The organism is Actinoallomurus sp. NPDC052308 (assembly GCF_040679195.1).
Classification (GTDB): domain Bacteria; phylum Actinomycetota; class Actinomycetes; order Streptosporangiales; family Streptosporangiaceae; genus Actinoallomurus; species Actinoallomurus liliacearum.
Map to the genome: position 1 here is coordinate 1 of NZ_JBFAUM010000042.1, position 52,511 is coordinate 52,511.

The 52,511-nt window shown below is 72.1% G+C and carries 47 protein-coding genes and 1 pseudogene; 26 read left to right on the forward strand and 22 right to left on the reverse strand.

The window, feature by feature from the left end:
• Positions 1-499: transposase (locus AB0L00_RS42910; protein ID WP_364443557.1), on the forward strand; the 499-nt coding region annotated here is incomplete at its 5' end.
• A gap of 200 nt (positions 500-699) precedes the next feature.
• Positions 700-813, forward strand: a pseudogene (locus tag AB0L00_RS42915) (hypothetical protein); the annotation flags it as partial.
• A 94-nt stretch (positions 814-907) separates the two neighbouring features.
• Here the strand turns inward: AB0L00_RS42915 and AB0L00_RS42920 are convergent.
• A complete protein-coding gene (locus AB0L00_RS42920; RefSeq protein WP_364443611.1) occupies positions 908-2,428 on the reverse strand; it encodes an MDR family MFS transporter in 1,521 nt (506 codons plus the stop codon).
• Positions 2,429-2,609: 181 nt separating this feature from the next.
• Here AB0L00_RS42920 and AB0L00_RS42925 point away from each other — a divergent pair, with 181 nt between their 5' ends.
• Positions 2,610-3,179, forward strand: a complete 570-nt coding sequence (locus tag AB0L00_RS42925) for a TetR/AcrR family transcriptional regulator (protein WP_345363818.1) — start codon at positions 2,610-2,612, stop codon at positions 3,177-3,179.
• Positions 3,180-3,279: 100 nt separating this feature from the next.
• Positions 3,280-3,492, forward strand: coding sequence for a hypothetical protein (locus tag AB0L00_RS42930; protein WP_364443558.1), 213 nt, complete (start codon positions 3,280-3,282; stop codon positions 3,490-3,492).
• 110 nt (positions 3,493-3,602) lie between these two features.
• Here the strand turns inward: AB0L00_RS42930 and AB0L00_RS42935 are convergent, their stop codons facing one another.
• The 7 genes from AB0L00_RS42935 to AB0L00_RS42965 form a co-directional block, all read right to left on the reverse strand.
• Entirely contained in the window at positions 3,603-4,964 is a 1,362-nt protein-coding gene (locus AB0L00_RS42935; protein WP_364403389.1) for a glutamine synthetase family protein, read from the reverse strand.
• A gap of 146 nt (positions 4,965-5,110) precedes the next feature.
• Positions 5,111-5,884 (reverse strand): amino acid ABC transporter ATP-binding protein, encoded by a 774-nt coding sequence (locus AB0L00_RS42940; protein WP_364443559.1) that lies wholly within the window; start codon positions 5,882-5,884, stop codon positions 5,111-5,113.
• Complete coding sequence (locus tag AB0L00_RS42945; RefSeq protein WP_364403385.1) at positions 5,881-6,702, reverse strand: amino acid ABC transporter permease; 822 nt, start codon at positions 6,700-6,702, stop codon at positions 5,881-5,883. Before AB0L00_RS42945 ends, AB0L00_RS42940 begins: the two co-directional genes overlap by 4 nt.
• A 29-nt stretch (positions 6,703-6,731) precedes the next feature.
• Entirely contained in the window at positions 6,732-7,451 is a 720-nt protein-coding gene (locus tag AB0L00_RS42950) for an ABC transporter substrate-binding protein (protein WP_364443560.1), read from the reverse strand.
• 164 nt (positions 7,452-7,615) lie between these two features.
• Positions 7,616-9,142, reverse strand: a complete 1,527-nt coding sequence (locus tag AB0L00_RS42955; protein WP_364443561.1) for a penicillin-binding transpeptidase domain-containing protein — start codon at positions 9,140-9,142, stop codon at positions 7,616-7,618.
• 91 nt (positions 9,143-9,233) lie between these two features.
• Positions 9,234-10,043: an ABC transporter substrate-binding protein gene (locus tag AB0L00_RS42960; RefSeq protein WP_364443562.1), complete on the reverse strand. Its 810-nt coding sequence runs from the start codon at positions 10,041-10,043 to the stop codon at positions 9,234-9,236.
• A 110-nt stretch (positions 10,044-10,153) separates the two neighbouring features.
• Positions 10,154-11,221, reverse strand: a complete 1,068-nt coding sequence (locus AB0L00_RS42965; protein WP_364443564.1) for a DUF5937 family protein — start codon at positions 11,219-11,221, stop codon at positions 10,154-10,156.
• 55 nt (positions 11,222-11,276) lie between these two features.
• On the opposite strand from AB0L00_RS42965, the gene AB0L00_RS42970 reads away from it, so the two are divergent.
• The 3 genes from AB0L00_RS42970 to AB0L00_RS42980 all read left to right on the forward strand — a co-directional run bounded on the left by AB0L00_RS42970 (position 11,277) and on the right by AB0L00_RS42980 (position 15,744).
• Complete coding sequence (locus AB0L00_RS42970; RefSeq protein ID WP_364443566.1) at positions 11,277-12,506, forward strand: MFS transporter; 1,230 nt, start codon at positions 11,277-11,279, stop codon at positions 12,504-12,506.
• Between the two features lie 117 nt (positions 12,507-12,623).
• Positions 12,624-13,841 (forward strand): MFS transporter, encoded by a 1,218-nt coding sequence (locus tag AB0L00_RS42975; RefSeq protein ID WP_364443568.1) that lies wholly within the window; start codon positions 12,624-12,626, stop codon positions 13,839-13,841.
• Between the two features lie 58 nt (positions 13,842-13,899).
• Positions 13,900-15,744: an NAD+ synthase gene (locus AB0L00_RS42980; RefSeq protein WP_364443569.1), complete on the forward strand. Its 1,845-nt coding sequence runs from the start codon at positions 13,900-13,902 to the stop codon at positions 15,742-15,744.
• Between the two features lie 76 nt (positions 15,745-15,820).
• Here AB0L00_RS42980 and panB read toward each other — a convergent pair whose 3' ends face one another.
• On the reverse strand, positions 15,821-16,663 hold the full coding sequence (gene panB, locus AB0L00_RS42985; protein WP_364443570.1) for a 3-methyl-2-oxobutanoate hydroxymethyltransferase: 843 nt from the start codon (positions 16,661-16,663) through the stop codon (positions 15,821-15,823).
• Between the two features lie 198 nt (positions 16,664-16,861).
• On the opposite strand from panB, the gene AB0L00_RS42990 reads away from it, so the two are divergent.
• From AB0L00_RS42990 to AB0L00_RS43010, 5 genes are all read left to right on the forward strand, one after another.
• Positions 16,862-18,421: an MFS transporter gene (locus tag AB0L00_RS42990; protein WP_364443572.1), complete on the forward strand. Its 1,560-nt coding sequence runs from the start codon at positions 16,862-16,864 to the stop codon at positions 18,419-18,421.
• 14 nt (positions 18,422-18,435) lie between these two features.
• On the forward strand, positions 18,436-19,044 hold the full coding sequence (locus AB0L00_RS42995; RefSeq protein ID WP_364443573.1) for a TetR/AcrR family transcriptional regulator: 609 nt from the start codon (positions 18,436-18,438) through the stop codon (positions 19,042-19,044).
• A 90-nt stretch (positions 19,045-19,134) separates the two neighbouring features.
• Entirely contained in the window at positions 19,135-21,204 is a 2,070-nt protein-coding gene (locus AB0L00_RS43000; RefSeq protein ID WP_364443574.1) for a SpoIIE family protein phosphatase, read from the forward strand.
• 137 nt (positions 21,205-21,341) lie between these two features.
• On the forward strand, positions 21,342-22,532 hold the full coding sequence (locus AB0L00_RS43005) for an asparaginase domain-containing protein (protein ID WP_364443575.1): 1,191 nt from the start codon (positions 21,342-21,344) through the stop codon (positions 22,530-22,532).
• 123 nt (positions 22,533-22,655) lie between these two features.
• Positions 22,656-23,240, forward strand: a complete 585-nt coding sequence (locus AB0L00_RS43010; RefSeq protein WP_364443576.1) for a hypothetical protein — start codon at positions 22,656-22,658, stop codon at positions 23,238-23,240.
• Here AB0L00_RS43010 and AB0L00_RS43015 read toward each other — a convergent pair.
• The 3 genes from AB0L00_RS43015 to ppgK are packed head-to-tail and all read right to left on the reverse strand — an operon-like array spanning position 23,191 to position 25,438.
• The gene (locus AB0L00_RS43015) at positions 23,191-23,976 is read right to left on the reverse strand and encodes a helical backbone metal receptor (RefSeq protein ID WP_364443578.1); all 786 of its coding nucleotides are present in this window, start codon (positions 23,974-23,976) and stop codon (positions 23,191-23,193) included. The genes AB0L00_RS43010 and AB0L00_RS43015 overlap by 50 nt on opposite strands.
• Before the next feature lie 7 nt (positions 23,977-23,983).
• Positions 23,984-24,664, reverse strand: a complete 681-nt coding sequence (gene npdG / locus AB0L00_RS43020; protein ID WP_364443579.1) for an NADPH-dependent F420 reductase — start codon at positions 24,662-24,664, stop codon at positions 23,984-23,986.
• A 24-nt stretch (positions 24,665-24,688) separates the two neighbouring features.
• Positions 24,689-25,438: a polyphosphate--glucose phosphotransferase gene (ppgK, locus tag AB0L00_RS43025; RefSeq protein WP_364443581.1), complete on the reverse strand. Its 750-nt coding sequence runs from the start codon at positions 25,436-25,438 to the stop codon at positions 24,689-24,691.
• Between the two features lie 78 nt (positions 25,439-25,516).
• On the opposite strand from ppgK, the gene AB0L00_RS43030 reads away from it, so the two are divergent.
• On the forward strand, positions 25,517-26,098 hold the full coding sequence (locus tag AB0L00_RS43030; protein WP_364443583.1) for a hypothetical protein: 582 nt from the start codon (positions 25,517-25,519) through the stop codon (positions 26,096-26,098).
• A 9-nt stretch (positions 26,099-26,107) separates the two neighbouring features.
• Here AB0L00_RS43030 and AB0L00_RS43035 read toward each other — a convergent pair whose 3' ends face one another.
• Positions 26,108-26,284 carry a hypothetical protein gene (locus AB0L00_RS43035; RefSeq protein WP_345363775.1) on the reverse strand — a complete coding sequence of 59 codons (177 nt, stop codon included), beginning with the start codon at positions 26,282-26,284 and terminating at the stop codon, positions 26,108-26,110.
• Between the two features lie 58 nt (positions 26,285-26,342).
• Here AB0L00_RS43035 and map point away from each other — a divergent pair, with 58 nt between their 5' ends.
• The 4 genes from map to AB0L00_RS43055 all read left to right on the forward strand — a co-directional run bounded on the left by map (position 26,343) and on the right by AB0L00_RS43055 (position 30,282).
• Positions 26,343-27,191 (forward strand): type I methionyl aminopeptidase, encoded by an 849-nt coding sequence (gene map, locus AB0L00_RS43040; protein ID WP_364443584.1) that lies wholly within the window; start codon positions 26,343-26,345, stop codon positions 27,189-27,191.
• A 34-nt stretch (positions 27,192-27,225) separates the two neighbouring features.
• Complete coding sequence (locus tag AB0L00_RS43045) at positions 27,226-28,203, forward strand: DNA polymerase ligase N-terminal domain-containing protein (RefSeq protein ID WP_364443586.1); 978 nt, start codon at positions 27,226-27,228, stop codon at positions 28,201-28,203.
• Positions 28,204-28,406: 203 nt separating this feature from the next.
• Positions 28,407-29,144, forward strand: a complete 738-nt coding sequence (locus AB0L00_RS43050) for a metal-dependent hydrolase (RefSeq protein ID WP_345363769.1) — start codon at positions 28,407-28,409, stop codon at positions 29,142-29,144.
• A 112-nt stretch (positions 29,145-29,256) separates the two neighbouring features.
• Positions 29,257-30,282: a trypsin-like peptidase domain-containing protein gene (locus AB0L00_RS43055; protein ID WP_364443588.1), complete on the forward strand. Its 1,026-nt coding sequence runs from the start codon at positions 29,257-29,259 to the stop codon at positions 30,280-30,282.
• 43 nt (positions 30,283-30,325) lie between these two features.
• On the opposite strand, the gene AB0L00_RS43060 is transcribed toward AB0L00_RS43055, so the two are convergent.
• The 4 genes from AB0L00_RS43060 to AB0L00_RS43075 form a co-directional block, all read right to left on the reverse strand.
• A complete protein-coding gene (locus AB0L00_RS43060) occupies positions 30,326-30,904 on the reverse strand; it encodes a retropepsin-like aspartic protease (RefSeq protein WP_364443589.1) in 579 nt (192 codons plus the stop codon).
• A gap of 29 nt (positions 30,905-30,933) precedes the next feature.
• Complete coding sequence (locus tag AB0L00_RS43065) at positions 30,934-31,896, reverse strand: TIGR03621 family F420-dependent LLM class oxidoreductase (RefSeq protein ID WP_364443590.1); 963 nt, start codon at positions 31,894-31,896, stop codon at positions 30,934-30,936.
• A 70-nt stretch (positions 31,897-31,966) separates the two neighbouring features.
• Positions 31,967-33,994 (reverse strand): cytochrome c oxidase assembly protein, encoded by a 2,028-nt coding sequence (locus AB0L00_RS43070; RefSeq protein WP_364443591.1) that lies wholly within the window; start codon positions 33,992-33,994, stop codon positions 31,967-31,969.
• Between the two features lie 307 nt (positions 33,995-34,301).
• Entirely contained in the window at positions 34,302-35,600 is a 1,299-nt protein-coding gene (locus tag AB0L00_RS43075; protein ID WP_364443593.1) for a helix-turn-helix transcriptional regulator, read from the reverse strand.
• A gap of 620 nt (positions 35,601-36,220) precedes the next feature.
• Here AB0L00_RS43075 and AB0L00_RS43080 point away from each other — a divergent pair.
• From AB0L00_RS43080 to AB0L00_RS43100, 5 genes are all read left to right on the forward strand, one after another.
• Positions 36,221-37,627, forward strand: coding sequence for an NCS2 family permease (locus AB0L00_RS43080; protein ID WP_364443594.1), 1,407 nt, complete (start codon positions 36,221-36,223; stop codon positions 37,625-37,627).
• 36 nt (positions 37,628-37,663) lie between these two features.
• Positions 37,664-38,284 carry an FMN-binding negative transcriptional regulator gene (locus AB0L00_RS43085; RefSeq protein WP_364443595.1) on the forward strand — a complete coding sequence of 207 codons (621 nt, stop codon included), beginning with the start codon at positions 37,664-37,666 and terminating at the stop codon, positions 38,282-38,284.
• A 75-nt stretch (positions 38,285-38,359) separates the two neighbouring features.
• Entirely contained in the window at positions 38,360-39,835 is a 1,476-nt protein-coding gene (locus tag AB0L00_RS43090) for a potassium/proton antiporter (RefSeq protein ID WP_364443596.1), read from the forward strand.
• 99 nt (positions 39,836-39,934) lie between these two features.
• Complete coding sequence (ald, locus tag AB0L00_RS43095) at positions 39,935-41,050, forward strand: alanine dehydrogenase (protein ID WP_364443597.1); 1,116 nt, start codon at positions 39,935-39,937, stop codon at positions 41,048-41,050.
• 83 nt (positions 41,051-41,133) lie between these two features.
• Entirely contained in the window at positions 41,134-41,706 is a 573-nt protein-coding gene (locus AB0L00_RS43100; protein ID WP_364443599.1) for a histidine phosphatase family protein, read from the forward strand.
• Positions 41,707-41,719: 13 nt separating this feature from the next.
• On the opposite strand, the gene AB0L00_RS43105 is transcribed toward AB0L00_RS43100, so the two are convergent.
• The 3 genes from AB0L00_RS43105 to ggt all read right to left on the reverse strand — a co-directional run bounded on the left by AB0L00_RS43105 (position 41,720) and on the right by ggt (position 45,011).
• Positions 41,720-42,559, reverse strand: a complete 840-nt coding sequence (locus tag AB0L00_RS43105) for an oxygenase MpaB family protein (RefSeq protein WP_364443600.1) — start codon at positions 42,557-42,559, stop codon at positions 41,720-41,722.
• A 104-nt stretch (positions 42,560-42,663) separates the two neighbouring features.
• Positions 42,664-42,987 carry a divalent-cation tolerance protein CutA gene (cutA, locus tag AB0L00_RS43110; RefSeq protein ID WP_364443602.1) on the reverse strand — a complete coding sequence of 108 codons (324 nt, stop codon included), beginning with the start codon at positions 42,985-42,987 and terminating at the stop codon, positions 42,664-42,666.
• Positions 42,988-43,187: 200 nt separating this feature from the next.
• Positions 43,188-45,011: a gamma-glutamyltransferase gene (gene ggt / locus AB0L00_RS43115; protein ID WP_364443603.1), complete on the reverse strand. Its 1,824-nt coding sequence runs from the start codon at positions 45,009-45,011 to the stop codon at positions 43,188-43,190.
• Between the two features lie 229 nt (positions 45,012-45,240).
• On the opposite strand from ggt, the gene AB0L00_RS43120 reads away from it, so the two are divergent.
• Both AB0L00_RS43120 and AB0L00_RS43125 read left to right on the forward strand, forming a co-directional pair.
• Positions 45,241-46,806 (forward strand): amino acid permease, encoded by a 1,566-nt coding sequence (locus AB0L00_RS43120; protein ID WP_364443605.1) that lies wholly within the window; start codon positions 45,241-45,243, stop codon positions 46,804-46,806.
• A gap of 40 nt (positions 46,807-46,846) precedes the next feature.
• Positions 46,847-48,022 carry an MFS transporter gene (locus AB0L00_RS43125; RefSeq protein WP_364443606.1) on the forward strand — a complete coding sequence of 392 codons (1,176 nt, stop codon included), beginning with the start codon at positions 46,847-46,849 and terminating at the stop codon, positions 48,020-48,022.
• 117 nt (positions 48,023-48,139) lie between these two features.
• On the opposite strand, the gene AB0L00_RS43130 is transcribed toward AB0L00_RS43125, so the two are convergent.
• Positions 48,140-49,636, reverse strand: coding sequence for a PH domain-containing protein (locus AB0L00_RS43130; protein WP_364443607.1), 1,497 nt, complete (start codon positions 49,634-49,636; stop codon positions 48,140-48,142).
• Entirely contained in the window at positions 49,633-50,130 is a 498-nt protein-coding gene (locus AB0L00_RS43135) for a PH domain-containing protein (protein WP_364443608.1), read from the reverse strand. Before AB0L00_RS43135 ends, AB0L00_RS43130 begins: the two co-directional genes overlap by 4 nt.
• A 240-nt stretch (positions 50,131-50,370) precedes the next feature.
• Here AB0L00_RS43135 and AB0L00_RS43140 point away from each other — a divergent pair, with 240 nt between their 5' ends.
• Both AB0L00_RS43140 and AB0L00_RS43145 read left to right on the forward strand, forming a co-directional pair.
• Positions 50,371-51,219 (forward strand): siderophore-interacting protein, encoded by an 849-nt coding sequence (locus AB0L00_RS43140; RefSeq protein WP_364443609.1) that lies wholly within the window; start codon positions 50,371-50,373, stop codon positions 51,217-51,219.
• 195 nt (positions 51,220-51,414) lie between these two features.
• The gene (locus AB0L00_RS43145) at positions 51,415-52,263 is read left to right on the forward strand and encodes a helix-turn-helix transcriptional regulator (protein WP_364443610.1); all 849 of its coding nucleotides are present in this window, start codon (positions 51,415-51,417) and stop codon (positions 52,261-52,263) included.
• Positions 52,264-52,511: the final 248 nt, after the last annotated feature.

A 52,511-nucleotide genomic window follows, 5' to 3' on the forward strand; every position in this document is an offset into this window, starting at 1 on the left:
CAAGATCAGTAAGAAGATCGTGGCCGATGCCCGACGCACCGGACGCGGTATCGCGCTGGAGGAACTGAGCGGGATACGCGACCGGGCACGGCTCAGGCGGCACCAGCGGGCCACACACTCCTCCTGGCCGTTCCACCAGCTCGGCACCTTCCTCCAGTACAAGGCAATGCGGGCCGGGGTGCCGTTCTTAGAGGTGGACCCGGCCTACACCTCCCAGCGGTGCCCCACGCCGTGGTGCGGACACACCGAACGGGCCAACCGGCCCGACCGGAACACTTTTTGTTGTCGCCGGTGCGGGTTCGCTGGCCCCGCCGACGTCATCGCCGCCACCAACATCCGGAAACGGGCGCGTGTGGCGTGGGCATTCGTCAGCATGCCCGTCCCCACCCCCACAGGGAGGGGAGATGCGACCCCGGCACGACACCCAGCCGCGACGGGGAGCGCAACAAGGCGTGAACACCCGAGCCCCAAGCTCGACCGTTCACGGCCAAGAAGCTGACCCGGGACGGTTACTCCGATCTGGCGATCGGCCCACCCAGCGATGACATCGACGCCAAGAAGGACGCCGGCTCGCTAACGAGCGTGTCGGTTCTAGGGAAAGACTGTCAACCAAGGCGGTCGCGGTGGGCGGGCCACGCCGACCGCCCGTGACTTCAACAAGGACTAGCACGACACCTCCGGTACCGAGGGCAGCGCCCTGTCGCGGTTGGGGATGTCAACGGTGACGGGTACGCGGACGTCGCGACCAAGCTGATCAAGGCGAGCACCTTCGGCTTCGGCGTCGGCGCCCGCTTCGGCACGCTCCCCCGCTGAGCGAGGACCAGGGGATTCCCGGCTGGAATCCCCTGGTCCTCGGTGAGATCGGATCAGGTGACCGGCTCGGCCCCGGTCCCGGGGCCGGGCCGGATCAGATGACCGGTTCGGAGATGGTCTCCTCGAGCTGCTCCTTCGGCCCCTTGGCCGCCGAGCCGCGCAGCGGCACCTCGCGGACGAACCAGGCGAGGAGGAAGGCCAGGAAGGCGACGACCGCTCCGCCGATCACCGTGCCGTGCAGGCCACTGGTGACGCCGGACTTGAACGCCTCCTGCACCGGCAGGGGCAGCTTGTGCAGCAACGCCGGCGTCACGTGCGCGCCACCCGACGCGATCTTGTGGGCGGCCTCCGGGCCGAGCCGGTCGGAGATGGTGTGCTCCAGGCGGTTGGTGAAGATGGAGCCGAACAGCGCCACGCCGAGCGAGCCGCCCACCGTACGGAACAGGGTGACCGAGCCGCTCGCCGCGCCCATGTCCCGCAGCTCCGCGCTGTTCTGGGTGATCAGCATGGTGTTCTGCATGATGAAGCCCATGCCGAGGCCCACACCGGCGGTGAGCGCCGAGCTGACCGCCGTGCTGGTGTCGACCTTGAGCAGCAGCAGCACGAGCATGCCGACCGTCATCACCGCGCCGCCGATGATCGGGTACAGCTTGTAGCGGCCGTTGCGGGAGATCAGCTGCCCGGTCGTCAGCATCACGACCAGCATGCCGAACATCAGCGGCAGGAGGAGCAGGCCGCTCGCCGTCGCCGAGGCGCCCTGGACGTCCTGCATGTACTGCGGGAGGAAGTTGACCGCGCCGAACATCGCCGCGCCGACGAGGAAGCTCAGGACCTGGGCGACCGCGAAGTTCTTGTTGCGGAACAGCCGCGGCGGCAGGATCGGCTCGGGGGCGCGGGACTCGGCGAGGACGAACAGGACCAGGGCCACGACCGACAGGATCGCCAGCCCGATGATCTGCCAGGATCCCCAGGGGTACTCGCTGCCGCCCCAGCTCGCGACCAGGGTGAGGGAGACGACGCCGACCGTCAGCAGGAACGCCCCGAGGAAGTCGATCTTCGCCTTGATGTGCGGGGTGTGCAGGCGCATGCCGACACCGGTGACGAGCAGGGCGACCGCGCCGAGCGGCACGTTGACGTAGAAGGTCCAGCGCCAGCTCAGGTGGTCGGTGAGGAAGCCGCCGATCAGCGGGCCGCCGACGAAGGCGATCGGCATCATCCCGCCGATGATCGCCTGGAAGCGGCCGCGCTCGCGCGGCGGGACGAGGTCACCGATGATCGCGAAGGCGCCGACCATGAGGCCGCCGGCGCCGAGGCCCTGCAGCGCGCGGAACCCGATGAGCTGGCCCATGCTCTGCGACAGCCCGGACAGCATGGAGCCCACGAGGAAGATCACGATGGACGCCATGAACATGCCCTTGCGGCCGTACAGGTCGCCGAGCTTGCCCCAGATCGGCGTCGCGGCCGCCGTGGCGAGGGTGTAGGCGGTGACGACCCAGGCGAGGTGGCTGAGGCCCCCGAGGTCGCCGACGATCGTCGGCAGCGCGGTGCCGACGATCAGGTTGTCGAGCATCGCGAGGAACATGCCGAGCATCAGGCCGATGATCGCGATGTAGATGGATCGCGTGCTTCTCGGCTCCGCCGCGCCTGGTGGCGCTGACTCCGCCGTGTTCGTCCCCGACATCGATAACCTCTCTCTATGGTCGGACGCTTACTTGTCGACCGGCTAGTTTCTTTACCTGCCGTACGGTAAGTTAGGAACTAGCCGGTCGTCAAGTTAGGTTGGACGGAGATTGATCATGGGCGAGCCCCGCGGCGACACCCGGGAGCGGATTCAGGCGGTCGCGCTGGAGCTGTTCGCCGAGCACGGTTACGAGAAGACCTCGCTACGGGAGATCGCCGAGCGCCTCCACGTCACCAAGGCCGCGCTGTACTACCACTTCAAGACCAAAGAGGACATCATCGTCAGCCTGTTCGACGATGCCCTCGCCAGGTTGGACGACCTGATCGCCTGGGGGCAGGCACAGCCGCCGACCCTGGAGACGCGGCAGGAGCTGGTGCGCCGCTACGCCGACAACCTCTACACCTCGGCGCCGGCGCTCATGCGCTTCGCCCACGAGAACCAGGGCACCATGCGCGACCTCGCGGTCGGCGAGAAGATGAAGTGCCGGGTCCGGGCCCTGATCGAGCTGCTCGCCGACCGGAAGGCGCCGCTGACCGACCAGCTCAAGTCGGCGATGGCCATCTTCGGGCTGAACATCGCCCTCTTCACCTTCGACGACTACGACATCACCGACGAGGAGCGCCGCACCACCGGCCTCACCGTGGCAATGGAGATGATCTCCTCGTCTCAGAGCACGGAGAGGTGACGACCCCGGTCGCGGTTGCGGTCACCGGACCTCCCGGACGGCCATTGACATGGTGAACGCCAATGCTCACCACCTGTCAACCGAGAGTCGGGAGTGAACGATGAAAAGGACATCCACCGAACCCAGCGTGGTACAGGCCGCCGTCCGAGAGGTCGGCAACACCGAACGCCCGGTGACGGTCCGTGTCGGCGGCGTGGACAGCACGGTACGTGCGGTCGGCAACAACACCGACTTCGTCGTCGTCGAGCACACGCCCGGAAACGGGGACAGGGTCATGACGGACCCGATCCCCCGCCACCGCGGTCGCCGTTGACCTGAGCGACGACGGTCGGTAACCGATCCCCGTTCCGGCGGCCGACCATGGGCGCCGGGACGGGGAAGTTCATGTCACTGGACGGCGAAGCACACGGCACCCGGCTGCGGCTACAGCACCGAGAGGTAGCGGCGGCGCTCGTACTCGGTGACCTGGCGGCGGTAGTCCTCCCACTCCGCGCGCTTGTTGCGCAGGAAGAAGTCGAAGACGTGCTCGCCGAGGACCTCGGCGACCAGCTCGCTGCGCTCCATCGCGCTGATCGCCTCGTCCAGGCTCTGCGGCAGCGGCTCGATGCCCATCGCGCGGCGCTCGGCCGCGGTGAGCGCCCACACGTCGTCCTCGGCGCCCGGCGGCAGCTCGTAGCCCTGCTCGATGCCCCTGAGGCCGGCGCCCAGGATCACGGCGAAGGCGAGGTAGGGGTTGCAGGCGGTGTCAGGCGCGCGGAACTCGATGCGGGTCGCGTGGCCCTTCTGCGGCTTGTACATCGGCACGCGCACCAGCGCGGACCGGTTGTTGTGGCCCCAGCAGATGTACGGCGGCGCCTCGCCGCCCGCGCCGGCGGACGCGCCGACGCCGCCCCACAGGCGCTTGTAGGAGTTGACCCACTGGTTGGTGACGGCCGTGATCTCGGCGGCGTGCCGGAGGAGACCGGCGATGAACGCGCGCCCGACCTTGGAGAGCTGGTACTCGGCGCCCGGCTCGTAGAAGGCGTTGCGGTCGCCCTCGAACAGCGACATGTGGGTGTGCATCCCCGAGCCCGGGTACTCGGTGAACGGCTTCGGCATGAAGGAGGCGTGCACGCCTTGCTCGAGCGCGACCTCCTTCATCACCAGGCGGAACGTCATGATGTTGTCGGCCGTGGTGAGCGCGTCGGCGTAGCGCAGGTCGATCTCCTGCTGGCCCGGACCGCCCTCGTGGTGGCTGAACTCGACGGAGATGCCCATCGACTCCAGCATCATGATGGCGTTGCGCCGGAAGTCGTGCGCGGCGCGGTGCGGCGTGTGGTCGAAGTAGCCGCCCAGGTCGACCGGCGTCGGCTCGCTGCCGTCGTCGGGCTGCTCGCCGAGCAGGTAGAACTCCAGCTCAGGGTGGGTGTAGAAGGTGAACCCGAGGTCGGCCGCGCGGCTGAGGGTGCGCTTGAGGACGTAGCGCGGGTCGGCGAAGCTCGGCGACCCGTCCGGCATGAGGATGTCGCAGAACATCCGGGCGGTGCCCGGCGACTCGGCACGCCACGGCAGCACCTGGAACGTCGACGGATCGGGCTTGGCGAGCATGTCGGCCTCGTAGACACGGGCGAACCCCTCGACGGCCGAGCCGTCGAACCCGATGCCCTCGGCGAACGCCTGCTCCAGCTCGGCCGGGGCGACCGCGACGGACTTGAGGAATCCGAGCACGTCGGTGAACCACAGCCGGATGAAGCGGATGTCGCGCTCCTCGAGCGTGCGGAGCACGAACTCCTGCTGACGGTCCAAAACGGATCCCCTTTGATACCTGCGACGACAACTCTGGCGCTTGTATCAGTGTGCCGTGTTCATGTTTCGGTCACGTTACAAGGCCGCGACAGGGCGACCGCGTTCCCGGTGGGCCCCCGACGGCGTGCTGTCGGGGGCCCACCGGGTCACTCCTCGACCTCGGCGGCGGCCGGGTCGAGGACGCGGGACAGGAACCTGCGGGTCCGCTCGTGGGTCGGCTCGCCGATGACCTTCGACGGCGGCCCCTCCTCGACGATGACGCCGCCGTCCATGAAGACCACGCGGTCGGCGACCTCTCGGGCGAAGGTCATCTCGTGCGTGACCACCAGCATCGTCATGCCCTCGAGGGCCAGCTTGCGCATGACGCCGAGCACGTCGCCGACGAGCTCGGGGTCGAGCGCGGAGGTCGGCTCGTCGAACAGCATGACGTCCGGGCCCATGGCCAGGGCGCGGGCGATCGCGACCCGCTGCTGCTGGCCGCCGGACAGCTGCGCCGGGTAGGCGTCCACCTTGTCGGCCAGTCCGACGCGGGCGAGGTCGTCGCGCGCGATCCGGTCGGCCTCCTCGGCGGAGCGCCGCAGCACCTTGCGCTGCGCGATGGTGACGTTGCCGAGCACCGACAGGTGCGGGAACAGGTTGAACTGCTGGAACACCATGCCGACGCGGCGGCGGGCCGCGTCGATGTCCACGTCCGGGTCGGTCAGCTCGACCCCGCCGACGTACACCTGCCCGGCGGTGGGCTCCTCCAGGAGGTTCACGCAGCGCAGCAGCGTGGACTTGCCGGACCCGGACGGCCCGATGATGCACACGACCTCGCCGCCCGCGACCTCGAAGTCGATGCCGCGCAGCACCTGCAGGTCCCCGAACGCCTTGTGCAGCCCGGTGACCTGGACCGCCGCGGTGGTGTTCACGGTCGTCACCGCTGCCCCCTCTTCTGCCGGGCCTCCAGCCGCCGCGCCAGATGGCCGAGCGGAATCGTGATGATCAGGTAGCAGAGGGCGGCCACGATGATCGGCGTGGTGTTGCCCTGCTGGCTGGCCGCGTCCTGGGCGAGCTTGGACAGCTCCCGCTGCTGCAGCGTGATGCCGAGGAACAGAACGAGAGACGAGTCCTTGAACAGCAGGACCAGTTCGTTGGTCAGCGGCGGGATCACGATGCGGAGCGCCTGCGGAATGATGATCGAGCGCATGGCGCGCCCGTGTGACATGCCGAGCGTGCGCGCCGCCTCCATCTGACCGCGCGGCACGGCCTCAATGCCGGCCCGGATGGTCTCGGCCATGTACGCCGCCGAGACCACTCCCAGGGCGACGGCGGCCTGGCCGTACACGCCACCGGGGAAGTTGACCCCCGGGAAGGCGAGCGGGACGCCGGTGCCCACGAAGATGAAGATGAGCAGCGCGGGCAGTCCCCGGAACACCTCGATGTAGGCGATGGCGAACCAGCGGTACGGCGGCACCGAGGACAGCCGCATCAGCGCCAGCAGCAGGCCGGCCACCAGGCCGAGTGCGAACCCGGTGACCGTGAACAGCAGGGTGTTGCGCAGCGCGACCGTGATGATGTCGGGGAACAGCGTCTTGGCGACCCGCCATTCGGCGAAGTTGGTCTTCAGCGCCCCCCAGTCCGCCAGGGACACGAGCAGGACGACGGCGACGACGAAGATGCCGTACTCGCCGCCCAGGATCAGCCGACGGCGCTGCGTGCGGGTCAGCCGCGGCGCCGCCTCCGCGTGTTCAGTCATTGCGGCCTCTCGAATCGATCAGGGCCGGCTCAGGCGCCCGCCGGCATCGGGCCGATCCACTTCTCGTAGATCTTCTTGTACTCGCCGCTCTGCCGGGCCTCGTCGATGGTCTGGTTGATCAGCGAGAGCAGCTTGGGGTTCTTGCCCTTGCGGACCGCGAAGCCGTACTGCTCGCCGGTGTTGAGGCTGGCCGCGACGCCGTACGCGGCGTTCGCCGGGTCCTTCAGCCAGCCCTGCACGACCGGGTAGTCCTCGATGATCACGTCGACCTGGCCGCTGCGCAGCCCGTTGAGGAGGCTGGCGGAGTCCTTGAAGGACTTCGAGTCGATGCCCTTGGAGTGGACGAAGTCCTCACCGGTGGTGCTGGCCTGGGAGCCGACCTTGAGCTTCTTGGCCTTGACATCGTCCAGCGACGCGTAGGTGATGCCCTTCTTGGCCATGAGCGCCTGCGTGGCGTTGAAGTACGGCTTGGTGAAGTCGATGAACCGCGCCCGCTCCGGCTTGATCGTCATACCGGCGGCGGCGACGTCGCACTTCCCCGCGTTCAGCGCGGACCCCGTCTTGATCGTCTCAAACGGGGTGTCGATGACCTGCTGGGTGACGCCGAGCTTCTTGGCGACCAGGTCGATCAGGTCGACGTCGAAACCGACGACCTTGCCGCCCTGGGCCGACTGGAACGGCGGGTACGGCAGGTGCGTGCAGGTGGTCAGCTTGCCCTTCTTCACCAGCTTGGCACCCTGAACTGTCACTCCGTCCCCTCCGCCGCCACAGGCGGTGAGGGCGAGGGCGGCCGCGCAGAGTCCGGCGGTGGCGGCGGCAAGCCGACGACTAATAGCCACAATTCCTCCATAAGCAGGACAAACAACTGTCCGACTATGTCATACCGCTCGCCACCTGCGAGAACGTCAGCGGGTCACGACTTGATCACAGCAAGAAAACGGGCTGCGACCGGTCCGGCCACCTGCCCGCCGTCCCCGCCGTGCAGAACGAAGACGGCAAAGGCCAGATCGCCCCGGTAGCCGATGAACCACGCGTGCGTATGACCTTGGGCATCATATTCGGCCGTCCCCGTCTTGCCCGCCGTGCCCGCCGGAAGTCCGGCCCGGGCCGCGGTGCCCCGCGTCGCGACCGCCCGCATCATCGACCGCAGCCCGGCGACCACGGAGGACGGCAGCGGCCGGGCCGTTCCCGCGTGGACGAGGCGCGCGGGCACCAGACGCGGCGGACGGTACGAGCCGTCGGCCACGGCCGCGGCGACCACCGCCATCGCGAGCGGGGTCGCCTGCACCTTCCCCTGGCCGATCGACGCCTCGGCCAGCCCGTTGTCGCCGCCCGGGTCGAGGAGGTCCCCGGAGTAGGCCGTGTCCGTCCCCGTGTCGAAGTGCGCGCCGAAGCCGAACGCGGCGGCGCTCTCCCGCAGCCGCCCGGCTCCCGCCGACACACCGAGTCCCGCGAACGTCGTGTTGCAGGACTCGGCGAACGCGTCGGCGAGCGAGACCCGGCCGAGCGCCAGGCCGCCGTGGTTGTGGATCGTGCGCTGCCCGGCCACCGTCACGGCCGGGCAGTCGACCGGGCTCGCCGGCGTCATCCCGCCGCCCAGCAGCGCCGCCGCGACGACCACCTTGAACGTCGACCCCGGCGGGTACAGGCCGGTGAAGGCGCTCTCGGCCTGCGGCAGCCGGTCGGCGACCGCCACGATCTCGCCGGTCGAGGGGCGGATCGCGACGAGGGCGGCCTGCGCCGATCCCACGGCCGCGTCGGCGGCCGCCTGGGCGCGCCGGTCGATCGTGGTGCGGACGGGCGCCGCGCCACGGCCGGGGAAGACCGTGAGCTGCTGCGCCGGCCGCCCCGGGTTCTGGATCCGCACCGCCCAGCCGGGGACGCCGTCTTCCTCGCCCAGCCGCTCGCCGACGTCGGCGAGGTACGGCTGGGCGCCGTTGTCGGCGGGAAGGGGCCTGCCGTCCGCGGCGACCGGCGCTCCCGACCCGGCCTCGGTCCGGTCGAGGATCCACCGTCCGCCGTCGGCCAGGGCCGGGTGCAGCGTCGCCGGCGACCACACCACCCGCCAGGCGCCGTTCCGGCGCGCGAGCCGCAGGGTCGCGTGGAAGCTCCACTCTCCGACGCCGGTCAGGTGCCGGGTGACGGCGTAGTCGACGGACGCCTCGTCCCCGTGCCGTACCGGCGGACCCGGCGTGAAGTCCACCGAGTCGACGCGCAGCGCCCGGGACAGGGCCCGGTGCCGGTCGGCGAAGTCGCCGGGCGGATCGTCGGCCAGCCGCCGCATCGCCGCGAAGTCGCCGCCGCTCCAGGCGCGGAAGTACGCGGCCGAGGCCGCCTCCGGCGTCGCCGGGCCGTGCGGTCCTCGCAGGGCCACGCACGAGAAGACGGCCGCCGCCAGCAGGATGAGCACGCCGGCCGCGACGACGACGACTCTGCGCATCGGACTCCCCCGTCGGCGACGCCTAAGTCGATCATCGTCTCCGACGCGGCGGCGACACCATGGCCGGTTCCGGCCGATCAGTCCGGTGGCGTCACCCGGTGGCCTCGGGTGGCATCGGGCCCATCCACCGCTCGTACGTCCGCCGGTAGGTGCCGTCCCGCCGGATCTGCGCGATGACGTCGTCGATCAGCCGCAGCAGCGCCGGGTTGTGGCCCTTGCGCACGGCGAAGCCGTACTGCTCGCGGGTGCGCAGCCCCGGGAGGAGGGTGAAGTCGGCGTTGGCCTCGTCGGTGAGCCAGTAGCGCACCACCGGGTCGTCCTGGATCAGCGCGTCGACCTGACCGGTGCGCAGCGCGTCCAGCTCGGTGGTGGCGTTCTCATACCCCTTCGTCTGCCACCCCTGATGGCGCGCGTACGCCTGTCCCGTCGTGCCGACGACCACGCCGACGCGCAGCCCGCCGGAGCCTGCGGCGTCCGGCGTTATGCGCGCGTCACGCCGGACCATCAGCACCTGCCCGGATTCGAAGTAGGGCCGGGAGAAGTCGACCACCGCCGCCCGCTGCGGGTTGACGGTCATGCCGGCGGCCGCCAGGTCGCACGCCGCGACCGCGAACACCTCCCCCGAGGTGATCGCGGTGAACCGCGTGTCGATGATCTTCTGCCGCACGCCGAGCCGCCGGGCGACCAGGTCGATCAGGTCCACGTCGAAGCCGACGATCGCCTTGCCCCGCTGGAACTGGAACGGGGCGTAGGGCAGGTGCGTGCAGGTGGTGAGCGTGCCGCGGGCGACCAGGTGAACGCCTCGCACGGTCTGGCCGGCCGGCGCGCAGGCGGTCAGCAGGCAGGCGGTCATCGCCGCCGCGGGCACGGCGCACGCGCGGGAGAGAGTGACCAGGTGCACGGTGCCTCCGAGGGGGGTACGACGCTCCATCCGTCCCACTCACGCGGAAGAGTCAACCAGTTGCGCACCGTCACGTCCATGTCGATCGCGATGCCCGCGCCGCGAGCGCGTCACCGGCCCTCCGCGAGCGCGTCCTCGTCGACCACGCCGCCCGCGCCCGCGAGCGCGTCGCCGGCCGCCGTGCGCGCGTACAGCACGCGCCGGCCGACCCGATGGCCCGTCACCAGACCGCAGGCGCGCAGGACGCCCAGGTGCTGACTGATCGCACCGGGGGTCACCGCCAGGCGCCCGGCGAGCTCCGTCGTCGACGCCGGGACCGTCAGCGCGAGCAGCAGCGCCGCCCGGCGCCGCCCGATCAGTGCCGCGAGGGCGTCCGGAGGCGCCGCCGGGGCGGTCTCCCACAGCGTCGCGACGCCGTACGCGGGATAACTCAGCATCGGCTGGTACGGCGGGGTCATCACCGAGACGGCCGGCCAGACGAACGCGCTCGGCACCAGCACCAGCCCGCGGCCGGCCAGCGGGCCGTGATGGTGCCACCGGCGCTGGACGGCGAGCCGGTCGCCGTGCCAGCGGACGGCCTCGTGCAGCCCGGCGAAGAGCCCCTCGGCCCCGCGCTCGGTCAGGGCGCGGGACCGGCGGAGCACGTCGCCCTCCAGCAGCGCCCGCATCCGCGGCCAGGACTCCTCGAGCGCCGCCTCCCAGTACGCGGCGATCAGGTCGGCGACCTCACCGAGGGCGCGCTCGGGCGCCTCGGCCATCGCTCGGCGCCGCGCGCGCAGGCCGGCGGCGTCCGTGCCCGCCCGCACGAACGCCTCGGCCGAAGAAGGAGCGCGGAACGCCGGCCCCTCGGCGTCCTTCCCGACGTCCCGGATCTCCACGGCGACCCGGCGGGCGGGCGTGGCCCGCACCCGCGCCAGTTCGGCGGCGAAGTCCGGCAGCGGGGACTCCGGCGGCGGGGTCAGGAAGTCGGGCATGTACCCGCTCGCGGGGACGAGCGCGCGCAACGGCGTCAGGTCGAGTCCGCGCAGCCGGGGCCGTACGGCGCGGACCCACGGCAGGTGCAGCGCGCGGCGGGACGGGTCGGCCAGCACGCGCAGGCTGTGCATGAGCTCCCAGAGGGGCGAGAACGCGAACCGGACGCGCGCGACGTCGTCCGGGGCGAAGAGGAATTCGATCATTTAGGCACCGCTAAAAGAGTTCCAGCCGGGCCCGGGTGTTGTCGACCATGCCCCCATGACCTCCGTCGACGAGATGCCCGCTCCCCCTTCCCCCCGGCTCCCCGCGTTCCTCCACACGCGGGTCGGAGGTCTGCCACGAGGCTTCTGGGCGCTGTGGACCGGCAGCTTCGTCAACCGGCTCGGCACGATGGTCGAGCCGTTCCTCGCCTTCTATCTCACGGGAGTGCGCGGCCTGTCCGTCGGCGCGACCGGGCTCGTGCTGGCGCTGTTCGGCCTCGGCTCGATCGTCTCCCAGCTCGTCGGCGGAGTGCTCGCCGACCGGATCGGGCGACGCGCCACGCTGACCGGCGGGATGCTGGCCACCGCCGCCGCGATGCTCGCGCTCGGGTACACCACCACGACCCCGGCGCTGATCACGCTGGTGTTCGTGCTCGGGCTGACCATCGACGCGTTCCGTCCGGCCTCGCAGGCGCTGCTGGCCGACCTGGTCGGGCCGGCCGAGCGCGCCCGCGCCTTCGGGCTGCTGTTCTGGGCGATCAACCTGGGCTTCGCGGTCGCGATGGTGCTCGGCGGGACGCTGTCGCGGGCGGGCTTCTCCTGGTTGTTCTGGATCGACGCGGCCACCTGCGTGGTGTGCGGCGTCCTGGTCTGGCGGGCGGTGCCCGAGACCCGTGGCCGGCGCGCGGAGCGCGAACCCGGCGGGCTCGTGGACGTCCTGCGGGACCGCGTCGCCGTCGGCTCGGTGCTCGTCGTCCTCTGCTACGGATTCGTCTACATGCAGTCCTACTCGACGCTCCCGCTGGCGATGCGGCAGGCGGGGCTTCCGGCGTCGGCGTACGGCTTCGCGGTGGCCCTCAACGGCGTCGGGATCGTGATCGTGCAGCCGCTGATCGGCGCCTGGCTCGGCCGCCGCGACCACAGCCGCGTCCTGGCCGCGGGCGTGGCCGTGGTGGGCGCCGGATTCGGGCTGACCGCGTTCGCCGCGTCGGCGTGGGCGTTCGCGGCGACGGTCCTGGTGTGGACGCTGGGCGAGATCCTCTTCGCGTCGGTGTCCACGGCGATCATCGCGGATCTCTCGCCCGCGCACCTGAGGGGGCGCTACAGCGGGCTGTACGGCACGGCGTTCTCGGCGGCCTCGCTGCTCGCCCCGCCGATCGGCGGCGGGCTGCTCGGCCTGGCCTCCTGGTCACCGTGGCTGGTCTGCGCGGCCCTGTGCGGGACCGCCGCGGCCGGGGCGCTGGCGCTCGGACCCGCCGTGCGGCGCCGGCGGCGGGCGCTCGACTGATCCGGAGGACCCGAGGGGTTGACCGGTTCCTGTGAAAATGTCTAACTTCAGGTGGTTAGTCCCCCTCCGAGGCGGCGTACGAGCTGAATGGTGCAGGCTCCGAGGTCCTGTGGCCCGGTGCACGGACTGTCCGTTCTCCGGGAGCGGAACTTCCGCTGGTTCTTCCTCGGCCAGTGCACCTCCATGCTCGGCGACGGCATGGTCGCGCCCGCCCTCGCCTTCGCCGTCCTCGGCCTGACCGGGCGCGCCGTCGACCTCGGGGCCGTTCTCGCCACCGGGTCGGCCGCGCAGGTGATGTTCACCCTGGTCGGCGGCGTCATCGCCGACCGGCTGCCACGCCACTCGCTGATGCTCGGCACCGACCTCGTACGCGCCGTCAGCCAGGGCGTCGCGGCGGCCCTGTTGATCAGCGGCGCCGCGCGGATCTGGCATCTCCTGGTCCTCCAGGCGGTGCACGGGATCGCCGCCGCGCTCTCCGGGCCCGCCGTCGCCGGAGTCGTCCAGGCGACGACGCGGCCCGAACAGCGCCAGCCCGCCAACGCCCTGCGCGTCCTGGCGCTGTCCACGTCCCTCCTCACCGGGCCCGCGGTGGCCGGCGCCTTCGTCGTCGGCGCGGGCCCGGGCTGGGCGCTCGCCGCGGACTCGGCGACCTTCGCGGTCAGCGCCGCCTGCCTGTCCCGGCTGCGGCTGCGGCGGACCGGTCACGAACGGCCGCAGCGGTTCACCCGCGAGCTGGCCGACGGCTGGCGGGAGTTCCGGTCCCGCCGGTGGGTGTGGAGCGTCATCGTGGCCGCCTCCCTGGTCAACCTGCTCGGCGGGGCGTTCTCGGTGCTCGGTCCCACACTGAGCGCCCGGTCGTTCGGCGGCGCGGGCGCGTGGGCGCTGATCTCGGCGACGTTCGGCGCCGGCTGTCTCGGCGGCGGCGCGATCGCGCTCTGCGTACGGCCGCGGTTCCCGCTGCGCTCGGGACTGGCGATGATGGTGATGTTCGCCTGCCCGGCCCTCGCCCTGGCAGGCGAGCTCACGGTGCCCGGCATCGCGATCGCGGCGTTCTTCGGCGGCCTCGTCCTCATGGTCTTCAACACGCTCTGGGAGACGGCCCTGCAGCACCACATCCCGGCGACCGCCCTGTCGCGGGTCTGCGCCTACGAGTGGGCGGGGGCGCTCGCCTGCCAGCCGCTCGGCCTGGCGGTGGTGGCGCCCGTCGCCGGCTGCTTCGGCCTGCGGACGACGCTCTTGACCGCGGGCGCCCTGCAGGTCCTCGTCGTCCTCACCCCGCTGCTGTTCCCCGAGGTACGGACGCTGCCGTCGCCGCCACGCGACCGCCGGCCCTGATACTCGATCATCAGATCCCTGACGACACCACCCGGCGCGCCCCGTCTAGTCTCGAAGCGTGGCACAGCTTCGTATCGCACTCGCTCAAGCCAACGCGACCGTCGGCGACCTCACCGGCAACGCCGACCGCACCGTCGAATGGACCCGGCGCGCCGCCGACCGCGGCGCCCACCTCGTCGTCTTTCCCGAGATGTTCCTCACCGGCTACCCGGTGGAGGACCTCGCGCTGCGCAAGTCGTTCGTGGACGCGTCGATCGCCACCCTGGAGGCGACGGCCCGCCGGCTCGCCGACGAGGGCCTGGGCGAGCTGGCCGTCGTGCTCGGCTACCTCGACCGGCGCGCCGACGTCGTGGACCGCGTCGGCCAGCCCGCGGGCGCGCCGCTCGACGCGGCGGCGGTGCTGTACCAGGGCCGGGTCGCCGTCCGCACCGCGAAGCACCACCTGCCGAACTACGGCGTCTTCGACGAGTACCGGTACTTCGTCCGCGGTGACCGACTGCCCGTCCTGCGGCTGCACGGCGTCGACGTCGCCGTGGCGATCTGCGAGGACCTGTGGCAGGAGGGCGGGCCGGTCACGGTGACCCGTGAGGCCGGCGCCCAGTTGCTCGTCGCCCCGAACGCCTCGCCGTACGAGCGCAACAAGGACGACGTCCGCCTGGAGCTGTGCGCGCGCCGGGCCCGTGAGGCGGGGTGCGCGCTCGCGTACGTGAACTCGGTCGGCGGCCAGGACGAGCTGGTGTTCGACGGCGACTCCGTCATCGTCACCGGCGAGGGTGAGCTGATCGCCCGCGGCCCGCAGTTCGAGGAGGACCTGCTCGTCGCCGACCTCGACCTGCCCGCCGCCCCGGCGGAGTTCACGCCGGGCGAGACGCCCGCCGACGGGCACGACGGCACCACCATCACGATCGAGCGCGTGCTGCTGTCGCCTGACCCGGTCCCGGCGTACACCCCGGAGGAGCCGCCCCGCGCCGAGCCGCTGGGCGACCTCGGCGAGGTGTACGGCGCGCTCGTGCTCGGCGTGCGCGACTACGTCCGCAAGAACGGCTTCCGCTCGGTCATCCTCGGGCTGTCCGGCGGCATCGACTCCGCGCTGGTGGCGACGATCGCCGCGGACGCCATCGGCCCGGACAACGTGCACACCGTCCTCATGCCGAGCCGCTACTCCAGCGATCACTCCATCACCGACGCGGAGGACCTGGTCAAACGGCAGGGCATCCACTCCCGCACGGTGCCGATCCGCGGCATGGTCGACGCCTACGAGGCCGAGCTGGAGCTGCACGGCCTGGCCGCCGAGAACCTCCAGGCGCGGGTCCGCGGCAACATCCTCATGGGCCTGTCCAACGAGCACGGCCACCTGGTGCTGACCACCGGCAACAAGAGCGAGCTGGCCACCGGCTACTCCACGCTGTACGGCGACTCGGCGGGCGGCTACGGGCCGATCAAGGACGTGCCCAAGGTCACGGTGTTCGCGCTGTGCCGGTGGCGCAACGAGCGGATCGACGGGGCCCACCCGTTCACGCCCCCGTCGGAGACCCCGCCGATCCCGCAGAACATCATCGACAAGCCGCCGTCCGCGGAGCTGCGCCCCGGCCAGCTCGACACCGACTCGCTCCCGCCGTACGACATCCTCGACGCGCTCCTGGACGACTACGTCGAGAAGGACATGGGCCGCGACGGCCTCATCGCGGCGGGCCACGACCCGGAGCTGGTCGAGCGCGTGATCCGGCTGGTCGACGCGGCCGAGTACAAGCGCCGCCAGTACCCGCCCGGCCCGAAGATCACCCCGAAGAACTTCGGCCGCGACCGCCGGCTCCCCATCACCAACAAGTGGCGCGAGATCGTCGCCCCCCACACCGCCGACCCCGCGCGCGTCGCGAAGCGGCAGACCGTGAAGGACGCCTGACCCCGCTCGCCCGGTCGGCGTGACGGCGCCGCCGCCCGGCCCCGGCGGTCCCGGGGCGGGCGGCGGCGGTCGGGGATCAGCGGTAGGTGTGCTCGGGGCCGGGGAAGACGCCCGAGACGACGTCGGCGGCGAACTCCTCGGCGGCGCCGCGCAGCACGCCGCCCACCTCGGCGTAGCGCTTGACGAACTTCGCGGTGTGCGGGGTGAGGCCGGCCATGTCCTGCCACACCAGCACCTGCGCGTCGGTGCCGGGGCCGGCCCCGATCCCGATGGTCGGGATGGACAGCGCGGCGGTGACGCGCTCGGCGAGTTCGGTGGGCACGCATTCGAGCACGACGGAGAACGCGCCGGCCGCCTCGAGGTCCTTGGCGTCGGCCATCAGGCGCTCGCCGTCCTCACCGCGCCCCTGGACGCGGTAGCCGCCGAAGGCGTTCACCGACTGCGGCGTGAGACCGAGGTGCGCCATCACGGGGATGCCCGCCGCGACGAGCGCCTCCACCTGCGGGAGCACCCGCCGGCCGCCTTCGAGCTTGATCGCGTGCGCGCCGGCCTCCTTGAGGAACCGCGCGCCGGTGTGCAGGGCCTCGGCCACACCGGCCTGGTAGGCGCCGAACGGCAGGTCGGCGACGATCATGGCGCGGGAGGTGCCGCGCACGACCGCCGCGGTCAGCGGGATGAGGTCGTCGACGGTGACGGGGATCGTGGACTCGTGGCCGAACACCACCATCCCGGCGGAGTCGCCGACGAGCAGCACCGGGATCCCGGCGTCGTCGAAGACCCGCGCGGTGAGCGCGTCGTACGCGGTGAGCATGGGCCACTTCTCGCCGCGCTCCTTCGCCGCCGCGATGTCGCGGACGGTCACGCGGCGCCCGGTCTGGCCGCCGTACAGGGTGGTCGGCCGACTGGTCGATACAGACATCGGAAACCTCCTGCCTCGAGGCGCCACGGTGGCGTCCCCGGACGGATCGATGATCCCACGGGGTCAACGACTCGTACACCCCCGCCTCTTCCCGGGAGGTTTCAAAACGGTACGGTTGCGTATCGGAATGAACCGGCCTAGGCTGTGCGTTGTTCAGAAACGACACTGACTCGTATCGATATTCCCCCGAAGGGCCTCATGGATCCGCAGACCATCCAGAAGAGACGCTGGGCCATCCTCGGCGTTCTCATCGTCAGCCTGCTCGTCATCGTGCTCGACAACACGGTCCTCAACGTCGCCCTGAAGACGATCGCGGACCCGAGCGCCGGCCTCGGCGCCAGCCAGGGCCAGCTCGAATGGGCCATCAACTCCTACACGCTCGTGTTCGCCGGGCTGCTGTTCACCTTCGGCGTGCTCGGCGACCGGATCGGCCGCAAGCGCATGCTGATGATCGGCATGCTCCTGTTCGGCCTGGCCTCGCTGCTCTCCTCGTACGCGCAGACGCCCGACCAGCTCATCCTCGCCCGCGCGGCGATGGGATTCGGCGGCGCGGCGGTCATGCCGCAGACCCTTTCGATCATCACGAACGTCTTCGAGCCGGAGGAGCGCGCCCGCGCCATCGGCTTGTGGGCCGGCGCCGTCGGCATCGGCGTCGCCGTCGGGCCCATCACCGGCGGCCTGCTTCTCGACCACTTCTGGTGGGGCTCGGTCTTCCTGATCAACGTCCCGATCGTCATCGCCGGCGTGATCGGCATCGCGTTCCTCGTTCCGGAGTCGCGGAACCCGGTGCGCGCCAAGATCGACTTCGGTGGTGTGCTGCTGTCGATCGCCGGCCTGATCCTGCTCACCTACGGGATCATCGAAGGCGGCGAGAAGGCGACCGTCACCGCGCCGGCCGTGTACGGCTCCGTGCTCGCCGGGGTCGCGCTGCTCGCCCTGTTCGTCTGGTACGAGTCCCGCATCGAGCACCCCTCCCTCAACGTCCGGCTGTTCCGCGACGGACGGCTGTCGGCGTCCGTCGGCGCCATCGCCCTGGTGTTCTTCGCGCTCGGCGGCGTCTTCCTGTTCATCTCGCTGTACCTGCAGAACGTCCGCGGCTACACCCCGCTGCAGGCGGGCCTGCTCACGCTGCCGCTGGCCGCCGGCCAGATGATCTTCTCCCCGCGCAGCGCGGGGCTGGTCGCCCGGTACGGCGCCAGGCCGGTCGCCGCGACCGGCCTGACGATGGTCGCGCTGGCGCTGCTCAGCTACCACTTCGCCGCGGTCCACAGCCCGATCTGGATCCTGGGGATCACGTTCTTCGTGCAGGGCGCGGGCATGGCCCTGGTGATGACCCCGGCCACCACCTCCGTCATGTCGGTGCTGCCGAGGGAGCAGGCCGGATCCGGCTCGGCCATCAACAACATCGCCCGTCAGGTCGCCGTCGCGCTCGGCACCGCCCTGCTGGGCTCCCTGGTGGCCTCGATCTACCGGAACGGCATGAAGCCGCACCTGACCGCGCTGCCCGAGAACCTGCGCGCCGTCGCCGGGTCGGACATCGGCGCGACCACGGGAGTGGCCGAGAAGCTCGGACCGGCGGGCCGGGCGCTCCTGTCGCCGGCGCACGACTCCTTCGTCCACGCCATGCACATCACCTCCGCCATCTCGGCCGCCGTCGCCTTCCTCGGAGCGCTCGTCGTCCTGAAGTGGATGCCGGGCAGGCCCGCGGTCGAGCCCGACGTTCCCCACGTCGAACAGCGCGAACCCGTGGAGGTGTGAGACGGTGAAGCGTGATGACGCACACCACTGACCAGTGTGCTGCGCGGCCGCCGGGACGGCCGCGCAGCGAGCGCGCCGCCAAGGCGATCGTCGACGCCACCCTGGACCTCCTCGCCGAGGAGGGCGGGGTGGCGGGCGTCTCCATCGAGGCCGTCGCCGCACGCGCGGGGGTCGGCAAGACGACGATCTACCGCCGCTGGCCCAACAAGGAGGCGCTCATCATCGACGCGCTCGCCGCGTTGAAGGGGCCGCTGCCCGAGCCGCGCGGCGAGTCGTTCCGCGAGGACCTCGTCGCCCTCGCCAAGGCGTTCGTCGCCGACAAGAGCGACAAGAAGCGGGTCGACTGCTACTGGAGCGTCCTCGGCAGTTCGGAGCGCTACCCGGAGCTGATGGACCGCTTCACCCGCGAGATCGTCGAGCCCCGGCGCGAGGTCATGCGGGAGGTGCTGCGGCGGGGCGTCGCCTCCGGAGAGCTGCGCCCCGACCTGGACGTCGAGCTGACCCTGTGGATCCTCACGGGAGCCGTCGCCCACCGGACGCGGGCCGCCGGCGCCGGTCCGGTCCCGGAGGACTACGCGGAGCGGGTCGTCGACGCCCTCATGACGGGACTCGCGCCACGCTGAACCCGGAGTTGTGATGATCTTCCTCCGCCGATCACATTTGGTCATACTTTTACAACGGGGGATGACGGGTCACAGGAAGGACTCCGGCGGATGGCCGACTCTTCGGCGAGAACTCTGGTCCTCGGCATCGGCCGGGCCGGCCAGATCCTCCAGTGCGGGCAGAACTCCTCCGGCGTGCTCGGCAATGCCCCTGAAGAGATCGTCGGCACGAACGTGTCCGGCCTGTTCACCGACGAGAGCAAGGAGGCCCTGACCGGGCTCCTCGACGCCCTCGCCGACCGCCACGAGCGGACCGCCGTCCTGGGGTTGCGCGCCCCGGACGGCGAGGCGCGCAACGGCGTCGTCACCGTCCAGCCGATGCACACCGCCGCCGCCGACCCGGTCGACCTGATGATGATCCGGGTCGCCGTCACCGATCTCGAGCGCTTCACCGACCCGGCCCTGATGCGCCGGGCCATGCTGGACGACGCGCTCGTACGGATCGGCGCCACCCTGGACCTCGACCAGATGGCACGCGAGCTCGTCGACGTCATCGTGCCGCACTTCTGCAACTCCGCCGGCGTCCTCATCCAGGAGGCCATCGTCGCCGCCGACGAGCAGCCCTCGGTCGCGGCGGACGGCACCACGGTGCTGCGCCGGGTCGCCCTCGCCTCCGACGAGTCCGACCCCCGCTGGAACGCCGCCTTCCCGACCGGGGAGGTCCTCACCTACCCGCCCGACACCCCGTACACGCGCTGCATGGCCACCGGCGAGCCGGTGCTGGTGCCCCACCTCGACGGCAAGGTCGCCAAGCGGACCGCCCGGCTGTGGCGGCGCAAGCCCGTCGCCAAGCTCCTCGCCGACACCTCGATGGTCGTGCTGCCGCTGATCGCCCGGGGCACGACGCTGGGGTTCCTGGTCTGCACCCGGAGCTCCGCGCACCGGGCCTTCGACGCGTACGACGTCGAGCTCGGAATGGAGTTCGCCGCCCGCGCCGCCCTCTACATCGACAACGCCCGGCACTACAGCCGCGAGCGCGCGACCGCCCTCACCCTCCAGCGCAGCATGCTGCCGACCGGCCTCACCGCGCCGTCCAGCGTCGCGGTCCGGCACCGTTACCTGCCCGGCAACCAGCTGATCGAGGTCGGCGGCGACTGGTACGAGTCGATCGCGCTGCCCGGCGGCCGCGTCGCCCTCATCGTCGGCGACGTCGCCGGGCACGGCGTACGCGCCGCCGTCACGATGGGCCGCCTGCGCACCGCCCTGCGGACCATCGTCAACCTCGAGCTCTCCCCCGCGGACGGCCTGCAGCAGCTCGACGCGCTGATGCGGGAGATCGGCGAGCGGGAGCCCGCCTTCGCCACCTGCGTGTACGCCCTGTACGACGCGACCGACGGCACTTGCGAGATCGCCTCGGCGGGGCACCTGCCGCCGCTGCTGCTCCGGCCGAACGGCACCAGCGAGTTCCTCGACGTCCCGCCCGCGCCGCCCCTCGGCGTCGGCGAGGGGATGATCGAGACCCGGACGTTCACGATCGGGGACGGCAGCGTCCTCGTGCTCTACACCGACGGGCTCGTGGAGAACCGCGGCCAGGACATCGACGACGGCCTGTCCCGGCTGCAGGGGCTGTTCGGCGCGGAGGCGCTGTTCCGACCGCTGGAGGAGCTGGCCAAGGCCACCCTCGACAGTGCCTACGCCGACCACGACCGCGACGACATCGCCGTGCTCATCGCCCGCCTGCGCCGCCTGCCCGCCGGTCACGTCGTCTCCTGGCGGCTGCCCGCCCTGCCGTCCGCCGTACGGGACGCCCGGGTCCGGGTCCGCGAGACGCTCGAACGCTGGGACTGCGAGGAGCTGTCCTTCAGCACCGAGCTGGTGGTGTCCGAACTCGTCACCAACGCGCTGCGGTACGCCTCGGGCGACATCGAGCTGCGGCTGCTGCGCGACCGCACCCTGGTCTGCGAGGTGCGCGACGACTCCGACGCGCTCCCCCGGGCCCGCCAGGCCGCCGATGACGACGAGGGCGGACGCGGCCTGCAGGTCGTGCACCGGCTCGCCAAGCGCTGGGGCGCCCGGCCCGCCGGCGACGGCAAGGTCGTCTGGTGCGAGCTGGAGCTGCCCGACCGGGACGACGGTTTCGACGGCTCCTGGCCCGGCGAGGCCCACCACCTCCCCGCCTGACCACGCCGGGCCGCATCTGGACCCCCGTATTCGCGACAACTCACCCCCGCGGATGATCTCGATGCATTAGGTTTCGTCCGTCGTCTGATCACGAGCCGGACGCCGTCGGCGCCGCGTGACGCCGAAGGATGCCGAGCATGAGCGCCTCTGTGAGCCCGCCGCCGTGGCCGATCCCACCCTCCTGGCAGGTCGCGCTCCCGGGGCGCGAACCGGACGCCGGGCCTGATGGGGCTCCGGCGGCCGGGGCGCCGTCCGGCGGGTACCCCGCCGTCGCGCCGCCGGCCACGGGCCCGTCCGGCACACCGGCACCGGACGACGTCTCCTTCGCGGTCGCGCCCTCCCCTGGGCCGGACGCGTCCGTGGCTCTCCGGACCGGTGCGGGCCCGGCCGACGGCGCGACCGGTGACGTTCCGGCCGGGACCGTGCCCGCCGGCGGGCCGGAGATCATGCCCCGGCTCGTCGTCGTGTTCCTGCCGGAGGGGTCCGGCGCCATGGTCGACGCCGTGCCGTCGCTGCCGAACGGGGTCAGGGTAGAGCGCCGCCCGGCCGCCGGTCCCGTCTCGACCTTCGCCGGGGTCGGCGAGCTGGCCCGCGCGGTCGGCGAGGCCGTCGCCGGTGGGGCGAGCGGCGTCGTCGTCGTCCATCCGGCGGAGACCCTCGCGGAGACCGCCTGGGCGCTGGAGCTGCTGCATGAGGGTTCCGCGCCCATCGCCCTGGTCGCGGCCTCCGGCGGCCCGTCCGAGCTGGCGGACGCCATCGCCGTCGCGGCCGCCGGCCCGCGGTGGCTCGGCTGCGCGGTCGTGGCGCACGGGGACATCCACGCGGCCCGGCACGTCAGGGCGACCGGCCTCGCGGCGCCGGCGTTCGCCTCCCCGGGGGCGGGGCCACTGGGCCAGGTGATCGGCGGGATCCCGCGTCTGCTGTGGCGCCCGCCGGAGCGGTTCACGGTGCGCGGGCCCTTCGCCGGGCGTCCCCCGCGCGTCGGGCTCCACGTCGTGGCGCTCGGCGACGACGGCGCGTTGCTGCGGGCGCTCGCCGGCCACTGCGACGGCCTGATCGTCGCCGCCCGCGCCGGGCAGGCCGCCCTCGACGCTCTGATCCCGGTCCTCGCCGAAGCCACCGTCCGCATCCCGGTCGTCCTGCACTCCCCGACCGCACCGCCCGGCGGAATGGCGGTCACCGGTCTCGAACCGCTCAAGGCCCGCGTCCTCATGCACCTGCTGCTGGACGCCGGTCACGACCGCGCCGCCGTGCTGAACGCCTTCGCCGCGCTGGAGGGGAACGCCGCGGTGCCGTCCGCGCCGTCGCCGGTCGCGACCGCGTTTTGAAGATCGCCCGGTCGGGGTAGATGATCACCACCCGTGTAACGCCACAACCGACGACCGGTCCGAGCCGTCAGGGACGAGTGCCCGGATGGCGGGGCGAACCCCCGCTTTCCGAAGGGCACTTCCATGCCGCGCGTCTTCGCCGTCGTCCTGTGCACGACGACCCTTCTCACCGCGATCGCCGTATCGGCCTCGACCGCGTCCCCGGGCTTCGCGGCGGAACGCGTCTCCGCGGTCCCGGCCGTTCCGGGCGGCGCGGTGCCCGGCTCTCCAGGGACCTGCTCCCAGGTCTACCTGCCGCTGCCAGATCCGGCCTGTCAGCCCGGCGCGGTCAACCCGGACGTCACGCAGGAGACGATCGGCTCGACGATCTGCGTGGCCGGGTGGACCAGGACCGTACGGCCGCCGGTGTCGTACACGAACGCGCTCAAGGTGCGGCAGATCGCCGAGTACGGCTACGCCGACACGAACCCCGCGCACTACGAGGAGGACCACCTGGTCCCGCTGGAGCTCGGCGGGGCGCCACGGGATCCGCGCAACCTGTGGCCGGAGCCCCGGTACGACGCCGGCGGGGGCACCGCCGCCGACAAGGACGAGGTCGAGAACGCGCTGCGGAAGAAGGTGTGCGCCGGCCTGATGCCGCTCGCCGCCGCTCGTACGATCATGGCCGTGGACTGGAGGAGGGGCCGGAGCGCGGCAGCGACGCGCTGAGGACCCGCCGCGCCTCGGTGAGCGACGGCCCGTACCACTCCAGGTGCCGGCCGCTCACCAGGGCCACCGGCACGTCCGGGAACATCTCCGGCCCGTCCGTGGCGGAGAAGGCGTACGGCTCGTCCGGCAGGACGACCAGCCCCGGCCGCCGGCCCAGCATCTCCTCGACGGAGACCTTGGGGTACCGCTCGTCGGCGCGTCCGTACGCGTTCGCGACGCCGAGCCGCGCGAGGAGGTCGCCGGCGAATGTCTCCCGGCCGAGCACCATCCAGGGCCGCCGCCAGATCGGGACCACCGCCGTCACGCGGGGCGACGGGGGTCCGCCGAGCACGTCGGCCCACACCGTACGGGCCTCGGTGAGCCATCCGGGCGGGTCCTGCCCGCAGGCGGCGAGCATGCGCCCGAGGCTCGTCAGTGCCTCCGGGAGGGTGCGGATCACGGTGACCCAGACGGGCACGCCCGCGGCGCGCAGCGCGTCGAGGTCGGCCGGGCGGTTCTCCTCGAAGTTGGCGACGACCAGGTCCGGCGCCAGCCCGGCGATCCGGCGCACGTCGGGATTCTTGGTGCCGCCGACGCGTACGACCCCGAGGTCCGGCGGCTGGACGCACCAGTCGGTGGCGCCCACCAGCAGACCCGGGGCCGTACGCGCGATCGCCTCGGTGAGGGACGGCACGAGCGACACGACACGGCGCACGTCCCGGGCGGGCCGGAACGGGACTCCGAGGTCGTCGAGCATCGACGGCTCAGACGTCGGTGACCCGCAGGCCCGCGTGTGCCTTGTAGCGCCGGTTGATGGAGATCAGGTTGGCGGTCAGCGCCTCGACCTGGTGGGCGTTGCGGAGCCGCCCGCCGTAGACGCCGCGCACGCCGCCGATCCGGCCCGCGAGGGCCTGCACCGTGTTGGTGGCCTCCCGGTCCTCGCCCAGGACGAGGACGTCGAGGTCGATCTCCTCGACGGCCGGGTCGAGGAGGGTCACGGCCGAGACGTGGTGGAACGCCGCGACGACGGTGCTGTCGGGCAGGGCGGCCGCGGCCTGCTGGGCGGCGCTGCCCTCCTCGACGGGCAGCGCGTAGGCGCCCTGCTTGTCGAAGCCGAGCGGGTTGACGCAGTCGACCACGATCTTGCCGGCCAGTTCGTCCCGGAGGGACTCCAGGAGCGCCTTGTGGCCGTCGTACGGCACGGCCACGATGACGAGGTCGGCCTCGCGGGCGACGACGGCGTTCGCCGCGCCCCGGACGCGCAGGCCGTCCCCGAGGCTCTCGGCCGCCTGCTCGGCGCGTTCGGCCTTGCGCGACCCGATGATCACCTCATGGCCGGCGAGGGCGAACCGGCGCGCCAGCCCCTTGCCCTGGTCACCGGTGCCGCCGAGGATGCCGATGGAAAGACCGCTGACGTCCGGCAGATCCGCCTGCTGAGTGCTCATAGTGGATGATCCTGCCAGGCCGCCTCAGGACCGCGCCGCGCCGGGTACCGCGGCCATCGCGGCGCCGATGATGCCCGCGTCGTTGTGCAGCTCGGCCGGGACGACCGGGGTCCGTACGTCGGCCAGGAGGGGCAGGAAGCGGTCGGCCTTCTTGCTGATGCCACCGCCCAGGACGATCAGCGATGGCCACAGCAGGTCCTCGATCCGCCCGAGGTACTCCGACAGCCGCTTCGCCCAGTCGTGCCAGCTCCAGTCGTGAGCCTCCCGGGCGTGGGCGGAGGCCCGCCGCTCGGCGTCCTTGCCGCGGATCTCGATGTGCCCGAGCTCGGTGTTCGGCACGAGCGTCCCGTCGAGGAACAGGGCGCTGCCGACGCCGGTGCCGAGCGTCAGCATGAGGACCGTGCCGGCCCGGCCGCGTCCCACGCCGAAGGTCATCTCCGCGACGCCGGCGGCGTCGGCGTCGTTGAGCAGCGTCACGGGCACCCCGCTCGCCTCCGCGAACAGGTCGCGCGCGGCCAGGTCGATCCATGCGTCCCCGAGGTTGGCCGCCGTACGGACGACGCCGTCGGTGACCACGCCGGGGAAGGTGACGCCCACCGGTCCCGTCCAGCCGAAGTGCGCGACGATCTCGGCGACGGCCTGCGCCACCTCCCGGGGCGGCGCGCCCTCCGGGGTGGGGAGGCGCAGCCGGTCCCGGGTGAACTCACCCTTGTCCACGTCGACCGGCGCGCCCTTGATGCCGGACCCGCCGATGTCGACCCCGAGTATCTCCATGCGGCAATACCTACCTGAGATTTTTCGCAGCTAACAAAGTGCACGTGATCTCACGGTCCGTACGGCACGATAAGGACCATGGACGCGAGTCAAGTGGCGGCTCTGCGGGAGCTGCTCGCGACGACCGGCTGGCCGGAGCGCACGCGGGAGTTCGCCTGGGCGTTGCGGTCGTCCACCCGGACGCCGGGCGGCCTGCTGGTCTTCGGCCCGCCCGACGACGAGCCGTGGCACCTGGCCGCGCACCTGGACGACGAGAGCCGGCTCGGCGGCCTGCCCGAGCTGGCGCCCACGCTGGTGCGCTGGGAGCCGCCGCCGGGCGCCCCGCCGCACCTGCGGATCGGGCTGGAGCGCCTGGAGGCGGCCCGGCGCGGGGAGACGCTGATCGTCGTGTCCGAGGACGAGTCGCCGGCGCCGCTGCTGGAGCGGGTGGACGACGCGCGCCGCGTCGGCGCGACGATCTTCGCGGTGGACACCGGCGACCGTGAGCTGGAAGGCCTCGCGCACGAGGCGCTGACGGTGCCGGCCGACGACCGGCTCGTGTCGTTCGACGCCGCCCAGCACCTCGTCAGCGCCGCCGCCGGGGACCCGCTGCCCAGGCGCGGCCTGCGCGACCGCCTGGCACGGCTCCTGGAGACGATCAGCGGCCCCGCCGTCCCCTGACGCCCGGGGCTAGAAGTCGTCGTCCTGGCGCCGCCACTGCTCGTTGCGCTCGGCGGCCCGCTGCAACGCGTGGGCCGCCTCCTCCTCACTGGCGTAGGGGCCCATCCGGTCCCGGTCCGGGCACCCGGGCCCGTGCTCGACCCGCTGGTGCTTGAGGCAGAAGAACCACTTTCCCTCGTCACTCATCGCGACCTCCGATCATGGTGTCATCTGTGCCCCGGCATGCTGACTACACTCCAACAGCATGACGACGCAACTCCGCCCCGGTCACGTCTCCCCGATGCGCAAGGTGCCGTCGGACATCCCCCGGCCGGAGTACGTCGGCAAGAAGGTGCCGCGGACCGGAGAGCCGGACGTCAAGACGCCCGAGATCATCGAGAGGATGCGGGTGGCGGGCCGGATCGCCGCGCAGGCGCTCGAGGAGGTCGGCAAGCGCATCCAGCCGGGCGTGACGACGGACGAGCTCGACCGGATCGGGCACGAGTTCATGCTCGACCACGGCGCGTACCCCTCGACGCTGGGCTACCGCGGGTTCCCCAAGTCGCTGTGCACCTCGCTGAACGAGGTGATCTGCCACGGCATCCCCGACGACACGGTCGTCCGCGAGGGCGACATCATCAACATCGACATCACCGCGTTCAAGGACGGCGTGCACGGCGACACCGACGCGACATTCCTGGTGGGCGAGGTGGACGAGGAGTCCCGCCTGCTGGTGGAGCGCACCCACGAGGCGATGATGCGCGGCATCAAGGCGGTCCGCCCGGGCCGGCAGCTCAACGTCATCGGCCGGGTCATCGAGTCCTACGCCAAGAGGTTCGGCTACGGCGTGGTGCGCGACTTCACCGGGCACGGCATCGGCACGACGTTCCACTCCGGGCTGATCGTGCCGCACTACGACGACCCGCACGCGACGACGATCATCGAGTCGGGCATGACGTTCACCATCGAGCCGATGCTGACGCTGGGCACGATCGACTACGAGATCTGGCCGGACCGCTGGACGGTCGTCACCAAGGACCGCAAGCGCACCGCGCAGTTCGAGCACACGATCCTCGTCACCGACACCGGCACGGAGATCCTCACGCTCCCGTGAGATAGGCCGGTTCCTCGCGGGTACGTACCGCGCCGTGGCCGACAGACTCGGGACTTACCGCCAGAAACGCGACGCGGGCCGTACGCCGGAGCCGGTTCCGGACGAGGGGCCGCTCCCCCGGGGCGACGACGACACGTTCGTGGTCCAGGAGCACCACGCGCGGCGGCTGCACTGGGACTTCCGGCTCGAACGCGACGGCGTGCTCGTCTCCTGGGCGCTGCCGAAGGGCCTGCCGGACGATCCGCGGACCAACCATCTCGCCGTGCACACCGAGGACCATCCGCTGGAGTACGCGTCCTTCGCCGGGGAGATCCCGAAGGGCGAGTACGGCGGTGGCCAGGTGACCATCTGGGACCGCGGCACGTACGAGACGGAGAAGTGGACCGACCGCGAGGTCAAGGTGGTCCTGCGCGGGAACCGCGTCTCGGGCCGATACGTGCTGTTTCCGACCGGCGGTGAGAACTGGATGATCCATCGCATGGATCCGCCGGTCGCCCCGGACGCGGTGCCGATGCCCGAGCGGATCGACCCGGTACGGCCGGAGCGGCGGGAACGCCTCCCCCGGCGCGCGGGCGCGTACGGCTTTGAGTTCGCGTGGGGCGGACGCCGGTCGATCGTGTTCTCCGACCGCGGTACGACGCGCGCCCTCGACGGCGGCGGAAGGGCCGCCAAGGCCCCGTCCGGCCTCGGGGAGTCGCTCTCGGCCCACCGGGTCGTCCTGGACGGAGAGGTCACCGACCTCGAGGGGCGCGAGACCTACCTGATCTTCGACCTGCTGTACCTCGACGGCCGCCCGCTCGTCGACGAGCCGTACCGGCGGCGACGGGAACTGCTCGAGGGGCTGGGCCTCGCCGGGCCCCGGTGGCAGACCGCGCCCTGCTTCGACGACGGCGCGGCGGTACGGTCCGCGGCTCGCGAGCAGGGCCTGCCGGGCGTCGTCGCCAAGCGTCTCGACGCGCCGTACGACCAGAAGAAGGCCGACTGGCGTCTCATCCCGGTTCGGGATTCCTGAAGCCGCGGACCTCCTCGCGCGGGCGCGCACCGCCGCGCGTCGAGACGCCGGCTCCCACGTCGACCCCCGGGTACGGAACGCGGGCCCGCGGGCCACGGCGGTGTCGCGTCGATCACGGGAACCGCCCCGGCGCGTCGCGCGTCCGTACTCCTCGAAGCGGGTTACAGTCCGCGCGTGGCAACAGAGCGGGTGATCTTCACATGATGGGCCATACGCATGCGCTGGCGGGGGCCGCGGCCTGGCTCGGGACCGTCCCCTTCCTGACCGACTACGGGATGCGGATGACCCCCGGTCAGATCGCGGCCGGAGCGGTCGTCTGCGCCGGGGCGGCGCTGCTGCCCGACCTCGACCACCACGACGGCACGATCGCCAACACGTTCGGGCCGGTCACCCGCGCCCTGTGCCGCGCCATCTCGGCGGTGTCCGGCGGGCACCGGCATGCCACCCACTCGCTGCTGTTCTGCGTCGCCATGGCCCTCGGCGCCGACTGGCTGTCGGAACACGTCGTCCAGGCGTGGTGGGTGATGCTGTTCCTGATCATCGGCCTGGGCCTGCGCGGCATCGGGATCCGCGTCCCGGAGCGCGAGCACTTCGACGCGCTGCTCAACGCCGCGATCGCCGGCGGCCTGACCTTCCTGATGGCCGGGATGCACTTCGCCGGGCCGGGCATCGGCGGGCACGGGTTCACGCTGGGGTGGGCCGGGTTCGCGGTCGGGCTCGGTTGTCTCGCGCACGTCGTCACCGACAGCATCACGCCGCAGGGCTGCCCCGTCTTCTGGCCCATCCCCTGGCGGCTCGCGATCCCGCTGGTGGGGCACACCAACGGTGCCGTGGAGAAGTGGGTGGTCACGCCGCTGCTCACGCTCGGCATCGTGGTCCTCGGTGTCCGCTCGTCGGCCGGGTCCTTCGCCGCGCACTGGCTCGAGTACCACGGCGGCTGATCGACGCCGGCCCGGCGGTACTTGCCCGTACCCGGCAGTCCGTGGCGCTTTACCCGGCCGACCTGCTGGGAAGAGCAGTGATGTGGGACACATGACGCGATGTGGCGTCACCATGATCACTGCGCTCGTCCTGATCGCCGGGTGCGGGGGCGGCGACGCGAAGAACACGAACACGGCCGCGACGGCGCCCGCGCCGCCGGGCCAGGTGGGCGGGCTGCGGCTCGAGCAGGACTACGAGCGGGTCGTCAAGGCGGTGCTGCCCTCCGTCGTGCAGATCGACACCGACACCGGGCTCGGGTCCGGGGTCATCTACGACAACAAGGGCGACATCGTCACCAACTCGCACGTCGTCGCCGGCGCCAACCGGTTGCGGGTGACCACCGCGACCGGCAAGAAGGCGCTCCCCGCGACGCTCATCGGCCAGTACTCCCCGGACGACCTGGCCGTCGTCCGGGTGAACGACGCGTCCTCGCTGCGCCCTGCGCGGTTCGGCGACTCCAGCCGCCTGTCGGTGGGCGAGATCGTGCTGGCGATGGGCAACCCGCTCGGCCTGTCGGGCAGCGTGACCAGCGGCATCATCTCCGCGGTGGGCCGCACGGTCTCCTCTCCGCGCGAGGGCGCGTTCCCCGGCGCGACCATCTCGGGCGCCGTACAGACCAGCGCGCCGATCAACCCGGGCAACAGCGGCGGCGCGCTCGTGACCCTGGAGAACGAGGTCATCGGCATCCCGGCGCTGGCCGCCTCCGACCCGCAGATCGGCGGCGCGGCCGCGGGAATCGGGTTCGCGATCCCGAGCAACACGGTGAAGTTGATCGCCGACCAGCTGATCAGGTCGGGCCGGGTGACCAACTCCGGCCGGGCCGCGCTCGGCATCACGGTCCGGGACGTCGCCGACCTGTCGGGCAACGTCGTCGGCGTCGGGGTGGTGTCGGTGACGAGGGACGGTCCCGCCGACAGGGCCGGGATCCGGCCCAACGACATCATCGTGTCGGTCAACCGCACCAAGACGCCGAGCACCTCCGACCTGTCCGACGTCCTCGCCGGCCTCAAACCCGGACAGACCGTCCCGATCGTGGTCCAGCACCCCGACGGCAGCAAGACCATCGTCAATATCGCGCTCGGCCAGTTGCCCGGTTAGCCGAACCCCGAGTCGCCGCCCGGCCGGCCGTAACGGCCACCGCCTATTTCCGGAAGTCGATGCGGTCGCGGCTGAAGTCGAGGGTGACGCTGCTGAAGTGGCGGAGTTCGTCCGAGCCGAGCAGCCCGGCCACACCCATGTTCAGGTCGACCACCGCCAGCGACGTCGCCCGGAGCGGAACACCGCCGAGCGTCCAGCTCCGCACCTTGACGATCGGGACCATCCCGCTGCCCGTGACGCCCTGGACACGGTGCTCCTGCCCGGTGCGCGGCAGCGCCAGCCGCCGGACGAGGCTGCGGTCGACGGAGGAGTTCGACGACCCGGTGTCCAGGACGAACTCGTACGGCCCCATGCCGTTGACCCGGATCGGGACGAAGACGAGGGTGCCGCCGCCGTTGCGGACGACCCGCATGGGCAGGGAGAAGCTCTGGTCGGTGTCCGACGGAAGGGGCACGCCCAGCGAGCCGGGCGCCGATCCGACCGGTGACGTCCGCACCCGAGCGGAGGCGACCGGCGTCCCGACGCTCAGATCGGCGGTCGGCCGGGCGTGTGTCTCGGCGCAGCCGGCGGCCATCGGCAGCGCGGCGGCCAGCAGCAGCCCGGTGATCATCGTGCGGGACACAGGAACGGACGTTCCCGCCGCCGGGCCGGCTAACCGTGCCGACCGCGCGCGAGCGCCCGTACGCGCTCGATGACGGGGGCGAACTCCTCGATGAACGGCGCGTGCACCGTGTAGTAGGTGAAGCCGTACCGCTCGCGGTCGCGCAGGATCCGCTCGGCCATCTCCTCGACGGTGCCGATCAGGAGGAACGGCGTGTCGAGAACCTCCTCGGCGCTCATCGCCCCGCCGTACCGGGCGCTGAGCTCCTCGGCCACGGCCCGGCGGTCGCCGGTCCGCCGCACCGCCTGCACCAGGGTCTGCCACTCGATCCGGTCGGCCCGCGCGCCGGCGCACTCGCGGGCGTACCGCACGCGCTCGTCCGCCTGGGCCGCCGTGGCGAGGCGCAAGGTGCCCAGCGGCTGTCCCTTGACCTGCAGCGTCCCGGAGATCCCGACGATGTCGGCGCGTTCGGCCGCGATCCGCAGGGTCCGATCGCCCATGCCGCCGATCAGCAGCGGCGGCCCGGATCCGGCGAAGCCCCGCCGCTGCACCGGCGCGAGCACCGGAAACCCGTAGGACTCGCGCAGCGCGGCCTGCCGCTCGTAGCCGCCCGCGGCGAACAGCCGGGTCAGCTCGTCGACGGTCGCCTCGAGACGGTCGGCTCGGGCGCCGAACGGCTCCCACGCGATGCCGGCCTCGTCGAACTCCCACTTGACGTACCCCGCGCCGAGCCCGACCTCCAGCCGGCCGTCGGTGAGGAGGTCGGTGGTGGCCACCTCCCGGGCGAGCAGCGCCGGGTTCCAGAAGGGGGCGTTCAGCACGAGGGTGCCGACCCGGAGCCGCCGGGTCGCCGCGGCCGCCGCGACGAGCGTCGGGAAGGGCGCGGGCACCCCGAGATGGTCGGCGGCGAAGACGGTGTCGTAGCCGAGGCGCTCGGCCTCCTGGCAGCGCTCGACGAGCTCCGCGTGCGACGACGTGCCGAGAAGGACGAAGGAGAACCGGAAGTCACCCATGACGGTCAGCCTTCCCCCACGACGGCGTGGGGCATAGGGGTCTCCGCGCTCGGCGGAACCGCCGAACCCGTCACTCCTGGCTGTGCGCCCGCTTGTCCAGGGACGCCAGGTAGGCGTTGTAGTCGGCCAGTTCGTCGTTCTCCTTGCGCGCCGCCGCCCGGTCCGCGCGGCGCTCCTCGCGGCGCGCTACGCGCTGATCCGCGATGAACCACTGGAACACGATGGCGAGCAGGACGATGAACGTCGGGATCTCCCCGAACGCCCACGCGATCCCCCCGCCGGTCTGCTGGTCGACGAGGATCGACGGCCCCCACGACCGGTGCAGCGAGTTGTACCAGCCCGCGGCGATCGGCTGCCCGAGCTCCATCAGCGCGATGCCGAAGAAGGCGTGGAACGGCATGGTGACGAACAGCAGGAGGATCCGGGCGATGTACGGCAGCCGGCGCGGCGTCGGGTCGACCCCGATCAGGACCCAGAAGAACAGGGTGCCGGCCGCCATGAAGTGCACGAGCATCGCCAGGTGGCCGACGTGGGCGCGCATGAGGTAGCCGAACAGCGGGGTGAAGTACAGCGCGTACGTGCTGCCCATGAAGATGACCGTGGCGACGGCCGGATGGCCGATGAACTTGGCCGCCCGGCTCTTCAGCATCGCCGCCAGCCACTCGCGCGGGCCGCGGTCGCCCCGGATGGCGGCCGGCTTCAGCGCGCGCAGCGCCAGCGTCACCGGGGCGCCGAGCACGAGGAAGATCGGAGTGAGCATGGACAGCGTCATGTGCTGCACCATGTGCACGCTGAACAGCACCGGCGCGTAGGTCGCGGCGCCGGTCATCGTCACCGCGACCACGGTGACCAGGCCGACGAACCAGGAGACGGTCCGGCTCACGGGCCACCGGTCGCCGCGCCGGCGCAGCCGGGAGACGCCGGCGAGGTACAGGCCGCCCAGCACGATGACGAGGACGCCGAAGAACAGGTCCGGCCGCCACATGGTCGCCAGCCGGCCGATGGTGACCGGCGGCGGCATGTCGAAGCCGAGCAGGCTGCGGATCGGCGACTCTTCGGCGGACGGCGCGGGCGGAGCGGTCCGGGCGAGCGCGACGGCGACGCCCATCGTGGCGGCCATCAGGAAGGCCTCGGCGGCGAGGAGCCGCACCAGCGGCCACGGCGGACGGCCGACCGGCGGCCGCGTGTACCCCTTGGGGTTGTGCGCCATGACGGCGGGCAGCGTGCGTTCGCGGTGGAACCATCCGGCGGCCCCGAGGAGGACGAACAGCACCACCTTGGCGAGGACCAGCCGGCCGTAGTCGCTGGTGAACAGCTGGGCGGGGGTGGGCAGCCGGGAGATGGCGTTCGCGACACCGCTGACGCCGACGGCGACGAAGCACCACAGCGCCATCCGGCTGAACCGGTGGGCGGCCACCCCGAGATGGTCGCCGTCGTGGACGGCGTGCCAGGTGAGGACCAGCAGGCCGCCGACCCAGGGCGCGAGCGCGACGACGTGCATGGCCAGCCCGCTGATCGCCAGCTCGTGGTTGGGCGAGGTCGCCGAGTGGCCGGTGAGCGGCGGCGGCAGCAGGGCGGCGAGGGCGACGACGAGCAGGCCCGCCGCGCTGCCGAGCGTGGCCGCGGTCCGGGTCAGCAGGGCGATCATCGCGGCCAGGAGGACGACGATCATCAGCGCGGTGCCCTGCGGGAGCTGCCCGACGTAGCTGGACAGCTCGTTGCCGCCGGCGACCGTGCCGACCGGCTCGCCCAGGATGTCGGAGACGGTGAAGATCAGCGTGGCGGCCGCGCCGGCCGCCCAGACCGCGGCGATCCAGGACGTCGCCCGCACGTACCGCACGGCCTGGGGGTCCATGACGCCCTTGGCCGAGGGCAGCAGGGCGACGGCGCACAGCAGGGTGCCGACGGTCAGCGCGCCCCCGAGATCCATGGCCAGCCGGGCGACCGGCAGGCCCCACCGGGTCAGCGCGCCGGCGTCCGCGAGCCCACTGATCACCTTCTCGCGGACCGCGCCGCCGGCGACCAACGCGATCAGGAGGGCGGCGAGGCTGGTGAGGCCGACGAGTGCCGCCGCGGCGTACGGCCGGTGCCTACGCACGGGAGACCGACCGCCGGAGGAGGACGGCTGCGCGCGGCGCGCCGGCGTGGGCGTCGGCGGCACCGGGGCGGTGCGCGAACGAAAGGATCATCATGGCGAGGCGGTCGTCTCTCCGGGTCGGTGGGTCTCCCGGGGGCGCTCACCGCTCGGCGGGCGCGGCCTGCGGCCTCCTCGGCCGTCCGCCCGCTCGCCGGGAGCGCTCCCCGGACCTCCTCAGCTTATTCACCGTCAGGGCGCGCGGTGAGGCGGATCGGCGTTCAGGGCACGGCGGGACGGATCGGCGTTCGGAGGGCGCGCCCGACCGCCGTCACAGGCCCGCGCAGGCCAGCGCCTGCCGGTACGCGTCGGCCCGCTGCTGCGGGGACCCGGCGTCCGACAGCAGCTCGGCGAGCCGGAACCAGCCCTGCGCCGCCTCACGAGACGGGCCGATCTCCCCGAGGCACGCCATCGCCCGGTCCACCGTCGCCGTGGCCTCCTCCCGCCGGCTGAGCCGCAACGTGGCCTCGGCGAGCGCGATCAGGGCGCCGGCGGTGGCCGGCCGGGCCTCGCTGCCGAGGATCTCGAGCGCCTCGTTCGCCCGTTCGGCGGCCCGCCGCGGCTCGCCCATCGCCAGCTCCGCGCGGGAGAGCTGGGTCAGGCACCAGGCGATGTCGGCGTCGGCCGCCCCGGTCGCGGTCCGCTCGTGGAGGGCGCGTTCGAGCTCGTCACGGGCGCGCGCCGCGTCCTGCGGCCGGGCCAGCAGCATGAGGGTCGCGTACTCCCCCCGCAGCCGGCTGGCGTCGCGCAGGTCGGCGACCTCGCCCAGGAGGGCGAGCGCCCGCTCCCCGTACGTCACGGCCCCTTCGAAGTCCGCCGTGTGCTGGGCCACCAGGGCGGCCTCCCAGTAGGCGGCCATCCGGGCGACCGGACTGCCCGTCGCCTCGGCGCGCTCGACCAGCCGGTCGGTGAGCTGCCGCGCGCTGACCAGGTCGCCCCGTTCGAGGTAGACGCCGACGAGGGTGGCGCCGAGCTTGACCGTCTCGTCGCTCCACGGCCCCTGTTTCGCGGTGACCCGCGCGAACGCGCGCTCGGCCACGGCCGCGCTCTCCGTCAGGTCGCCGTTGTCCCAATGGCAGCGGGCGGCCGCGACGTTCACGCGGATCCACTCATCGGTGTCGTACTCCGGCGACAGGGCCGCCCCGAGGGCGGCGAACTCGCGGAGGGCCTCCTCGATCGCGCCGGCCGCCTCGAGGGCGAGAGCGTGTCCCCAGCGCGCCCGGCGCGCCGGCTCGGGCAGGCTGCTGAGCGCCGGGTCGGCGAGCAGCTCCGCGAAGCGGTCCCGCGCATCGGTCGCCCGGCCGCCCCGCAGCGCGGTCTCGGCCTGGTCGAGCGCCGTCTGCAGCCGGTCCTGGGTGGCCTCGTCGATGCCACTGGAGAGGTAGGACGCCGAGCAGCCGAGCTTGCGGGCCAGGAGCCGTACGACCTCCGGGGTGGGGGTGCGCTTTCCGCTCTCGATCAGGGAGACGTAGCTGTCGGACAGCTCAGGGAGAGCCAGTTGCGCCTGCGAAAGGCCCTTACGCATCCGTGCCCAGCGGATCCGTTGTCCGAGCGATTGGTGACTGTCCACATTGACCCACTTTTACCGAAACAATCAACAGAGAATCAGGAGGAGTGGTCGACTCCGGGTCGCGGCTCACGAAGGCCCGTACGGCACGGCCTTCGACCTGGGTGCGGTTCCCCCGTGAACCAGGACAGTTCAACGATCACGCCTCTCATCAGCGGCGAACCGGCCGCCCCCGGCCGACCGTCCCCCGTCGCTGACAATACTTGTACCAGAAAGGATAGTTTTCGCCGTCTTCTTACTGAAGACCTTTTTGAGGACTTCGAAAACCCGTGCCGTCGCCCACCGCGGGATCACGACGTGCGGACGCGCGCTTCGCGGCCGATCTCCGCAAAGCCGAAGCGGGATTCCCCCATTACCCACGTATCCCCGAACCACACCCTTCACCGCCGACGCCGGGCCGGGGCGGTGGCGTCCGCGAGGCCGCACGCCGCCCCGCCCGATCCCGACAACGGACGTGTTACCTGGATACGACGGATGTGTAACGTCCGTACCGGGTGGTCCGGAACGCCGCATGGGCGGCTAGTCTTCCGACGTCCCCCTTGCGGCCCGAGACCCTGACGATCCCCTCGCCCGATCGATTCGTCGGAGGCCGTACGCCCAGTCCTGCGAAACGGAGCCCCCGAATGACGACGCGGCTGGAGGCCGGAGGTCCCCTGGACCGATTCTTCGACCTGACCGCGCGCCGGACGACGGTCGCACGCGAGGTCCGCGGCGGCGTCACGACGTTCGTGGCTATGGCCTACATCATCCTGCTGAACCCCATCATCCTCGGCGGGGCGACCGACGTCACCCACGCGAAGCTGTCGATCCCGCAGCTCACGACGATGACCGCGCTGTCGGCGACGATCTCCACGCTCATCATGGGCCTGGTCGGCAACGTGCCGCTGGCCCTCGCGTCCGGGCTGGGGATCAACGCGGTCGTCGCCTACCAGGCCGCGCCGCACATGACCTGGCCGCAGGCCATGGGCCTGGTGGTGCTCGAGGGCGTCATCATCGTCATCCTGGCCCTGACCGGGCTGCGCGAACGCATCATGAACGCCATCCCGCTGGCCATCAAGCACGCCATCGCCGCCGGCATCGGCGCCTTCATCGCGCTGATCGGCATGGTCGACTCCGGCTTCGTCAGCAAGGGCGAGGGCACTCCGCTGAACCTCGGGACCGGGGGCCACCTCACGGGCTGGCCGGTGCTCGTGTTCGTCATCGGCCTGCTGCTGATGATCGTGCTGTACGTCCGCCGCGTCCCCGGCGCGATCCTGCTGAGCATCGCCGTGGCCACGGTGCTCGCCGTCGTCATCAACGGCAACACCAAGATCGCGGCCGAGGCGTGGGGCACGGTCGTGCCGAAGCTGCCCTCCAAGCTCGTCTCGACGCCGGACTTCGGACTGTTCGGCAAGGTCGACCTGTTCGGCGGCTTCGGCCGGGCGGGCGTGCTGACCGCCCTCGTCGTGCTGTTCACCCTCGTGCTGAGCGGCTTCTTCGACGCGATGGGCACGATCCTCGGCCTCACCGAGGAGGCCGGGCTGCTCGACGAGGAGGGCCGGGTCCCCCGCCTGGGCCGCATCCTCGCCGTGGACGGCCTGTCGGCGATCACCGGCGGGCTCACCAGCTCCTCCGCCGGCACCGTGTTCGTCGAGTCGGCGGCGGGGATCGGGGAGGGCGCCCGGACCGGCCTGGCCAACATCGTCACCGGCATCCTCTTCGCCGCGACGCTGTTCCTCACCCCGATCGCGGCCGTCGTGCCGGCGCAGGCGGCCGCGCCCGCCCTGGTGATCGTCGGCGCGCTGATGATGACCCAGGTCGCCAAGATCGCCTGGTCCGACCTGGACATCGCGATCCCGGCGTTCCTCGCCATCGTGACCATGCCCTTCACGTACTCCATCACCAACGGCGTCGGCGCGGGCGTCATCGCCTACACCGTGATCCAGACCGCCCGCGGCCGCTGGGCCGGCTGGCTGCTGTGGCTGATCTCGGTGGTCTTCGTCGCCTACTTCGGCATCACCGTCATCGAACGGATCTTCGGCATCTCCTGACGAAATCCGGCAGCTCGGACGAGAAGAGGTGGAGCCATGCTCATCCATCCCTGGGACGCGGCCGACGAGGAGGAGTGGCGTACCTGGCTCGGTGACCACGACTTCGGTCAGCTGATCGCCGCCGGGCGCGGGCGCGACGTGCCGATCGTCGTGCCCACCCACTTCACCTTCGACGGCGTACGGACCGCCTGGCTCCACCTGGCCCGGCCCAACCCGGTCTGGGCGGCCCTGGACGAGAACCCCCGGGCGCTCCTCACGGTCGTCGACGACTACACCTACGTGCGGTCGGAGTGGAACGCCGGCGCCGCCACTCCCGACGGCCGCGGCGTGCCGACGTCCTACTACGCGACCGTGCAGCTCGCCTGCGACGTCCGGATCGTCGACGATCCGGCGGAGAAGGCCGAACTGCTGAACCGCCAGCTCGGCCACTTCGAGCCCGGCTCCGGGCGGCTTCCGGTGTCCGCCGAGGAGGACCCGGACCGCCGGCTGCTGCCCGGCATCCGCGGCGTCGAGCTCACCGTCACCGACGTCCGCGCGAAGTTCAAGTACGGCGGCAACAAGGAGGTCGAGCACCGCTACGCGATCGCCGCCCGCCTCGAGGAGCGCGGCGGGCGTGCGGACGTCGCCGCTCGTGGTCACGTGTTGCGCCGCGTATAGATACCGTTAGAACCCAAGGTGTGCCGGGAAGTCTGGTCGGCTCTGTCTTCGTCGTCCCCGTAGAAGGGCAGTGCCTTGTCGGACACCGAGAAGTTCGGGCTCGCGATCCTGCTGATCGCACTCATCGGCACGGTCGCGGTCCTGTCCAACCGGTTCAGCGAGCGCACGCGGATCCCGGCGCCGGCCATCTTCCTGGTGTGCGCGGCGATCGCCTCGGACCTGTGGCCCCGCCTCGGCACGGTCTCGATCCCGACGATCGAGAAGATCGTCACGGTGGCGCTCGCGGTGATCCTGTTCGACGGCGGGATGCACATCGGCCGGCGCAGGTTCCGGGCCGCGGCCGGCGCCACGATCTGGATCGGCGTCGCCGGGACCCTCGTCACCGGGGCGGCGGTCGCCCTGCTCGCCCACTACGGCCTCGGCATCGACTGGCGGCTGGCGCTGCTGCTCGGCACGGCCCTCTCCCCCACCGACCCGGCCGTGGTGTTCTCCGTGCTGGGCCGCCGGGAGATCGCCGGACGCACCGGCACCCTCCTGGAGGGTGAGTCCGGGGCGAACGATCCGGTCGGCATCGCCCTCCTGGTCGCGGTCCTGGGCGCCACCGGCGGCGGCGCGTCGGCGATCGGGGATGTCACCGTCACGTTCGTCGAGCAGATGGTCGTCGGCGCCGCCATCGGCGTCGCCGGCGGGATGATCCTGCTGGGCTTCATGCGGCGCGTCCCGCTGCCCAACGAGGGCCTGTACGCGCTGCGGGTGCTCTTCGGGGCGCTGGCGGTCTACGGGCTGGCGACGATCGCCCACGGCTCGGGCTTCCTGGCCGTCCTTGTGGCCGGCATCGTGCTCGGCGACGAACGCGCGCCGTACAAGCGGGAGATCGAGCGGTTCCACTCCTCGCTGGCGAGCCTCGCCGAGATCGTCGCCTTCACCATGCTCGGCCTCACGATCAGCCTGCGCGGCCTGGGCGACGGCGGCGCGTGGTGGATCGGGCTGGTCCTCGCCGCGGCGCTGGCCTTCGTCATCCGCCCGCTGTTCGTCGGGCTGCTGCTGTGGCCGGTGCGCCTGCGGCGCGCCGAGCGGATCTTCGTGCTGTGGACGGGGCTGAAGGGCGCGGTCCCGATCCTGCTCGGCCTGTTCATCCTGCAGGCGGGGCTGCCCGGGGCCCGGCGCGCCTACGAGATCATCTTCGTCGTCGTGGCGTTCTCGGTGGTCGTGCAGGGCAGCCTCGTGCCGGAGTTCGCCCGCCGCCTGCGCATCCCGCTGCGCGTCGTCGAGCCCGAACCGTGGAGCCTGGGCGTGCGGTTCCAGGAGGAGCCCGAGGGGCTGCACCGGTACCAGGTACGGGAGGGTTCGGCCGCCGACGGCATGAGCGTGGACGACCTGCCGTGCGGCGAGGACGTCTGGATCAGCTTCGTCATCCGCGACGGGCGCCTGGTCCCGGTGCGCGGGGACACGCTGTTGCGGGCGGGGGACGAGGTGCTGGTGCTGGCCACTGAGGGCCCGGACCTGGACGCGGTGTTCACCCGCCGGCGGGAGGAGCCCCCGACCCGCTGACAGCATGTCAGCAAGCGCGGCGAGGCGGATACATGTTGCCGCCGCCGCTGCGGGCGTTCCGCGGCCACTCTTGGGGTGTAAGCACCACTAGGAGGAAACGTGAAGGTCGGCGTACCCCGCGAGATCAAGAACCATGAATACCGTGTGGCGATCACGCCCGCGGGCGTGCATGAGCTGGTCCGGCACGGCCACGACGTCCTGATCGAGCGTGGGGCCGGCGCGGGCTCGTCCATCCCCGACGAGGACTACATCGGCGCCGGGGCCAAGATCTTGGAGTCCGCCGACGACGTGTGGGCGGCCGGCGAGCTGATCCTGAAGGTCAAGGAGCCGATCGCCGAGGAGTACCCCCGGATGCGGAAGGGCCAGACGCTCTTCACCTACCTGCATCTGGCGGCCTCGCGCCCGTGCACGGACGCGCTGCTCGAGAACGGCGTCACCTCCATCGCGTACGAGACCGTGCAGTTGCCGAACCGGTCCCTGCCGCTGCTGGCCCCGATGTCGGAGGTCGCCGGGCGGCTCGCTCCGCAGGTCGGCGCCTACAACCTGATGCGTTTCAACGGCGGTCGCGGCGTCCTTCCGGGCGGCGTGCCCGGCGTCGCCCCGGCCAAGGTGGTCGTGGTCGGCGGCGGCGTCTCCGGCCTGAACGCCGCGCAGATCGCGGTCGGGATGGGCGCGGACGTCACGGTGATGGACGTCAACGTCGACCGGCTCCGCTACATCGACGCCATCTACCAGGGCCGGCTGAAGACGCTGGTGTCCAGCGCGTACGCCATCGAGCGGGAGGCGCTCGACGCCGACCTGGTCATCGGCGCCGTGCTGATCCCCGGCGCCAAGGCGCCCACGCTGATCTCCAACGAGCTGGTGTCCCGGATGAAGGCGGGCTCGGTGCTCGTGGACATCGCCATCGACCAGGGCGGCTGCTTCGAGGACTCCCACCCGACGACGCACGCCGACCCGACCTACCAGGTGCACGGCTCGGTCTTCTACTGCGTCGCCAACATGCCCGGCTCGGTGCCGAACACCTCGACGTACGCGCTGACGAACGTCACGCTGCCGTACGCCGTCGCGCTCGCCGACAAGGGCTGGCGCGCGGCGCTGCGCGACGACCGCGCGCTGGCGCTCGGCCTCAGCACCTACGACGGCGCCCTGGTCAGCGAGCCCGTCGCCGAGGCGCACGGCCTCGAGGCCACCGCGCTGGACGACGTCCTCGCCTGACCGCGATCGCGGGCTCCACTCGGCGCTCCTCCCGTCCCCGGGGCGGTGGGGAGCGCCGTGCAGGTCTCCCGTATTGTGCCCTCATGGGGGAATTGATACTGCTGCGCCATGGTGAGACCGAATGGAGCCGCACGGGCAGGCACACCGGCCGTACCGATGTTCCCCTGACCTCGCGCGGCGAGGAGCAGGCCAAGGCGCTGGCCCCGATCATCGCCGCCCGCGACGTCACGCGCACCCTGACCAGCCCCGCTCAGCGCGCCCGCCGCACGGCCGAGCTGGCCGGGCTGACCGAGGGCGACGTCGACGACCGCCTCTGGGAGTGGGACTACGGCGCGTACGAGGGGCGCACGACCCCGGACATCCGCCGTGACCGGCCCGGCTGGTACCTCTGGAGCGACGGCGTGCCGGAGGGCGAGACCGCCGAGCAGGTCGGCGCGCGCACCGACGCCGTCATCGAACGCGTCCGGCCGTACCTCGCCGAGGGGAACGTGGCGCTCGTCGCGCACGGGCACGTGCTCCGCGTGCTCACCGCGCGGTGGCTGGGCCTGCCGCCCACCGACGGCCGGCTGTTCCGGCTCGACACCGGGACCGTCTCCGCCCTCGGCACCGAGCACGACCGCCCCGTCATCGGCTCCTGGAACGTCCCCGCCCGCTAGGTTCGGGCCACGGTCAGGACACGGCGGCGAGGTCCGACGCCGTCTCGCGGGTCAGGCGGCGGGCGCGGCGGGCGTCGGGCGAGTAACGCCACTGCTCGGGGACGATCCGGGTGCCGCGGTACAGCGCCTTCAGCGTCGTCGTGGCCCACAGGTCCTCCAGCGGCGTGGCCGGCAGGCCGTACATCCGGCGCGCCCAGCGGGGCAGGGTCGCCACGACGAGCGTCGCGATGCTCGGCGCGGCGAGCTTCAGCGGCAGCATCCGGCGCGGGATCGCCGGGTTGTACAGGCGCCGCAGGCCCTGCTTGGCCTCCCGGCAGGCGAAGAGCTCCGGGCGGATCCGCGCGTAGTAGTCCCGCATCTCGGCCACCGAGGCGGGGATGTCGGCCGGGTCCAGCCCGACGACCGCGCCCGCCCGGCGCTGTTCGTCGACGAACGCGTCGGCCTCCTCGGGGGTGAGCGGCACGCCGGAGCGCCATGCGACGTCGAGGTAGGAGTCGACCTCGCCCATGTGCACCCACAGGAGGTTCTCGGGCTCGTCGATCCGGAAGATCTCGCCGGTGTGGGGGTGGAAGCCGGTCAGCCGGGAGTGGATCCGGCGGACCCGGCGGCCGACCCGCTCGACCTCGTCCAGGGTGCCGTACGTCCGGACACGCACGAACTCGACCGTGCGGGCGAGCCGGTCCCAGGCCGCCCGCGGGTCCATGAGCTCGGAGTTCTGCGCGGTGCCCCACATGGACGGCGGGTGCAGCGCCTGCAGGATGAGCGCGCGGAGGCCGCCCACCAACAGGACGGGCTCCCCCATCACCTTCCAGGTCACGGATCCGGGGCCGAACAGCCCGTAATCCTCGCTCATCCGTCACCGCCTTGAGAGATCGTCTCGGGCGCGCAGGAGGACACGCCACGACGCAAGTAAGTGATTATTGCCCGCATACGAGCAGATGACACGCTGATACGGCGTCACAGGGTGGTCTGCTCGCGGACCCAGGCGAGGTAGTCGACGCTCCCCGCGACGACGGGGGTGGCGATGATCTCCGGGGTGTCGTAGGAGTGCCGCTCGGCGATCCGGCCGGCCAGGGCCTCGAAGCGCTCGGCGGTGGTCTTGAAGACGACCATCCACTCCTCGGCCGTCTCGATCTCTCCCTCCCACCAGTAGGTGCTGGCGATCGGGCCGACGAGCTGGGCGGCCGCGGCGAGGCGCTCGGTGACCGCGGACCGGGCGATCTCGGCCGCCTCATGGCGTGAGTCGGTGCTCGTCGTCACCTGGACGTACGCCTCGGCCATCGGCGCTCCCTTCCCCGCTCGATGGTAGCCCTGACCTGCGCCGACCTCGCCTAGTGATCGCGTAATCATTCCGGAACGATGGCGTGGCGGCCCGGGTCGCCCATAGGCGGCCCGCGTGGCCGGAGCCCGCGGGCGGCCCGGGACGGCGCTCCGCCGCGGCCGGCGGAGGAGCCGCGGCCGCGGCGGGGACGAACCCCGCGTTACCGGCTGGGCAGAACCACCATCGCGCTGCCACCGTGCCGGCGGACCGGTTCGGCGACGGCCTGGAGCCTGCCGCCGCCGAGGAACTCCACCCCGGTCGCCGCGCCGATCACGCCCGCCGGCGGTCCGGGGAACAGTGCCAGGTCATGGCCCTTCGCCTTGAGCGCGGCGCCGTACTGGTCGATGAACGCCTGCTCGGCGAAGGTCTGCGGCGTGTTGCGCTGGGTGGCGCGCGGCGCCGCCACCGCCTGGGGCAGCGTCATGCCGAGGTCCACGCGGTTCAGCAGGATCTGCAGGACCGTGGTGATGATGGTGGAGCCGCCCGGCGAGCCGACGGCGAGGTACGGCCGTCCGTTCCGCAGCACGATCGTGGGCGCCATGCTGCTGCGCGGGCGCTTGCCCGCCGCGGGCAGGTTCGGGTCGGGGTAGCCCGCCGGCGTCGAGGACGTGAAGTCGAAGTCCGTCATCTCGTTGTTGAGCAGGAAGCCGCGGTGCGGCACGGTGATCCCGCTGCCGCCGAACTGCTCGATCGTCAGCGTGTACGACACGACGTTGCCCCAGCGGTCCGCGGTCACCAGGTGCGTCGTCTGCGGCCCCTCGTACGGCAGGTCCTGGCCCTGGCCCTGCGGGGTCGCGCAGCCGTGCGCCTTCAGGTCGCCCGGGGCCACCGGGCTCTTGGCCGCCTCGTCCGGTTTGATGAGGCACGCCCGCGAACTCGCGAACCCGTCCGACAGGAGCGTCTTCAGCGGCACGTCGACGTACGCCGGGTCGCCGACGTAGGCGTTGCGGTCGGCGTAGGCGAGCCGGGACGCCTCGAGGTAGGTGTGCACGGCCTGGACGGGGTCGCTGAAGTGGAAGTTCTTCATGATGTTCAGCGCCTCGCCCACGGTGGAGCCGCCCGAGGAGGGCGGGGCCATGCCGTAGACGTCCAGCCCGCGGTAGTCGACGTGCGTCGGGGCGCGGCCCACGGCGCGGTAGGCGGCGAGGTCCGAGGTCTGCATCACGCCGGGCCGGATGTTCCGGGTGGCCTTCGGGTCGACGGGGGGTTTGCGCACCGTCTGGGCGATCTCGGCGCCGAGCCCGCCGCCGTAGAACCAGTCGGGGCCGCGCCGGGCGATCTGGCGGTAGGTGTCGGCCAGGTCGGGGTTGCGGAAGGTCGACCCGACGGCCGGCGGCTGCCCGCCCGGCAGGAACAGCTCGCGCGTCGGCACGATGTCCTTGAACCGTTCGGCGTTGACCGCGGTCTGGTCGTAGAACTCCTGGTCCACCGTGAAGCCGTGGTCGGCCACCCTGATCGCCGGCTGGAGAAGCGTGCCGAGGCGGCGGGTGCCGAAGCTGCGCAAGGCCTTGTCCCACGTCGCGAGCGTGCCGGGCACGCCGATCGACAGCCCGCTGGTCACGGCCTCGTCGAACGACAGCGGCTTGCCGGTCTTCGGGTCGATGAAGATGTCCTTGGTCATCCGCGCCGGGCCGGTCTCGCGGCCGTCGATGGTGGAGACTTTGTGGGTCCGCGCGTCGTAGTACGTGAAGAAGCCGCCACCGCCGATCGCGGCGACGTACGGCTCGGTCACGCCGAGGGTGGCGGCCGCGGCGACCGCCGCGTCGACCGCGTTGCCGCCGTTCCGGAGCACCTCGATGCCGGCCCGGGTCGCGTCCAGGTCGACGCTGGAGACGGCGCCGCCGTATCCGACCGCGACCGCCTGTTTGCCCTGTGGCGGAGCGAGGCCCGGGGACCGGCCGGGCAGGCTCCGTGCCTGGGCGGGCGCGGTGAGGGTCGCCAGGGCGAGGGCGGCGAGCCCGAGGACGGCGGTTCTGCGGCGCATGGAGATCTCTCCTGACCCAGGGTGAACGCTGGCCCCCACCATGCCACCCGACCGCTCCTGCTTTCCAGAACATCGGCCGAACACGGTCGAAGTGTCGCGTACCTTCCGAAAACCTATTAAGCGGTTGTGACCTTGTTATCCATCAGGAACTTGGACATCCTTGGTGTCCCTAGGACACGTAGGCGGTGGGGGGCTCGACCGGCCGAGAACCTTTGGGGGACAACAGGAGTTGAGCGTCCAGGCGCCGTTCCGCAACAACCTGCTCCGCCGGCTGCCGATCGAGGAGACCGTCAGCCCGCACTACGGGGGCCGCCATCGGCTGGCCCTCATCTACAAGACACGCGACCTGATCGTTCTGGGCCTCGGCGTGATGGTGGGCGCCGGCATCTTCAAGATCGCCGGCCAGCAGGCCGCGACGACGGCCGGTCCCGCCGTGATCGTCTCCTTCGTCATCGCGGGCCTCGCCTGTCTGCTGTCCGCGCTCTCCTACGCGGAGCTGTCGTCCACGATGCCGGTCGCGGGCAGCGCCTACTCGTTCACCTACGTCGCCTTCGGCGAGATCTGGGCCTGGGTGATCGGCTGGGCGCTCCTGCTCGAACTGCAACTCGCCGCCGCGGTCGTCGGCCGGGCCTGGTCCCTGTACGCGACGCAGCTCATCACCGACGTCGGCACCATCTCCGGCGTCTCCGCCATCCACGTGCCCAGGGCGATCGCGGGCGTCGTCGGGCACGAGACGGGCTTCGACCTGTTCTCCCTGCTCATCCTCGCCCTGCTGGCAGTGGTGGTGGCCATCGGCGCGCGGCTCAGCCTCTACACGCTGTGGTTCATGGTGCTGGCGAAGGTCATCGCGATCGGGCTGGTGATCGCCGGCGGCCTCCTCTTCTTCCACCCCGCCAACCTCAAGCCGTTCGTGCCGCCCGCCCGGCCCGTGCCCACCGGCGGCGACCGGACCGTCCTGGACCTGATCACGGGCGGCGCGCCGCACGCGTTCGGCCTGTTCGGCATCTTCGCCGCCACGTCGGCGATCGCCTTCGCCTACATCGGCTTCGACCTCATCGCCACGGCCGCCGAGGAGACCCAGGACGCACCGCGCCGGGTGCCGGCCGGGATGATCGTCAGCCTGCTCATCGCGATCGCCCTCTACATCGGCGTCGCGGTCGCCATGGTGGGCATGGTCCCGTACGGCAGGCTGGACCCGGCGACGCCGCTGGCCAGTGCGTTCACCGCCGTCGGGTCGAGCGGGATGGGCCTGGTCATCGACGTGGGCGCCGTGATCGGCCTGGCCACCGTCATCCTCGTCGTCATGGTCGCCCAGACCCGCGTGATCTTCGCGATGGCGCGGGACGGCCTGCTGCCCGCGCCGCTCGCCGCGATCAGCGGCCGGTACAAGGTGCCGACCCGCGCCGCGCTCCTGGTCGGGGGCACGGCCATCGCGCTGTCCCAGGTCGACGTCTGGACGTTCGGGAAGGTCAGCGTCCTCACGCTCCAGCAGATGATCGTCATTGGGACGCTGTTCGCCTTCCTCTTCGTGTCGGCGGGCGTGCCGGTGCTCCGCCGCAGCCGCCCGGACCTGCCGCGCGGGTTCCGCGTGCCCGGCGTGCCCGTGACGCCGATCCTGGCGATCGGCGCCACCGGCTGGCTCATGCTCAACCTGCACCTGCGCACGTGGGAGTACTTCGGGATCTGGATGGCGTTCGGGCTGATCGTCTACCTGCTGTACGGGCGGACCAACAGCCGCCTGCGGCACACCCTCGAGGGCCACGCGGCCCGCGCGCAGGGCCGGCATCGCCGTTGACGGGGATCGCCGAGCCGCGCGCGTGGGTGATCATGGTCGGGTGACTTCGACCTCCGTCTCGACCGGTCCGACCCGCCGGGACCGCCTGGCCCGCCTCGCCGTCGCCACCGTCTTCGCCCTGCACGGCATCGCGGCGGGAAGCTGGGCCGCCCGCATCCCCTGGGTGAAGGAGGCACGGCACCTCACCTCCGCCGACCTGGGGCTGGCGCTGATGGGCGCGGCGATCGGCGGGCTCACGGCCATGCCGGTCGCCGCGTGGCTGAGCGCGCGGGTCGACAGCCGCACGCTGACCCGCGTACTGGTGATCGCCGTCGGAGTCGCCCTGCCGCTCCCGGCCTTCGCGCCGGTCCTGCCGGTGATCTTCGTTTCGCTGGTCCTCTTCGGTGCCGTCAGCGGCGTCCTCGACGTGGCGATGAACGCCCAGGGCGTCACGGTCCAGGAGCGCTACGGCCGGTCGATCATGTCGGGGCTGCACGGCCTGTGGAGCGTCGGCGGTCTGATCGGCTCGGCGAGCGCCGGACTCGTCGCCCATGCCGGCGTCGCGGCACCGGCGCACCTGCTGACCGTCGGGGTGATCATCGCCGTGGTCGGCACCCTGTGCGGCACCCGCCTCACGCCCGCGCCGCCGACGGCCGCCGGAAAGGTGTTCGCCCGGCCGGACCGCGCCCTGCTCCTCCTCGGCGTCATCACCTTCGGCAGCCTGTTCGGGGAGGCGGCCGCGGCCGACTGGAGCGCGGTGTACCTCCGCACGACCGCGCACGCGACGCCCGGCGTCGCCGCGTGGGGCTACGCCGGGTTCTCCCTGTCCATGGCCGCCGCCCGTCTCGTCGGGGACCGTGTCGTGGAACGGCTCGGCGCGCCCCTCGTGGTGCGCACGGCGGCCCTGATCGGCGCCGTCGGCCTGGCCGTGGGGCTGCTCGTACCGGTCACGCCGGTGGTCGTCGTCGCGTTCGTCCTGCTCGGACTCGGCATGGCGACGGTCGTCCCCCTGACCTTCAGCGCCGCGGGCCGTACCCCCGGCCGGGACCCGGGCACGGCGGTGGCCGCCGTCGGCACCGTCGGGTACGGCGGATGGATGATCGCCCCACCCGTCATCGGGTTCGTGGCGCAGGCGACCTCGCTCACCACCGCGCTCGCGCTGGTCGCGGTCATGACCGCCCTCATCGCCCTGCCCGCCGGAGCCCTCCGCGAACGCCCGGCCGCGACCGAATCCTGAGCCGCCGCCCCGCCCGCTGAGCCGAACGGGCACGCCAGGCACCGGGCCGGAGCGGCGCTCAGCGCTCGGCGCCCGGCGGCCGAGCAGACCTCGCCGCGCGCCGGGCCGGAACCGCGCTCAGCGCTCCAGGAAGGGCGCCAGCAGGCCCGGCAGGGCCTCCTCGGCGATCCGCAGGGCCTGCGGCAGGGGTACGTCCTGGACCTCCACCCGCTGACGTCCGGCGGCGGTCGTCGCGACCAGGGTGGCCAGGCCGCTCCGCCGTTGGAAGAAGGAGCGTCGCAGGTTCCAGCCGATGATCCCCTCGCAGGACAGCGCGCTCCGGCGTCGTACGAGCGAGCCGCGACGGCTGACGAGGGTGCCGTCGACGACGGTGTGCCCGAGGGCGTGCGCGCGGTCGGTCGCCAGCAGGGCGGCGAGCGGCACGAGGACGAGCGCGACCTGCCACGTCCACGCGGGCACCGCCCCGAGGGCCCACAGGGCGAGGACTGCGGCCACGAGGAGGAGTGCGGCGCCGACGGCGCGGGAGAACCGGCGGCGGGCCGCGCGCGGCCCGTGCCCGGTCAGCGTGCGGGTGAAGGGGACGTCGTCCCGCAGGACCGCGGCGGCCACCCGGAGTGCCTCGGCGCGCGGCGCGGGCGGCAGCAGCAGTGACCCGCCGCGTTCGGCGCCGCGCCCGACCCGCAGCCCGGTGGTGATGGCGATGCACCGGGCCCCGCCGACGGCCCGCAGCAGCAGCGGCTCGCTGAACTCGACTCCGCGCAGCCTCCGCTCCTCGATGGTGATCGCGCGGGTCGTGATGAGGCCGCGGGTGACATGGAGCGTGCCGGCCTCGTTACGGGTGAGCCGGAAGCCGTGGAAGGACAGGACGTACCCGAGGGTGGAGGCCACCGTCACGACCACGAGAAGCGCGACCACGACGACCAGGACGTCCACCGCCGGCGAGGTCCGCCCGAACCGGTCCAGCAGCGCGCTCAGCACCTCGATGCGCCGGGGGTCGACGTGCGCCTCGTTGAGCGAACGCCAGACGACGCCGGCCACGACGCCGACCGTGACGAACCCCGTCAGCGTGAACGGGCCGTACCGCACCCAGTCCGGGCGCATCCGGGCCAGGAGCGTCTCACGGGGCCGCTCGGCCGGCCGCGCGGCGGGGGCCGCCGCGCGGTGCAGGAGCTCCTCCCGCAGCCGGGCGGCCTCGGTGGCCGTCATCGCGTCCAGCTTCACGCCGTCGTTCTTGCGGTCGGTACGGCCGGTGCCCACCTCCACCTTGGCCAGGCCGAGCGAGCGGTGCAGGGCGTGGGCCGTGACGTCGACCGTACGGATCCGGCCGCGAGGGACGGTCAGGACCTGCCGCCGCAGGAGGCCCTTGCGGACCTGGAGCTGTTCGGCGGTGACGCGGTAGGAGGTGGTGAACCAGCGCAGCAGCCCGCCGAGGATGACGAGGCCCGTGGCGCTCAGGCTCCACCAGGACCCGCGCCCTCCGGTGCTGCCGACGACCACGGCGCCGACGAGGACCGGCCACGCCCGCAGGAGCTCCTGCACCGGGTGAACGAGGAGCATCCGGGTGGACAGCCGCCGCCAGTCACCGGCACCCGGACCTGGTTCGGTGGCACTCATGTGGCGTCGCTCCGGTCGGCCGCGGTGCCCTCGGTGAGGTGGTCGACGAGCCGTTCCGCCGCCTCCAGGTCGAGTCCGCGGATCTTCAACGGGCCCGCCGCCGAGGCCGTCGTCACGGTGACGTTGGCGAGGCCGAACAGTCGCTCGAACGGTCCGCGCTCGCTGTCGACGGTCTGGATCCGGGAGATCGGGGCGATGCGCCGTTCCTGGTCGAACCAGCCGGACTGCGTGTAGACGGCCTCCGGCGTCACCTCCCAGCGGTGCACGCGGAACCGCCACCGCGGCATGACGATGACGTGCGCCGCGCCGAGCACCCCGGTCAGGATGAGGCCCGCGAGATGCCATGGGACGTGGCCCCGGTCATCGAGCATCCAGATGACCTGCCCTGCGGCGATGGGCAGCCAGCCGCCCAGCGCGCGCAGGGTCCAGTAGCCGATGGCCTTCCTGCTGACCAGGTGACGTGGCGGCCGGAGCCGCACTTCGTTTCCCTCCACGACGTCGATCCTCGCAGAGCCCTCGTCGTCCCTATAGAGCGCGCTATCACCGACTTTCCCATGACAGATGTCACGGGAGCCGTCCACCGGCCCGCTCTCGGAGCGGTCCCCGCCGGCCCGGTCGTTCCGGAGCCGGGGTCCGCCTCGGGGTGGGCGTCCCGGCCGTGATCCCGCTCACGCCATTGCGGTGTGAGAGCCATCGCGGCATAAAGTTAGGCTTACCTAAACAAGGAGATCCCTATGACTGACGACAGGCCCGCCCGGCGGGGCCGGCGGGTGAACCGCGGGCGCGTCGAGCGCGTAGAGCGGATCACGCCGCACCTGATCCGGGTGGTGATCGGCGGTGATGAGCTGGCCGGATTCCCCGTCGGCGCCTACACCGACCACTACGTGAAGATCCTTTTTCCGGTCCCCGGCGTGGAGTACCCCGAGCCGTTCGACATGGAGGCCATACGCCGCGACCTGCCGCGCGACCAGTGGCCGCGGCAGCGCACGTACACGGTCCGCTCCTGGGACGCGGATGCCCGGGAGCTGGCCATCGACTTCGTGTACCACGGGGACCACGGCCTGGCCGGCCCGTGGGCCGCCGGGGTCAAGCCGGGCGAGGAGGTCCTGTTCCTGGGGCCCGGCGGAGGGTACGCGCCGAGCGAGACGGCCGACTGGCACCTGCTCGTGGGTGACGAGAGCGCGCTGCCGGCCATCGCCGCCTCGCTGGAGAGGCTCCCGGAGGACGCGACCGCCCGGGTCTTCGTCGAGGTGGCCGGCGTGGAGGACGAGGTGCCGCTCGCCTCGCCGGGCGACGCCCGGATCGTGTGGCTGCACCGTGACACCGCCGAGGTCGGTGCCGCGCTCGTCGAGGCCGTACGGAACCTGGAGTTCCCGCCGGGCGAGGTCCACGCGTTCGTGCACGGCGAGGCGGAGTTCGTCAAGCGGCTGCGGCGGCACCTGCGAATCGAGCGGGACCTGTCGATGGACCAGCTGTCCATCTCCGGTTACTGGCGCCGTGGTGCGGACGACGAGGGCTGGCGGGCGAGCAAGGCGGAGTGGAACCGCCGGATCGAGGAGGAAGAGGCCACCGCGACCACCTGAGCCGCCCAGAGAAGACCGGATGGAGCCGGCCGACGACCCACTCCATTGGACCGATCCGCCATAAAAGAAGGTTTTCAAGGGCTATTTCGGTCAGAGGGGGCCGTCAGGTCTGTTCACCAGTGGTCATTCGATGGCAGACTCTGCCCGCATTATGGTGATCGGAGGTGGGTACCCGTGGCCGTAGCGGTGCATTCGGTGAGCAGGCCCACCGTACGCCGCAGGATCGTGGGCGCGCAGCTGCGGCGCCTGCGGGAGGCGGCCGGGGTGAGCCGCAAGGACGCGGCCGAGGCCATCAACACGACGGAGAGCCGGATCGGCCGCCTCGAACAGGGCCGGGCCGGCCTCGACGAGGACGACGTCGTCGCGCTGCTCAAGCTGTACGGCATCGACGACCGCGGCGAGCGCGACGCCCTGCTGACCGTCGTACGCGAGGCCAGCCGGCCGGGCTGGCTGCAGGCCTACAACAACGCGATGCCCGCCTGGTTCCGCCCCTACGTCGACCTGGAGGAGGCGGCGCAGGTCATCCGGACCTACGAGGTGCAGTTCATCCCCGGCCTGCTGCAGACCCCGGAGTACACGCGGGCGGTCGTCCGTCAGGGCATGTCCGATCCGTCGTCGGCCGAGATCGAACGCCGGGTCGAACTGCGGATGCGCCGGCAGCGGCTCCTCTACCAGCCGCATCCGCCGCGTCTGTGGGCCGTGATCGACGAGGCGGCGCTGTGGCGGCCGATCGGCAGCGTCGAGGTGACCCGGGCCCAGCTCCGCGCGCTGCACGAGGCCGCCCGGCGGGAGAACATCACGGTGCAGGTCATGCCGTTCCGGGTCGGCGGTCACGCCGGTGAGGCCGGGGCGTTCACGATCCTGCGGTTCCCCGAGCCGGAACTCCCCGACATCGCCTACATCGAGCAGCTCACGGGTGCGATGTACCTGGAGAAGGACGACGACATGGACCACTACACGGCGGCGATGGAGCGCCTGTGCGTACAGAGCGCCTCGCCGGATGAGTCCATGGACCTGATCAGCAAGATCATGCGCGAACTCTGAGATCGATCCCGCACGGCGGACGGAGTCCGCGCGTGCTTCACGCGCTCTTCGCGTTCGTTCCCCGCGCCTTCCGGCGGCGTTCCCCGCGCCTTCCGGCGGCGTTTCTCGCGCCTTCCGGCGGCGACGTCGTGTCAGAGGTCGCGGAGGATAGAGCCGAGGGTGTCGCGGATGCGGGTGGCGGGCTCGGCGTCGATGCACAACCGCTCCATCACCGCCAGATAATTATCCACATCCTCACGCTTGTCCAA

Bases quoted from the DNA above. Each gene is read 5' to 3' on its own strand.
- AB0L00_RS42945 (WP_364403385.1), bottom strand. From the start codon at position 6,702: ATGACTGAACACGCGGAGGCGGCGCCGCGGCTGACCCGCACGCAGCGC.
- cutA (WP_364443602.1), bottom strand. From the start codon at position 42,987: ATGGCCGAGGCGTACGTCCAGGTGACGACGAGCACCGACTCACGCCAT.
- map (WP_364443584.1), top strand. From the start codon at position 26,343: ATGACGACGCAACTCCGCCCCGGTCACGTCTCCCCGATGCGCAAGGTG.
- AB0L00_RS43085 (WP_364443595.1), top strand. From the start codon at position 37,664: ATGCTCATCCATCCCTGGGACGCGGCCGACGAGGAGGAGTGGCGTACC.
- AB0L00_RS43105 (WP_364443600.1), bottom strand. From the start codon at position 42,559: ATGAGCGAGGATTACGGGCTGTTCGGCCCCGGATCCGTGACCTGGAAG.
- AB0L00_RS43050 (WP_345363769.1), top strand. From the start codon at position 28,407: ATGGGCCATACGCATGCGCTGGCGGGGGCCGCGGCCTGGCTCGGGACC.
- AB0L00_RS42925 (WP_345363818.1), top strand. From the start codon at position 2,610: ATGGGCGAGCCCCGCGGCGACACCCGGGAGCGGATTCAGGCGGTCGCG.
- AB0L00_RS42990 (WP_364443572.1), top strand. From the start codon at position 16,862: ATGGATCCGCAGACCATCCAGAAGAGACGCTGGGCCATCCTCGGCGTT.
- AB0L00_RS43005 (WP_364443575.1), top strand. From the start codon at position 21,342: ATGAGCGCCTCTGTGAGCCCGCCGCCGTGGCCGATCCCACCCTCCTGG.
- panB (WP_364443570.1), bottom strand. From the start codon at position 16,663: ATGTCTGTATCGACCAGTCGGCCGACCACCCTGTACGGCGGCCAGACC.
- AB0L00_RS43065 (WP_364443590.1), bottom strand. From the start codon at position 31,896: ATGGGTGACTTCCGGTTCTCCTTCGTCCTTCTCGGCACGTCGTCGCAC.
- AB0L00_RS43080 (WP_364443594.1), top strand. From the start codon at position 36,221: ATGACGACGCGGCTGGAGGCCGGAGGTCCCCTGGACCGATTCTTCGAC.
- AB0L00_RS43055 (WP_364443588.1), top strand. From the start codon at position 29,257: ATGATCACTGCGCTCGTCCTGATCGCCGGGTGCGGGGGCGGCGACGCG.
- AB0L00_RS43030 (WP_364443583.1), top strand. From the start codon at position 25,517: ATGGACGCGAGTCAAGTGGCGGCTCTGCGGGAGCTGCTCGCGACGACC.
- AB0L00_RS43140 (WP_364443609.1), top strand. From the start codon at position 50,371: ATGACTGACGACAGGCCCGCCCGGCGGGGCCGGCGGGTGAACCGCGGG.
- npdG (WP_364443579.1), bottom strand. From the start codon at position 24,664: ATGAGCACTCAGCAGGCGGATCTGCCGGACGTCAGCGGTCTTTCCATC.
- AB0L00_RS42970 (WP_364443566.1), top strand. From the start codon at position 11,277: ATGACCTCCGTCGACGAGATGCCCGCTCCCCCTTCCCCCCGGCTCCCC.
- AB0L00_RS43010 (WP_364443576.1), top strand. From the start codon at position 22,656: ATGCCGCGCGTCTTCGCCGTCGTCCTGTGCACGACGACCCTTCTCACC.
- AB0L00_RS43100 (WP_364443599.1), top strand. From the start codon at position 41,134: ATGGGGGAATTGATACTGCTGCGCCATGGTGAGACCGAATGGAGCCGC.
- AB0L00_RS42955 (WP_364443561.1), bottom strand. From the start codon at position 9,142: ATGCGCAGAGTCGTCGTCGTCGCGGCCGGCGTGCTCATCCTGCTGGCG.
- AB0L00_RS43130 (WP_364443607.1), bottom strand. From the start codon at position 49,636: ATGAGTGCCACCGAACCAGGTCCGGGTGCCGGTGACTGGCGGCGGCTG.
- AB0L00_RS43035 (WP_345363775.1), bottom strand. From the start codon at position 26,284: ATGAGTGACGAGGGAAAGTGGTTCTTCTGCCTCAAGCACCAGCGGGTC.
- AB0L00_RS42965 (WP_364443564.1), bottom strand. From the start codon at position 11,221: ATGATCGAATTCCTCTTCGCCCCGGACGACGTCGCGCGCGTCCGGTTC.
- AB0L00_RS42930 (WP_364443558.1), top strand. From the start codon at position 3,280: ATGAAAAGGACATCCACCGAACCCAGCGTGGTACAGGCCGCCGTCCGA.
- ggt (WP_364443603.1), bottom strand. From the start codon at position 45,011: ATGCGCCGCAGAACCGCCGTCCTCGGGCTCGCCGCCCTCGCCCTGGCG.
- AB0L00_RS43015 (WP_364443578.1), bottom strand. From the start codon at position 23,976: ATGCTCGACGACCTCGGAGTCCCGTTCCGGCCCGCCCGGGACGTGCGC.
- AB0L00_RS43000 (WP_364443574.1), top strand. From the start codon at position 19,135: ATGGCCGACTCTTCGGCGAGAACTCTGGTCCTCGGCATCGGCCGGGCC.
- AB0L00_RS42995 (WP_364443573.1), top strand. From the start codon at position 18,436: ATGACGCACACCACTGACCAGTGTGCTGCGCGGCCGCCGGGACGGCCG.
- ppgK (WP_364443581.1), bottom strand. From the start codon at position 25,438: ATGGAGATACTCGGGGTCGACATCGGCGGGTCCGGCATCAAGGGCGCG.